Here is a 47,042-nt window from a genome sequence, read left to right as displayed (position 1 = left end):
TATTAAAGTGACGGAAAATAGCAAGTAACTTGGACCAGTGTTGATCATTTAGCATTGTTCGAGGCATAGCGAGTGTAAAATTGGGTTTGGCGATTTAATTTTACTATCTCGCTATTTTTTTAATCAACAAATGTCAACAGACCCTAATATAGAACTAAAACTTTGTTTTAGCTCGATATGGATTAACAGCATTCAAATAAATCAGCCACCCCGATCTCAGAAAAATGGCTGAACTTATATTTCTGATCATTGGATACAGATTGGGCTATTTTTCGGAGGTTAAAGCAAAATGTAAAATCAACAAAAATGCTGTACCCCCTGCCAACTACACAAACATATGCACAAAAGTAAAGCCGAAAAACCACCATGCCATTGATCGTGAACATACTCTAGTGCTTAATCCACTTAGCGACATTTTTGGATATCAAGATGGACAAAAGCCTTTAAAACAAGTCGATTTAGAAGATGGTTTAGCTTTATCCCGCTGTAAAGGTTTTATTTCGGCAGATGCGATAAAAGCAGATTATTTAAACACTGCGCAGCCATCTTCATAATATTCCTACAAATAATCACAGCATGGGTTTGTCAGTGTGGATGTGATAATGTACATTCATAAACATTATTCAACATGCTGGAACTGGACATGCAAGCCATCATTCTCGACACAGAAACCCATACACTAAATGGACAACCCATCGAGATTGCCTATGCTCCAATTCAGGTGGCAGATGCCAAAATTACCCTAGATAAATCTAAAATTTTTGATCAACTTTATCGTTGTGATGAAGCAATTTCTTTTGCAGCAATGGCTGTACATCATATTTTAGAATCAGATCTTGAAGGTCAGCCCCACTACAGCAGTTTTGAACTCCCATCAGAGACGACATATATCATTGGGCATAATATCGACTACGATATTCGAGCGCTCGAAAAATGCGGTGTAGATAGTTCAAAAATCAAAGCCATTTGTACCCTTGCGCTAGCTCGTCGTGTTTGGCCTGATGCAGAAGCGCATAATATTTCTGCCTTGATATATATGATCACCAAAGGCAGTGGAAAAGCCCGTGAAATGATCCGTAAAGCTCACCGCGCAGATATGGATATTATTTTAACTGCCAATATTTTGATGCATATTGTGCATCACTTAAAAATCAACAGCATCGAAGAATTATACGAAGCTTCGGAAGATGCTCGCATTCCACGCAGTATTAATTTTGGTAAACACCGTGGTACCGCAATTGCAGAATTACCTGCGGACTATGTGCAATGGCTATTACGTCAAGATGACTTAGACCCTTATTTGCGTAAAGCTTTAGAAAACTCTGCTGTCATTACTCTATAAATCATTGATTGTTTAATATTTTCTTAATATTACTGTCATTATCACTGCATAGGATTGCCTTAATTCTTTTGAGCTATGGAATTAAGGCATGTTCAACTATCAAAAAACTGAGCTGGGTTTTCAAACTTTAAAAGACCGACAGCTCGCATTAAATGCAAGACAACGTCGTCTGCTACTCTTAATTGGTAGTGATGACTTTAACCAAATGCCAGTGCATTATCAGCAGCGGATTGCTGAAGTGCCCTTGCTCGAGCAACTGATGGAACTTGGGCTGATTCAGCCAATTACAGCACATGATCATCAACGCCTTCAAAAATCCGATTTTTCTGCTTTTAATACACCTAAAATAGCGTCAACAAAGACATCCGATCGCATAGCGCAAGAAAATGTCACACTTGATAAAATTTCAATGCCAACGATGGAAGTTCCTCATACTCATTCACAGCACGAAATAACTGACTCCCTGCCAATGGATGCAATTGGCTTTATACCCCATCAATTTAATCAAGCCATACCTGAAAACATAACATCAAACACCCCTGTATTAGCAGAACAAATCATTGATTTCATCGAACATGATTTTGATGAGTTACAGAATTTTATGTGCAGTTACTTACAGCGTTATTGTGGGCTGATGGCAAAAAAATTAATGCTTAATATTCAACAGGCCACGGACATTGCAGAATTAAAAGCCTGTCAGATGCAATGGATCACCTGTCTAAATGAATCCAATATTCAACCTAAACTCTTACAACATGCATTACAGCAAATTAATTACAGTCTAAAAAATCTACAACAACTGGTTTAACTTAGAGACTTTTCCTCACTTCTCATTCAAAAAACAACTTAATGAGGTGAGTAATTCTTCACACATATCAATATAAGAAATTGAATTTTATTAACTTTATCGATTCACTTATTTCTTTTATGGTTTTAACTGCTGTTTTATACGACCTTCCCCTAATGTCAATCAACAGTAAAAAATCGCAAGAATAAAACCGACCTCCTAGCGTTTGAGCATGTCAATGTCACAACAGTTTTGTTTAGAATTTGATTCTTTCGATAATCCTATGCAACTCAGCAAAATTGGCAATTGGGTATTTACCTTTTTAACTTCACAAGACGAATTGCCTAATGTTCAATTGGCCATTACCTATGTCATGCCACGAAAAATTAGTGACGAATTACAACCTCGACGTGTGGTCATTCAAAATACAGCCATTGAAACAATTTGGCGTATAGAACAAGTTGAATGCTTCAACAGCCAAACGAACCAAGAACTCACCTTTACAGCAGCGGAACCTCAAGCTCAATTGGTTTTAAACAGTATCATTGAAGAATTTGCCCGTTATGATGTCCCATTGGTATTCAAGCCGCTTTAATTTAAAGCGAATTCCAACTTATTTTTCATAAAGATTTAAGCTGTCTCAATGATTTAACCAAAGTTAGCTAGATAGACATTAAATGAAAAATAATCCATACAGATTAATATTGCTTAATTCGTATACACTATTCCTGCTCAATAATTTTTGACCATGGATAATAAAAATGAATTTAGCCAATTATTCTAATGATCAGGCACTCATCCTTTTCAACCTATATAGCAGCCTTGAACAATGTCTAGATGCGATTGGACATCTGCACCTTGGACCCAAACTAGTGCTGACCGACCATGATGTATCAAAAGATCATATGATCGTGCAACGTTTTCAAGCTGGAGTTTTAACTCAAGAAATTCAAGTGCGTAAACAAGATGTTGAACTGTCTTCTAGCAACCCGATGACACGCTATCAGTTACTGTCTTATATCTTGAATCAATTTAAAGCAGATCAAACAGCTTAAAGTTCTATTTCTAAAAATAAAAAACTCACCATTAAGGTGAGTTTTTTTATTCATTCAATTTAAGCTTCTAAAAGCTTGTAAATACTGTCCGATTTTTGACTTTCAAAAAGTAGTTCTATACTGGGTAGGATGATTTCACCTGCAATAATGATATGTTCAATGCGATGAAACAGCGCTCTTGAATCTTCTTCTGAAGGATTACGCACCAAAGCTTGTGCTTCATAAACCTGACTAAATTGGTCCTTCACTTTAATATCGATCATCTGTGTCATAGTGACGTCTCTACTTGTTTTAATAATTGAATTTTTTATATCACACCTTTACGCAACAACCTGCTTTGTAAATGTTAGATTTCATGGCAATGTAAACTTATTTTACTTTAGTAAATATATATCAATAACATAAGTTAACTATTTAATTATTGTTTGACAAAAACACTATATTTTCACATTTTGAAAGACATTAAAAAGCCCGCATTGCTGCGGGCTCTATGTTGGAAGGCTAGTGCTGATTTCTTGTCTGCAATATCTTAAGACTAAAATATTACGAAACTCAACGAGCTGTCATTGATCCGTCCAACTTATTGGTAGCGTCGTTTTATGACCTACCGTGATTTAAATATAGCACTTTCAATTCTCTTGCCAAGCCTTGCTAACACTTCAAAACAATTGATCAAATAAAATACAATTGATATTTTTTCAAAATAAGCGATCATAGCTCTGCCCAATGCTTGTGAAAGATTTAAATAAATAGGCCATTAAAAATAAATTCTACACTATCAATCTATAAACATTCTTTTCTCTTACTTTTAATTCTACCTTTGACAACCCTTGTATTAATTTCTGACTTGAATTTTAAGTCTGATATCCATTTTTAGCATTGCTTAAAAATACTAATGAATAAGATTGCCGTCTCAAATTAAAATCTAAGACAAAAAAAAGCCCCTGTATCACTACAGGGGCTTTTTTGAATTTGGCGGAAGCGGTGAGATTCGAACTCACGGAGGACTCGCGCCCTCGTCGGTTTTCAAGACCGGTGCATTAAACCGCTCTGCCACGCTTCCATGTGCGCCATAATACGGAGGTTTTATTCATCTGACAAGTAAAAATTACAACTAAACCTTTCAAATGAATATTGTTTCGCCAAATCCTTAAAGTTTAGCCGCAAGCTCCGCACCTTCACGTATTGCGCGTTTCGCATCTAACTCTGCTGCTAGTTTTGCACCACCAATAATATGGTAATTGGCAAGGGTTTTCTCACCCTGTTCTGGCATCAAATGCTTTACCGATTCCTGACCTGCACAAACGACAATCGTATCTACACGTAATAATTGATCATGCCCTTCATATTCAACCCAAAGACCTTCATCAGTAATGGCTTTGTATTGAACACCACGCAGCATACGAACCGCATTTTTCTTTAATTGTGCACGATGTACCCAGCCTGATGTTTTACCTAACCCAGCACCAAGTGCAGTTGTTTTACGTTGTAATAAGTAGATTTCACGAACAGGAGGTTCGAGCTCAGCAGCCAGCATACCACCTTCAGTTACGTAGTTTGGATTTGGATCAACACCCCACTCCCGCTGCCAATCCGCTAAAGGCATTGGTTGTGGCTGATGTGGTGGTTTGAGTAAAAATTCAGATACATCAAAGCCAATGCCGCCTGCACCAATCACAGCAACTTTACCCCCCACAGCTGCGCCTTTCAGCACTTCTGCATAAGACAAGACATTCGGTGCATCACTACCTTCAATTTTTAAGCTGCGAGGAACCACACCTGTTGCAATAACAACTTCTTCAAACCCTTCACGTTCAAGCTGTTCACGGTTTACACGCGTATTTAAACGCAAATCCACACCCGTTTTTTCGATTTGAACTTTAAAGTAGCGAATCGTTTCATGAAATTCTTCTTTGCCGGGAACGACTTTCGCCAAATTAAATTGACCACCTACCTCTGCACCAGCTTCAAATAAAGTCACCTCATGGCCTCGGTTTGCTGCAACCGTTGCAGCAGACATCCCTGCCACGCCACCACCGACGACTGCAATGCGCTTCGGTTTTTTGGTCTTTAAATAAACCAATTCAGTTTCATATGCCGCTCGTGGGTTGACCAAACACGTCGCACGCTGATTTTTAAAAGTATGATCTAAACAGGCTTGGTTACAGGCAATACAGGTATTAATTTCATCGACACGATTGGTCGCCGTTTTATTTACCCAAAATGGATCTGCCAAGAATGGACGCGCCATTTGCACCATATCTGCCTTGCCTGAAGCCAAAATTTCTTCAGCTGTATCTGGCATATTGATACGGTTGGACGCAATGACAGGAATCGCAACATGTTTTTTGACTTCAGCGGTATAGTCCACAAACGCTGCGCGAGGCACTGAGGTCACAATTGTCGGAATACGTGCTTCATGCCAACCAATACCCGTGTTCAATAACGTCACACCAGCTGCTTCCAATGCTTTAGCAACAGTAATGACTTCTGCCATGGTGTTCCCATCATGAACCAAATCAAGCAATGACAAACGGAAGCAGATAATAAATTTCTCACCCACTTCAGCACGTATTGATTTCACAATATCAACCGCAAGGCGCATACGATTTTCAATTTCACCGCCCCAACGGTCTGTCCGTTGGTTGACATGACGGCTTAAAAACTGATTCAACAAGTAGCCTTCTGAACCCATAATTTCAACACCATCATAGCCGGCCTTATGTGCAAGACTTGCCGTTTTGACATAATCATCAATGGTTGAAAGAATTTGTTTGTCCGTTAATTGACGTGGTTTAAAAGGTGAAATCGGAGATTTAATCGGACTTGCTGACACTGCAAAAGGCTGATAGCCATAACGCCCAGCATGCAAGATTTGCATTAAAATTTTGGCACCATGCTTATGTACTGCATGGGTCACCAAGCGATGTGGAGCAATATCACCTAACGTATTCATGGTACCGCCAGCAGGTAACAGCCAACCTTGGCGGTTTGGAGAAATACCGCCTGTAATAATCAGGCCGACACCACCTTTAGCACGCTCACCAAAATAAGCTGCCAATTTAGGATAGTTATAAAAACGATCTTCCAGCCCACTATGCATGGACCCCATCACGACACGGTTTTTAATCGTGGTAAAACCCAAATGTAAAGGCTTTAAAATATTTGCATAGCTAGTCGTTGTCATGCTGAATCCTTATTTTGGCTTTGCAACTTGTTGCATAACACTTTAGCGGTTTTTTTATATTTTGGGATGACAATTTAGAAAATATTCTTCGCCTTTATGGTCAATACCTCCGGATATATTAATCCTTTAACCATAAAAAAAGCCGTATACTTTCACATCACGGCATGTTGTTTTTTAAAGCATTATTTCCAGTTTTTCAGCTTGCTGGTTTGTCCAATCCCCACATTAAAGCTATTAGTCGGATCCAGCTTTTGATAATAATTTTTTAATGCAGGCTTGGCCACATACAAATGCCCAACATTGTGTTCCGCAGGATATTCAGCGCCACGATCATCGAGTAAATGCCACATTGCATGTTCCATTGCCAAAGGGTCTACACCTTTTTTCACAATATAATCTTGATGAAAAACATGACAGAGAAAATGTCCATAATAGAGTTTATGGATAATTTGCTCATCCATGGCTTTCGGCAAAGTTTCCACCCATTCTCGATCATTGCGACGTAATGCAATATCCAGTGCAACAATGTCTTCCACTTCTGAACGATGCGTATCCCGATAACGAATGGCAGCACCTGCCACCGCAAAGCGATGTAAAAAAGCCTTACGTCCTTCTTCATCCGTACATTTAAAATAATTGCCTGAGATTTTGTCTAAAAAATACGTTTTCAAATACGCATCAACTTGATCAACATCCTGATTTTCAATACGAATCATCAAATGATGTTCATATAAATCACGAAATTCATTCATGCGTTTTGGCAGATGATTCGGCATAAATTTAGTGACGAGTTGTAAAACCTTATCCGAAAAACCTTGCAAACCCAGTTTTTCTAAATAGCCATCGACTTTATCTTTCATGGCAAAAGCAGCAGGAACTTTTGCGGTGCCAAATTTTTCGATAAATACAAAAGAATCTTTGCCATACTCAGCCCCAATATCGTATGCCACGCGATGAATGTACTCACCTGCAATCGGGAGGCGTGCAAGATCTTTTAATAGAAAACGACGAATTTCTGTTAAATCATCTTGTGAATTGGTCCCTACATAAAACACCTGACTTGGAATCTTTTCAAAGGTATCTAAACGTACGGCAAAGACACACACTTTACCCGCTGAACCCGATGCTTCAAATAAGCGGCTTGGATCAGCATTGAAACGTGCAGGCGTATTTTCATCAACTTGTTTAACGTCATGTGAATAGCGCTGATCAGAGGCACAGCAACTTGAATTATTCACAATGTCATTGATTTGATAATTTTTATTTTCCAACGCTGTGAGGATTTCTTCAGGCGTATTGCCAAGATTGATACCTAAATGATTGACCAACTCTAAGTCACCTGACTCATTCACTCGTGCATACAGTGCAAGCTCTGTATAGGCAGGACCGCGGCGCACCAAAGCACCACCTGAGTTATTACAGACGCCACCCAAAACCGATGCCCCAATACAAGAAGAACCAATCACCGAATGAGGTTCACGATTGAATTGCGCCAAATCTTTTTCAAGCTTGTCTAATGTCGCCCCCGGTAGGCAAATGACTTGTTGACCGTCATTAATCACCTGAATGCCAACCAAACGACGAGTACTCATCAGTACCACAGGACGGTCATAGTCATCACCAAAAGGCGTTGAACCACCTGTCAAACCGGTATTGGCGGCTTGCATAATCACAATACAATTTGCATCAACAGCAGCTTGCAACACATGCCATTGCTCAAGTAATGAGCCCGGTGTAACCACAGCCAGTACTTTCCCTGCACCGTAACGACGACCTTGGCGGTATAAACGTGTATCTTTATCTTCAGTTAAAACGTGTTGCTTACCGACGATGTTGATGAGGTTTTGAATGGTTTGTAATGATTGAGTTTGCATGCTCGTAGAATTTTCCATTTTCAATATTTTCTCTCCTTGATAAAGAGGAATAGCATTGTTATGCAATGAAAAAATATTGATTTAAATAATTTTAAACAACGTAGGTTTATTTGCACATATCAAAAGTTTTTAGTCATTGTTATTAAAATCTATAATGAATATCCCTTCTCCCTTTGGGATGAGTAGCAACGCTACGCAAGAGGGTTAGGAGAATTATTCAATAAACACCTCTCCCTAACCCTCTCCTGCAAAGAGAGGGAACTTTCATTGCTAATTTTTTTGATGACGAATAACTTTCCCAAGAGATCGATTCAAAAAATCACCCAGCCAACTCTTTCTCTAACTTCACCAAACAATCAGATGTAATATCCGCAATGGTTTTTGCACCTGTTAAGGTCATCGCAACACGCATTTCTTTATCAATCAGTTCTAAAAGATTGGAAACACCTTCACCACCTGCTGCACCGAGCGCATAAACAAAGGCGCGACCGAGCATACAGGTATCCGCACCCAAAGCCAGCATACGCACCACATCTAAACCATTTCGAATACCTGAGTCCGCAAGAATTTTAATATCGCCTTTTACGGCATCGGCAATTGGTGGCAATGCACGCGCTGAAGATAAAACCCCATCGAGCTGACGGCCACCATGGTTTGACACCACGATGCCATCTGCACCAAAACGCACAGCATCTTTGGCATCTTCAGGGTCAAGTATGCCTTTAATAACCATCGGTCCATCCCAAAATTCACGAATCCACTCAAGATCTTTCCATGAAATTGATGGGTCAAAGTTATTACCCAACCAGCCGATATAATCTTCTAAACCTGTTGGTTTGCCCAAGTATTTAGAAATATTCCCTAAGTCATGCGGACGACCTAATAAACCCACATTCCATGCCCAGTGTGGATGGAAACACGACTGCATATAACGGCGCATGGCTGCATTTGGCCCGCTCATCCCTGAGTGCGCATCACGGTAACGCGCGCCCGGAACAGGCATATCCACGGTAAACACTAAAGTTGAACAGCCTGCAGCTTTGGCACGTTCTAAGGCATTTTTCATAAAGCCACGGTCACGTAGCACATATAACTGAAACCACATGGGACGCTGAATCGCTGGCGACACCTCTTCAATAGGACATACTGAAACGGTAGACAGCGTAAATGGAATGCCCTTTTTATCTGCGGCTACTGCTGCTTGAACTTCGCCGCGGCGTGCATACATTCCCGTTAAACCCACAGGTGATAAAGCCACAGGCATTGATAAGGTTTCATTAAACAGTTGGGTTTCTAAACTCAGCTGTGACATGTCATTCAGCACACGTTGACGCAACGCTATTTTTGATAAATCTTCTACATTACGCTTTAAGGTATATTCGGCATACGCCCCGCCATCGATGTAATGAAATAAAAATGGCGGTAAACGACGACGTGCCGCTTCACGATAGTCATTGGCAGAAGAAATAATCATGCTTATATCCTGTTTAATCGACTGGCACGCTGACGACGAGCTTCTTCTTCATCAATCATGCGCACCTGTTGTACTACAAACTCAATGTGTCCACAGACTGCTTTACGTGCAGCTTCAGGATCACGACGTTCAATTGCATTCATGACTTGGAAGTGCTGATCATGCAATTGATCAAATCGGTGTGCTTCGCTATAAACTTTTCGACGACCTAAAACGACATTAAATTGCAACAGATCAAATAGACCACGCATCATCTGAATCAACACTAAATTATGTGATGCTTCAGCAATTGCTAAATGAAATTTGGCATCTGCACGCGCTGCTTCATCGTCATTCCCTAAAGCCTGAAAATGATTGATCTGATCATAATAATGTCGGATATGTGCCAAGTCCTCTGCTGTAGCACGTTGTGCCGCATACCATGCAGTACCACCTTCTAAAATAATGCGCGCCTCTTGCACATCAAAACGGTAGGCAGGGTCTTCACTAATCAAACTGCTGATGGGCTGCACAATTTGATAACTCGACCAAGTCGCTGGTAATTGCTTTAAAAAAGTCCCCGCACCCACTTTACTGACCAACACGCCCATGCTAGTCAATTGAGAAATCGCCTCGCGTAAAGAGGTGCGTGAGACGCCAAGTTGTTCACACAATTTCCGTTCAGCAGGCAGACGATCTCCAACTTGCATATTGCTTTGTTCAATCAATACACGAAGACTTTGAACAGTTTTATCAGAGACTTTCATCTGCTTTCCTTAACGTTGTTACACAATTCGTGTTATGGAATCATCCAAGGGAACACATAAGCTTGTAGGGTGATTAAAATCCCCATCATGATTGTGAACGTTATACTGTGTTTTACGGTAAAACGGAATAAATCCGACTCTTTACCTACCAACCCGACTGCCGCACATGCAATTGCAATTGACTGTGGTGAAATCATTTTCCCTGTCACACCGCCACTGGTATTAGCAGCAACGAGTAATACTTCTGGCACACCGATTTGTTGTGCAGTAGTCGCCTGCAATGCTGCAAATAGCGCATTGGCTGACGTATCTGAACCCGTGAGGAATACACCAAGCCATCCTAAAAATGGCGAGAAGAAGGTAAAGGCTTGACCTGTATGTGCAAGGGCCAAAGCCAAGGTCGAAGACATACCTGAATAGTTGGCGATAAAAGCAAAAGACAACACCATCCCAATCGAATAAATTGGAATTTTTAATTCATTAATGGTTTCACCAAAGGTCACAATCGCGTCTTTCGGCTTCATTTTTAAGAAAATAATGGTAATGATCGCAGCAATGACAATTGCCGTACCTGTTGCCGAAAACCAATCAAATTTATAGATGGCATCGTAGTCCTTCATTTCAGGTACGACTGGCGGCATCTTTTGAACCAATTGGTGTAAGAATGGCACTTTGATCGAAATAACCAAATCATGTAAAGCACCGTCTTTGGTAAATAAATCCTTAAACGGTTTAATACTCCAGATCGTGACCATCACCGTTAAGATCGCAAATGGCGACCACGCTTTTGCAATTTGACCCAAGCTATATTTTTGCTGTTTTTGTGCAGCCACATCTTCACTCATCGTCGCATCTTGATCTGCAAAGCGGAAAATATGTTTAGGCTGCCAATATTTAAATAAAATCGTTAATGACACTAAAGAGGCAATCGCCGCAGTAATATCGGGTAATTCAGGACCGACAAAGTTCGAGGTTAGGTACTGTGCAATCGCAAAGCTACTCGCCCCAACCACAACCGCAGGCCAAGTTTCCTTCACACCGCGCCAGCCATCCATAATCGCCATAATCCAAAACAGTACAATCGGCACCATAAATGGCAACTGTCGACCAACCATCTGACTGATTTCCATCGTATCTACACCAGACACTTGTCCAGCAACGATAATTGGAATACCCATCGCACCAAAAGCCACTGGCGCTGTATTTACGATCAGACAAAGACCTGCCGCATATAAAGGTTTAAAGCCTAAACCTACCAATAGTGCTGCGGTAATCGCCACAGGAGCACCAAAGCCCGCAGCACCTTCTAGGAAAGTACCGAAAGCAAAGCCGACTAATAGCATCTGTAAACGTTGATCTTCAGTAATGGAAAGTATCGAAGAACGGATGATGTCAAACTGCCCTGTTTTGACTGAGATTTTATACAGGAACACCGCACCAATAATGATCCATGCGATCGGCCATAAACCATAGAAAAAACCGTAGACCATCGAAGCCAATGCCATAAGCGCAGGCATGTCATAGGCAAATAAAGACACCAACAGTGCCAGTACAACGGTGATCGTACCTGCCACACTGCCTTTTAAACGAAATACAGCAAGCGCCAAGAAAAAAAAGATAATCGGAATGAGCGCAATTAAACTTGATATCCATATATTCCCCATTGGGTCATATATTTGCTGCCATTGAAGCATTGTCATCTCCTTGAAATGCTTACTAAGATTTAATTATTGAGCAATATCAGCATGTGGTCTTTTTATCATTGGTATGACCAATATAAATATTAAACACATAAAAACTCATACTATTGCTGAAATACTCCGCAATTTTTAATTATTTCAACTCAATCATTCAAGCTTTTCTTGTTTTTGGTATGACCAATATAAAATACAAAAACATTATTTTTCCGTTTAAAAACCTCCATATCAACTTTTAAATATCTGTTTTGTATTTATTATTTACAACTAAACTTTATAAAATATACTTTAGTCTAATAACCACGCTTTGTTTGACCTCAGTCTCATTTCAATGAAAAGCATAAAAACCAAATTAACCCAATAATGGTATGACCATTAATTTAAATCAAATAGATTTCTTTATATTTACATCCTATTCCATTCAGAAAACGCATTTTCCGCCCGCAAAAACTGGATGAAGTATTCACCAATAGATTTCAACGATCATTTTTTTCCACCTCATCGCTTGTATCTCATGATTTTTTAGAAAAACCCCGCAGAAAAGTGCTACAATCATGCACATATATGTATTCTTTCAGGCCACCCATTCTCGGTGCCTATATTTATATCGTTAGGATTAACAATGACTGATAATGCAACTATCTTGCAGAATGTCCCAGTTGGCAAAAAAGTTGGTATTGCCTTCTCTGGTGGTCTAGATACTTCAGCTGCGCTTTTGTGGATGAAACAAAAAGGTGCAGAACCTTATGCTTACACAGCAAACTTAGGTCAACCTGATGAAGACGACTACGATGCGATTCCAAAAAAAGCGGAAGCGTATGGCGCAGTTAAAGCTCGCTTAGTTGATTGTCGTTTACAACTTGCTTTAGAAGGTATTGCGGCTATTCAATGTGGCGCTTTCCACATTTCAACTGGTGGTATGCCTTATTTCAACACGACTCCTCTTGGTCGTGCAGTTACAGGTACGATGCTTGTAACCGCAATGAAAGAAGATGACGTAAACATCTGGGGTGACGGTTCGACTTATAAAGGTAACGACATTGAACGTTTCTATCGTTATGGTCTGTTGACTAACCCATCGCTAAAAATTTACAAACCTTGGTTAGACCAAACTTTCATTGACGAGCTAGGCGGCCGTGCAGAAATGTCACAGTTCCTAATCGACAACGGTTTTGACTATAAAATGTCAAAAGAGAAAGCGTACTCAACTGACTCAAACATGTTAGGTGCGACTCACGAAGCAAAAGATCTTGAATACCTTAATGCGGGTATCAAAATCGTAGACCCAATCATGGGCGTTGCGTTCTGGAAAGATGACGTAGAAGTTAAAGCTGAAGAAGTTTCTGTAACTTTCGAAGAAGGCTTCCCTGTTGCATTAAACGGCAAACGCATCGAAAACCCTGTTGAATTCATTCTTGAAGCCAACCGTATCGGTGGTCGTCACGGTCTAGGTATGTCAGACCAAATCGAAAACCGTATCATTGAAGCAAAATCTCGTGGTATTTACGAAGCTCCGGGTATGGCGCTTCTTCACATCGCTTATGAGCGTCTTGTGACTGGTATTCATAACGAAGACACCATCGAACAATACCGTATTAACGGTCTGCGTTTAGGTCGTCTTCTTTACCAAGGTCGTTGGTTCGATTCTCAATCATTAATGCTTCGTGAAACTGCGCAGCGTTGGGTTGCTAAAGCAATCACTGGTACTGTGACTTTAGAACTTCGTCGTGGTAATGACTACACTATTCTAAACACTGAATCTCCTAACCTCACTTATGAAGCTGAGCGTTTAACTATGGAGAAAGGTGACTCTATGTTTAGCCCTGCTGACCGTATCGGTCAATTGACTATGCGTAACTTGGATATCACAGATACTCGCGCTAAATTAGGTATCTACACAAACTCTGGCTTACTTGCAGTAGGTACAGGTTCTGCAGTGCCTCAATTAAAAGACAAAAACAAATAAGATTTGTTGAGTCATAAAAAACCGCGCATTTTGCGCGGTTTTTTATTGCCGATTTCAGAGAAGTTCTCAATTTTATTAAACATTAAGCCACATGTGCTGAACGAATCGACTGATAGTAAATTTGATTCCGGCCTAATTGTTTCGCACGATACAACGCCTGATCGGCAATATTTAACAGTTCATCCTTCGTCATATTTTCAGCACGATATACCGTAATACCCAAACTAATAGTGACGTGATTTGAAACCTGTGATTTGGCATGTGGAATTTCTAAACGATCGATTGCTTTATAAATATTTGACGCTACCGCATAAGCACCATGCGCATCGGTTTCAGGCAATAAAACCACAAATTCTTCACCACCATATCGCGCTACAAAATCCATATGTCGAATGGCATTTTTAATGGTTTTGGCAATGGTTGAAATTACATCATCGCCTTTTTGATGACCGTAGAAATCGTTATAGTTTTTAAAATGATCAACATCGATAAATAGCACAGCAAGCGAGGTGTTATTACGTCGAGATTGCTCATAAAAGGTATCAAGCATTTCATCAAAAGTACGTCGGTTTGAAATCTTGGTTAATTCATCATGCTGACTTAAATGTAAAAGCTCTGTGGTATGAATACGATGGATTTTTTCACTAATATCCGCGCGCAGCATATTCAAAAATATCATCCGTTCACGCGCACAGAGCATCTTACTGATTGCAAAACCCAATACACAGCTTCCAATCAGTACACGCCCCAATACCATCACATCAAATTTCACTTCTAATGAAAAAAGCATCAACATGGTGACCACAGCAGCCAACAATCCAGACATCAACATTTGGACTGGTTTAACCCCCGTCAAAATATAGCTCAAGATGTAAATCATACAAAGGATCATCATGGCCTGATGTTTAAGTGCTTCGGTATACACGGTCATGGTGAGCCAAGACATTGAAATAACTGCCCAAAACACTACAAACATACTGGCATGTGAAAAATAAGGCTTCAGACGGTCATAACGGGCAAAGGCATATAAAGCCAAAAGACACAGCGCACCATTGAGCTGTCCAAGCAAACAACGAATAAAATCATGCACAAAATGCTGTTGATTAATTATCCAGTAATCTCCGGGAATGATCAGCATGGTAAGCACAAAGTAGATCAACACTCCCATCCAAAAAAAATGACGTATGTTGGTTTGCGCACGATCGAGGCTTAAAGTCCAAAATTGAGTTTCCAGTTTTTTAGGAAACATTTCCCCTACACGACGAGTTTGCCGTGTAATCAGTTCCTCTATTTTTTCTTTATCGTATTGCAACTTTGCAAGGTTATACTTGTATTCCATTTCCAAGCATTTATCTAATTCTTTTAGTCATTTAAAAATACCACAGTTTTATTCTTTATTTATATCTGTTCAGTCATTTGTACAGAAATCTCGTTACCATTTTCACATTATTTGCATTATCATTTGTTTTATTTCCAAGCTTGGAATCGCTGTGAATACGATTACTCTTCTTCAGCCAGATGATTGGCATGCACATTTACGTGACGGTCTAGCCCTAAAGCGTACAGTTCCTGATTTAGCACAACAATTCTCTCGCGCGATTTGTATGCCAAACACCGTACCACCGGTAAAAACCGTTGAAGAAGCAAATGCATACCGTGAACGTATCATGGCACATGTTCCTGAAGGCGTTCACTTTGACCCGCGCATGGTGCTCTATTTCACAGACAACACACCTGCAAGTGAAGTTAAAAAAATTAAAGAATCTGAGCATGTTAATGCCATTAAGCTCTATCCAGCAGGTGCAACCACGAACTCAGACAGTGGTGTCAGCGACATTAGTAAAGTCTATGGTGTGATTGAGCAACTCGAAGAGCACCAAGTGCCATTACTGTTACATGGTGAAGTGACACATAACCATGTCGATATTTTTGACCGTGAAAAACGTTTCCTTGATGAAGTACTTTCTCCACTGTTAAAACAGTTCCCTAAATTAAAATTGGTGCTAGAACACATCACCACCAGTGAAGCAGCGCATTTTGTATTAGAACAAGACCGTAATGTCGCTGCGACAATCACACCGCAACATTTATTGTTTAACCGTAATGATATGTTGGTGGGTGGTATTAAACCGCATTTCTATTGCCTACCGATATTAAAACGTCAAACCCATCAGCAAACTTTGCTTGAAGTCGCGACCAGTGCGAACCCTAAATTTTTCTTAGGTACAGACAGTGCGCCGCACTCAAAAAATGCTAAAGAAAATGCATGTGGCTGTGCAGGATGTTATAGTGCACCAACAGCAATTGAGCTATACGCTCAAGCATTTGATCAAGTCGGTAAAATCGACCGTTTAGAAGGTTTTGCAAGCCACTTTGGTGCAGACTTCTACGGACTCCCTCGAAATACCAATACCATTACTTTGGTAAAAGAAGATCAAGTGATCCCTGAAAGTTTAGACTACTTGGATGGCGAAAAAATTATTCCGTTGTATGCGGGTAAGACCATCCAATGGAGAAAAGTGTGACAGATGAAACTCGACCAGTCATTGGTCAACGTTTCCGTGGATTCCTACCTGTTGTTGTCGATGTCGAAACAGCAGGTTTTAATTCACAGACCGATGCCTTACTGGAAATTGCAGCTATTCCTATTGTGTATGATGCAGAAGGTAATTTTGTACCGGGTGAAGCCCACCATGCACATATCAATCCGTTTGAAGGTGCCAACCTTGACCGTCGCTCACTGGATTTTATTGGTGTAGATCCATTTAATCCGATGCGTATGGCCATGGCTGAAGATGAGAAATCAGCATTAAAACGTATTTTTAAGTCAGTGAATGAAGTACGTCGCCAACAGAACTGCTCACACGCGGTTTTAGTTGGTCATAATGCCCATTTTGACTTAGGTTTTGTACAGGCAGCGATTGCACGTACAGGGACAAAAAATCAAAATCCTTTCCATAGTTTTTCCGTATTCGATACAGTGACTTTGAGCGCTGTAATGTTTGGACAAACTGTGCTGGCAAAATCATGTATTCAGGCAGGTATTGAGTTTGATGGCAAAGAAGCACACTCTGCACTTTACGATACTCAGAAGACCGCTGAACTGTTCTGTTATATTTTGAACAAACTCGGCCCTCACCTACTTGACACTATGATGGCGGATCAATAAGATACCGCCATCTTCTAAACGTCCCTATCGTCTAGAGGCCTAGGACATCGCCCTTTCACGGCGGTAACCGGGGTTCGAATCCCCGTAGGGACGCCAATACTTCTTATCAAGCTTTTTCTTTTTTCTAATATTCATAACGAATGAATATTCTTAAATCATCACTATTTCTATCTTAATTCTCATTGACTGAATTTCTGTGTATTAAAAAAACATTTATTGCAAATAATTCTCATTTCCATTGATTATTCTTGTAAAGTTAATGATAATCGCTATCGTTTTTATCTGCATAATTGTTGACAGCCATGCGCTTTGCCTATTCTCCCCTTAATATCGCAATTTTGACTGCTTTAGCATCTCAAACGTATGCAAATGAAAGCCAGATCTCCGAAGAAATCAAAACCAATACGGTGTCGATGACACCTATTGAGGTTGAAGTCAAAGCCAAGCAAGAAGTAGGTAAAACCGTCTACACCAAAGAAGATTTAGAAAAAACGCCGAATAGCTCAAAAAATATCACAGACTTTTTAAAAGTTAATCCAAATGTGCAGTTTAGCCGTGAACAACGTTCTGCAGATTCACAGGCTGAGCTACGACCATCCGAGATTTCTATTAATGGCGCGCAATCTTACCGAAATAAATTTGTAATTAACGGCGTCAATACCACCAATAACCTTGACCCTATGGCAAGCGGCAACTCCTATTCAGGCAAGCTTGATGGTGGCTCACAAGGGATTGCCCTAAATACCGATTTAATTTGTAAATTAGAATTGATCGATAGTAATGTTTCTGCAGCATACGGCGAATTTACAGGTGGTGTAGTTAATGCTGAAACTTGTGCACCAAATACTGAAATTGGCAAAATCCACGGCTCCGTTACTTACGACTACACGGAAAGTGATTGGTCACGTTATCATTTTACCGATGAAGAAGAAGCTGCAGAGTTTGAAGATCCAACATCATCAAATAATAAAGAATATAAAAAACACGGCCTAAGCCTGAATCTATACAGCAAACTCTCTGAACAATGGGGCATCAATAGTTATGCCTCTAAACGTGAATCCATCGTTCCAGTAATGAGTGGTTTAGAAGATCGCAGTAAAGTCAAAAGCGAGCGTAATAATATCAACTTAGGAACTACCCTTTTTTACACACCTTCGGACACAATCAAAGCGAAGTTTGGCTTTGATTTAGGGGATTTGGACAGTCTAAATTTCGTTGATAAGCGAATAAATTCAAAAAGTATTAGCAATACAGAAACGCTGACATTTTTTGGTGAATTAGAAAGTAAACTCAATAATTCAACATTAAAACAAAATATTAGCTATCAAACGCTAAGCCAAGCACGTGAAAATGATTCAACTACCGGCATTCTTTGGAAGCAAACACCAACTAAAAACTGGAGTTCCAATCCTGGTGAAGGTGCCACAAGTAGTGATATTGAATTACACCAAGATACATTTTCGTATAGTCTAAAAAATGCGTTTGATACCATTCAGATTGGCAACAGCATGCAACAATTAAGCTTTGGTATGGGCTATGACTATTCTAAAGTTGCATGGGAACGGCCTAACGATGCCTATATGTATAATCAGCCTAAGACTTTTACATCTAGTTCAGGCATTAGCTGTACGGCAGGTGATATTCTTTGTGATGAAGCAACGGATGAAAATAACTATCAAGGCCAATATCAAACAAATGGCAAGTATTATCAAAAAGGTAAAGTTAATATTGACCAACAACGTGTGCATACCTTCATTGAAAACACATCGACTTGGGATAATTTTTCAGCGCGTATAGGTTTACGTGCAGATTATGACAGCTTGTCGAAAAATTTAAATATTGCACCTCGTACTGCCTTTAACTATAAACCGCTAAAAAATGATCTTTTGTCCTTCACTACGGGATGGAATCGATATTATGCAAACTATACCTTAGCCACTGAACTGCAAGATCAACTTGCATTTTTGGAATACAATTTAAAACGCACAAAAAATCAAACTGAAGACTATTGGACTCAAACTGGGTTATCAGATTTAATATTAGCTAATTCCAATATTCAACGTGCCAATTTAAAGCCCCCTTATGCTGACGAAATTGTGTTTGCCATTAATAGCCAAGTTAAAAACTGGAACCTTGGTCTGAAATGGGTGAATCGCGATAGCAAAGATGAAATCACAAAAAATCGTTTTATTGATCCAACAACCAGCAATACCATCGATCATTTTGAATATAGTAATAGTGGTAAAGCAAAAGCTGACATTTACACACTCACACTCAGAAATACGCTGCCAGTCGTATATAAAAACTCTCTGCACGGGTTTAACTTTGGCTTTGATTACACTGAATCGGAAAAAAATTATTTAGACTATTCTGAGTCATATAACGTTAACAGTAATACCGCTGCTGAAGATCGCGATATTATTTTTAACGGCAGCCTCATCCAATTTAATGAACGTCCTGTTGAAAATTTCAATCAGCCTTGGACGGCTCGTTTTGGTTGGGACATTGAGTTTTCAAATTTACCATTAAAGATTAATAACTTCTTAAGCTACAAATCTGAATATAAAGATACGTATAAACTAAAAAACAAAGTTGAGCATGATGGTGTCCTGTTGGAAGCCTATGCCACAGATACAATTAGACCTCGATTTAGTTGGGATATGCGTACCACTTATGATTTGAATTTCTCTAAAGACTACAAAGCAATATTCGGTTTAACCATTAACAATATTACCAATCGACATAATATCTATACCACCCCAGGTATTAGTGAGTCGACCAACAGACTTAGATCTGAAATTGGGCGACAGTTCATTGCTGATGTCACATTTAAATTTTAATCTTCCCTATCAAGAGCGCCTTAAAAACGCTCTTGATTCATTTTAAAATAGACTAAAACATGAAAAAAATAATCTTACTCTTTGGCCTGTGCATAGTATGTCTCGGTATCTTCATCTACATTTTTAGACCCGAAGCCAGCCTACCGACAAATCTTTCAAATACTGTTGAGCACGATGCCAATCAGACAAATCAAACAGCATTGAATGATGACCAAGAATCTTCTATTCCCGAAACCAACGATCATGACACTCAAATACAAGCGAAAAAAACCAAAAAATTGAGCGAAGAAGCAATACATTATTACCGAACAGCAAGTAAATACGGTTGGGAGTCAATCGTTCGTGATTTTGAAAATGGAACCATCCTAAAAAGTAAAATGCCTAAAGGAGAAATAGAAAAACTTTGCGAAATTGCACTGAGTCAAAGCACTGCCGATAAAACCAAACGCTTATTTAAAGCAAATTGCAAACCACTCAATGGCCGTTCATCCTCTATGATTATTAATGGCGCATTAACCAATGCAGAAGGCAAAATAGATCAAAACGAAATCATTGAAAAATTAAAACTCTACAAGTCGGAAAATGTTTTACAAACACACGTTACGTATAAATTTGGCCCGTATGAAGAAAAAAGCTCTTTGCAATCTAAAACAATTGGTTGGGGGCTTGAAGACGTTTTTGATTATTTGCTGAGTATTGGAGTCGATTACACGGGCGTGGATGGTAATTTAATTTTAGACAATATCAAAGGCCGTAACCCTTCTGTGAGTTTCGTTCAAAAACTACTGAATGCAGGAATCGAGCCCAATAGTAACGTTTATAAACAAATGGAACAGAATGACTTTTCAACCAAATATCCTGACGTTTACAATTTATTAAAAGCACACAAACCATGAAAAACATCGTTATTACCAGCTGCCTGCTAATGAGTATGCATTGCTTTGCAAATGCTCCAGTGCCACAAAATCACGCTACCAATGCACCATCAGTGAAAAACATTCACGACTTTAAAAAGATCAAAGGGATGACAAATGATGCATCTCGTTATTATAAATTTATAAACATATATGGTTGGTCAGCCATAGTGCAGGAATTTGAAAATAAAAATATTCAAAACAGTAAAATGAAAAATAAAGAAGTTAAAAAAATGTGTGACACAGCGCATCTTATACTTCCACTTCAAGATATCAAGCGACTGATTGCTGCTAATTGCAAACCCAGCTCAAACGATGTCACTTTTAATACCATCAATAGGACTTTAAAAAATGGCGATGGTTCTATTAATGAACAAGAAATTATTGCTAAATTAGAATTTTATAATGCATTAGGATTATTAAAAACACATCAAACATACGGCCGTGGCTATCGTGCAGAAACATATAATTTACTCTACAAAGCTGCCGGTTTTGGTTTGCCTGATGTTTTTGATTATCTCCTGAATATCGGACTCACAGTAAAATATACCGATGGTAACTTACTAAATACACATTTTGATGGTCGCTCCCCTCAACTCGCTTTAACCCAAAAAATTTTAAAACTGGGTATCGAGCCAAATGCTTCAACCATCACAATCATGCAACAACGGAACTTTAAACAACACTACCCCGACATTTACCAAGTCATCCTATCCAATCTAGAACAGAAAAACCGTAAACTTTAATTAATTACAGCCTGACTGGTTTTGTTTATACTTCAGCTTGATCTATTTTGATGTAAGAATACCCTATGTTTAAAAAGTTGCTCTTGGTTTTAGCCATCTTATTTCCATCTGCACTCTATCTGTATATTGTGAGCCGCGATGACAACAAAGCCCCTGTAGCTGAACAAACTCAAGTACCTGCAACTTCTGAAGCTGAGTATCAAACTCCTGACCATTAATCCAATGGTCAGCGCTAAAGATTTAAATTTTAGATCAGTATTATCACATTATAAGAAAAATTCGATTTATCAATCATTTCACTGCATTCAATCATAAAATATACCTTTCGTTCAATTTTCTTTTCACTATGCAATCTCCCTCTGAACCTTCGCAACACTCGTCTGCTGAAGGTAAAAGTCCATCGCTTAAACGTGCGATGACGACTCGACACCTTGTGATGCTCTCACTTGGTGGTGCAATTGGTACTGGTTTGTTTATGGGTTCAGGTGAAGTTATTTCACAAGCTGGGCCTTTGGGCGCTGTACTTGCCTACATTATTGGTGGTCTGATCGCTTACATGGTCATGCTCTGTTTGGGTGAGCTTGCCGTACATTTACCTGTTTCTGGCTCTTTTGGTGCTTTTGCGACAAATTATATTGGCCCGGGTACGGGTTATATGGTGTCTTGGATGTACTGGTTGGGCTGGTCTGCCACCTTAGGTACAGAATTTACTGCGGCTGCTATATTGATGCAGGAATGGTTTCCACAAACCTCTATTTGGCTATGGACACTGATCTTTGCAGCTGGCGTACTGATCTCTAATTTAAGCTCTACACGTGCATTCGCAGAGTCAGAATTTTGGTTATCCATGGTGAAAGTTGCAACAGTGTTGATTTTCATCATCCTTGGTTTTGCCTGCATCTTTGGTTTCGTGCCTTTCCAAGGCTATGAATCAGCTCCAATGTTCCACAATTTGACTGAACATGGTTGGCTGCCAAATGGTTTGTTCCCACTGTTTGCCACGCTATTGATCGTGAACTTTGCCTTTAATGGTACGGAGATGATTGGTATCGCTGCAGGTGAAACTGAAAGCCCTGAAAAGAATGTACCTAAAGCCATCCATGCTGCGGTATGGCGCTTAATCATTTTCTTTGTCGGCACTATTATCGTCATCAGTTCCCTGTTGACCTATACCGATGCAGGTTTAAATGTCGGTGGACATGGCGGATTAAGTAGTAGTCCATTCGTTTCCGTATTTAACCTGATGGGCATTCCCTATGCAGAAGACTTAATTCGTTTCGTCATTATTACGGCTTTACTGTCTACAGCTAACTCTGGTTTATATGCTGCATCGCGTATGATGTGGGCACTGTCTGCACAAAAACAATTACCAAGTGCTTTCGGCAAATTAAGCAAAACAGGTGTGCCTTATATTGCTGTATTGGTCACTATGATCGGTGGTTTACCAGGTCTATTGTCAGAACAATTTGGCGCAGATGTGATCTTCAAGAACTTGATGGGGGTTGCCGCTTTCACCATGGTGATCGTGTGGATGAGTATTTGTTGGAGTCAATTTAACTTCCGTCGTCAATGGTTGAAACAAGGTCATAGCGTGTCAGAACTTAAATTCCGTACACCATGGTTCCCACTAGTTCCAATTCTTGGCTTTGTCTGCTGTACCGCAACAGGTTTAAGTATGGCCGCAGATCCTGAAATGCTTTCAGGCTTTATTGGCTGCCTGATCTTTATGGCGGCATGTTATGCAGGTTATTATTGGTTATATCATAATCAAGATTAAGCTTATTTAATGATTAATCTTTAAAGCGAATCCAAAGCCATTGGGTTCGCTTTTTTATTTTCACAGCCTTTCTTTTTTACAATTTATTAATCGTTGATTTATATGTATAAATAACAGACAAATGAGCTGAAATTTAAATTTTTTCTTTGACTCACATCATGTTTATTCATACTATGACAGCACCTCAAAACGTCCCTATCGTCTAGAGGCCTAGGACATCGCCCTTTCACGGCGGTAACCGGGGTTCGAATCCCCGTAGGGACGCCAATTCTTCTGTCAGTGCTGACAAACTTAAAGTTTATTTATCTATAATTTATATTAATTGATTGCATCATCATTGCATTCTTCTCTACAATTACTCGCTTCATTATTTGATTCTCCTTTTTCTCTATGCAGTCATCTCATTCTCCGAATGATGCTTCGCATCAGGGCAATTCTGCGCCGTTAAAACGCGCTATGAGTACTCGACATCTGGTGATGATTTCGCTTGGCGGCGCAATCGGTACTGGTTTATTTCTTGGTTCGGGTGAAGTCATTGCACAAACGGGGCCTGTAGGTGCCATTATTTCGTATTTTTTAGGCGGTATTATCGCCTATATGGTGATGCTTTGCTTAGGCGAGCTCGCTGTACATATGCCTGAATCTGGTTCATTTGGCGCTTATGCTAAACGCTATATCGGACCGGGTACGGGTTATACCATCACTTGGCTGTATTGGCTGACATGGTCAGTAACGCTAGGAACTGAATTTACTGCTGCTGCACTTTTAATGCAGGAATGGTTCCCAGACAGCTCTATGTGGATGTGGACCCTAATCTTTGGTGCTTTTGTATTCTGCTTGAATATGATTTCAACCAAATGGTTTGCTGAATCTGAATTTTGGCTAGCCTTAGTCAAAGTGATTACCGTTGTTGCCTTTATTATTTTGGGTCTATTGGCCATTTTTGGTGTTTTAGGCTATCGAGGCTATGAAGCTGCACCGCTGTTTAGCAATCTCACTGCACAAGGTTGGTTCCCTGAAGGCTTGTTCCCAATCTTCGCTACAATGTTGATTGTGAACTTCGCATTCTCTGGTACTGAGCTGATTGGTGTTGCTGCGGGTGAAACCAAAGATCCAGCGAAAAATGTACCTAAAGCCATTAACACGGCGATTTTCCGCTTGTTGATTTTCTTTGTGGGTACCATTGTTGTTATTACTGCATTATTGCCCCATCAAGAAGCTGGCTTATCTGCCGAAGGTGTAAGTAGTTCACCTTTCGTAACAGTATTCCAGCACATTGGTATTCCTTATGCAGAAGACATCATCCGCTTTGTCATTATCACAGCCCTACTTTCTGCTGCAAACTCAGGTTTATTTGCTGCATCTCGAATGATGTGGTCATTGTCCTATAGTAAGCAATTACCTGCGGTGTTCTCTAAAGTGAACTCACGTGGTATTCCTTATGTTGCCGTGATTGTGACCATGATCGGTGGTATGCCGGGCTTACTTTCTGAGCAATTTGCACCAGAAACCATCTTCAAAAACTTGTTAGGTGTCGCGGCATTTACCATGGTGGTGGTATGGATGAGTATTTGTTTAAGCCAATTCAACTTCCGCCGTCAGTGGTATAAAGAAGGCAAAACTGCAAAAGATTTAGCTTTTGCTGCACCACTCTTCCCAATCGTGCCGATACTCGGTTTTGTATTTTGTCTTATTACCTGTATTAGTATGGTATTTGACCCAGAAATGTTAACTGGCTTTATCTGCTGTATGATCTTCATTGTGGCGTGTTATATCAGCTACTACACCTTGTATCACAACAAAGATTGATCTGCGTTGTCATACCAAACACGATAAAAGAGTAACTTCGGTTGCTCTTTTTTTATGGCTATATTTTAATAAAAGTAGAATAAAAACTGATCCGTCGATGAGGTGCAATATGCAGATCATCTTTATCCATGGCATGAATCAACAGCAACAAACTGCACGTTCGCTCGAACAGCATTGGCTTGCACTGTTGTCTCAAGGCTTAAAGCAAAGCCATCAAGAGACTTTTTTATCATATATACAGCACCATATGCGCATGCCTTTTTATGGAGATTTACTCACGCGTTATCATTTGCAGAATATGCTTCAAGCCAGCACCTTGACGCCTCAAACGTGGCCACATTTTCCGTTTATCCATCGTACTGAACTCCTAGAAAAATCACCAAAAGTACTTGAGCATCACGCCGTACAAAACAATCTACCTGACATCACCCTTAATGATGCTATTGGATTAAGCCAATCATTCAAATCGATCACTGCACTTGGCAAAGATCTTGCGCTACGCGATTTTGCAGTTTTAATGAATTATTTCCCAAAATTACATGCCACACTTTTGCATAAATTTTTGGTCGAAACTTATCTCTATTTATCTAATCCACACTTTATTCAGGCAGTTCACACTCGTCTGCATGAGCAATTACATCAAACGAAACCCACCCTGTTGATTGCACATTCATTAGGTAGCGTGATTGCGTATCATTTTTTACTGTTACATCCTGAACTCAACATACAGCACTTTATCACCTTGGGCTCACCTTTGGCTTTTCGTGTCATCCAAGCTCACTTACCTCAACCTTTACAGCGGCCTGATGCAATTTCAGGCGATTGGTTAAACTTTTATTCACATGATGATTTTCTCAGCGCTTTTCCACTGAGTCAGGCACCATTTGATTTTCAACCCGCCATTATTAACCAGCAAATTCAGACATCGATTGAACACCCACACGTTATTGCAGGATATTTAACGCATCCAGAAGTTATTGCTACAATCTTACAAGTGTTGAAAAAATCGACATAAATAATGTATTTTTCAAACATTTTTAGCAAATTGTTTTAATTTTATGCACTCAACAACAAAAACTGAATTTATTTATAGAAAAGCGTTTGACACCCCCCGATTTTCACCCTAATATACGCCCACCTCTGAAACGTCCCTATCGTCTAGAGGCCTAGGACATCGCCCTTTCACGGCGGTAACCGGGGTTCGAATCCCCGTAGGGACGCCAATTTTCAGAAGTACATTTTATTAAGTCCCTATCGTCTAGAGGCCTAGGACATCGCCCTTTCACGGCGGTAACCGGGGTTCGAATCCCCGTAGGGACGCCATTATTTAGTCTAAAAACTTAGACTGAAATAAACGGTTTTAAAATTTGCTTTCTGTACTGTCCCTATCGTCTAGAGGCCTAGGACATCGCCCTTTCACGGCGGTAACCGGGGTTCGAATCCCCGTAGGGACGCCATATTCGAGTTGGTTTTAACCACTCATTAAAAAGCTCAAGCATTGCGACTTGGGCTTTTTTATTGCCTTAATTTCTAAATATTTCTTTTAAAAGTTTTGAATCATAAATGGCCTTAGGGGCAATCACCTGCTCATTTAGCGGAATATTTTGACCATAGCGCTGCCGCATTAGACGCTGCACTTCATATTGTTTTAAATCAAATTGTTTAAGTTGTTGTAACGGCGAAAGTTCGATTCCTAAAGCATGCTGATAAGCTTTCCAAACAATTTCAGAACAGTAAATTGCACGGTCATCCCATTCAAAATAAATATCATAGGGTTTGCCCAAGTACTTTTCTGCATTTTGTACTAGCTTCGTTTTCTGCGGCACATTTAAGGGTTGTTTGAGCCTTTTCACCACATAGTGAGCATTCTCCCCACGCGCGATCCATTGATTTAAAGCGGTATATTGCACAGGTTGAATAGCTTCAAGCACCCAAGTTTGGTTATTTTTATTTACGATCATGCCCATGTGACTATAAGGCGAATGTGTCGCCTTTTGAATGCTTAAACTTTGTTGTGACTTTGAGATATGAAAAATGATATCCCCCGTCTGAAATGTAGACTGGGCATAGAGAGCAGAACTGAGCCCCGAAAGAATGACTATTAATATTAAAATTTTAGACATTTTTATTGTAAGTAATATTGATATGAATGAAGGCAACCATAACATGGATGTATGCCGATTGCCCTTATTCTAATAATTCAATGATTGACTAAGCCGACTTACGTGAATTGACTTGCCCTTTAATGACCGCGGTTAAATTGCCTTTGAGATATTTAAAAAACACTTTTAACGGTGAAAGTTTAGGATTTGGCTGTTTTCCTTCACCAATCGATTTAAACTGAGCGGCATACCAAATAATTTCCATAATCGCCATTTTATCAATCATCGGTATGCCAGTTTTAATTTTGTCCACACCATAACGAACATCCTGACCCGCCAATAAACGATCAGCCAAATCGACTTCAACAGCGAAAGGACGTGCAATACCAATAAAATCACAAGCTCCACTGTCTAGTGCAGCATTCATGCCTTGGACGGTTCTAAACCCGCCGGTAACCATTAACGCGCATTTCACTTCTTTACGGATATTGTCCGCAAAATCGAGGAAATAAGCTTCACGAGCAATGGTACTGGCTTTACGTTTTTCTTCTTTAGCACCCGCCATCGCTGGCGCTTCATAGGAACCGCCCGAGATTTCAATCATATCAATCCCTGCGGAATCGATTGCCTTAAAGACCTCAATCACATCTGTTTCGCTAATTCCGCCACGTTGGAAATCAGCAGAGTTGAGTTTGACCGAAATAATAAAATCATCTGTCGTCGCTGCACGAACTGCCTTATAGATTTCAAGCAAAAAGCGCATGCGGTTTTCATTTGAACCGCCCCACTGATCTTGACGTTTATTGGTCAGTGGCGACAAGAACTGACTAATTAAATAACCATGCGCACCATGCAATTGCACGCCTTCGAAGCCTGCCTTTTCACAAATGTGTGCGGCACGTGCAAAACGCTGAATGATATCTAAAATTTCATCTTCACGAAGTTCGCGCGGTGTTCCAAACGTTGTAGCTAACATTGGACTAAATGGCACAGCAGATGGTGCAACCGTTTCTTTATTTAAACCTTTAGGACATTGGCGGCCAGGATGTGAAAGTTGAACCAATTGCACCATGCCGTGCTTCTTGCCTAGCTCAGCCCACTGTGTTAACTGTGCTAAATCACGCTCTGTTTCAGCGACAACAACCCCAGGCTCATTTTTAGCACAAAAATCCACCATGACATTACCCGTAATGGCACAGCCTAAACCACCCTTCGCCCAAGCTTCATATAACCCAAAATGTAAGTGATTGGGTTGGCCTGCGGTATTGGCCAATGCTTCGCTCATTGCACCTTTAATGATGCGATTTTTAAATGTGGTATTACGAATTTTAAAGCTTTCAGCTAAATGGCTCATGGCAATGTCCAAAATGAAATAATAAGTCCTGAGTATTTACTCTAATTATTATTTTCTAAAGGTCAAGGATATTTTGACAATGACACATGTCAAAATATCCATAGCTTTGATTTTAGTATTGGCTGGCTGCAATTAATTTACGGGTATAGTCCGTTTGTGGTCGTGCAAATAGATCTGCAGTGTCTTGAAACTCCATGACTTTGGCATGTCGCAGTACCAACACTTTTTGACACAGGGCTTTGACCACGTGTAAATCATGACTGATAAATAAATAACTCATATTAAATTCTTGCTGCAAACGCCGTAGTAGCTTCACGATGGCTTTTTGTGTCGTCCGATCTAGTGCCGATGTGGGTTCATCGAGTATCAATAATTTAGGACGTAATACCAACGCACGTGCTAAGGCGACTCTCTGCCGTTGCCCACCGGATAACTCATGTGGATAACGCTGCTTAAATGAGCTGGCTAATTCGACTTTCTGCAAAGCTTCATCTATACGCTGTACAATTTCATTTGCAGATAAATGCTGTAAGGCCAAACCTTCGCCAATGGTTTGCTCTACATTTAGCCGTGGATTTAAACTACTGAATGGATCTTGAAAGACAATTTGAAATTCACGACGTAAAGGTCTGAGCTGTTTTTCTGAAAGTTGATGGATGGCGTGTTGATTTAACATAATTTCGCCATCACTTTCTATGAGCCGAGCAATAGCCAATGCTAGGGAGCTTTTCCCAGAACCACTCTCTCCAACAATACCGATCGACTCACCTTCAGCCACTGTTAAATCCAAAGCCTCTACCGCAACGACATAATCTTTGATGCGGTTCAATAAGCCTTGTTTGACTGGGAACTTCACTCCTAATTTGTGTAATTTTAAAAGTGTCTGCGTTTGTGAAACCTGTATTGCTACACCAAAATCATGGTCTAACAGATTTTGGGTATACGCCTGCTTCGGTTGCTCAAAAATTTCCTGAACATCTCCTTGTTCCACCACTTGTCCACGATTCATCACAATCACATGTTCGGCATAGCGCTTGACCAAATTCAGGTCATGGCTAATTAAAATCATGGCCATATTACGCTGCTGTTGTAGCGACTTTAATAAATTTAAGATTTGCGCTTGCAAAGTGACATCTAAAGCCGTGGTTGGCTCATCAGCGATTAAAATATCAGGATCTAAGGCCAATGCCATGGCAATCATGACACGTTGTCGCTGCCCCCCAGATAACTCATGTGGGTATCGTCTTAACTTATCTTCAGCATCAGGAATACCAACATCATTTAATAATTCTATAACCCGCTGCCGAGTTTTTGCCTTCGACCATCCCTGTAACAACAGTGACTCACCAACAATCTTTTCAACCCGATGTAAGGGATTTAAGGCCGTCATCGGCTCTTGAAAAATCATGGCAATTTTCTGTCCACGAATGTTTCGGTGCTGCTCAGGACTCAGTCCAAGAATATTTTGTCCATTCAGGCTGACGCTGCCTGTGACCTGCAGATCACTTGGCAACAAACCGAGTATAGCTAGGCTGCTAATCGATTTACCTGAACCGCTTTCTCCAACAATGGCTAACGTTTCACCTGCATGCAATTTAAAATTCAGGTCTTCAACCAAGACCTGTGCTGCATGTGAAATATGTAAATGTTCCACCTCTAACACGATGGGATGTACATTAACTTGATGATTATTGACGTCTAGGATCGAATGCATCACGTGTCGCCTCCCCAATGTAGATCAATAAAGACAGCACGATCGCTAAGGTAAAGAATCCCGATAAGGCAAGCCATGGTGCATTCAGATTGTTTTTCCCTTGAAGCAATAACTCACCTAATGACGCTGCATCAGGCGGTAAGCCATAACCTAAGAAATCTAGGGCTGTCAGTGCCGTAATATTTGCCGTGAGCATGAAAGGTAGCTGTGAAAGACTGGAACTCATCGCATTTGGTAAGATATGCCGAAACATAATGGTGCTATCTGTAACGCCAAGACTCCGTGCTGCACGGACATAATCAAAATTACGAGCACGCAAAAACTCTGCACGAACCAAGCCGACCAAAGTGGGCCAGCCAAACAGCAGCATAATGACAAAGAGCCAATACACACTCGGCGTAAACATGCTGACCAAAATCATCACCATGAATAGCATCGGTAGTCCGCCCCAGACTTCTAAAATCCGTTGACCAATGAGGTCTACCCAGCCACCATAATAGCCCTGTATCGCCCCAACCATGATGCCCAATATGGCTGAAGCAAAAGTTAATGCAAAACCAAACAAGAGCGACACACGTAGTCCATATAAAATACGTGCGAGCACATCACGCCCTTGGTCATCGGTACCAAGCCAATTTTGTGCAGTTGGTGCAGATGGTACGGGCACAGCCAGTTCTAAATTCGGTGTTTGATAGGAAAATTTAATTAGTGGCCATACAGCCCAGCCTTTCTCTTCAATCAGTTGCTGAACGACAGGATCTTTATAATCAGCCTCAGTTTCAAATACCCCACCGAATGCGGTCTCTGGATAGCTTTTTAGTACGGGCACATATAAAGAATCATCGTATTTGACCAAGAGCGGTTTATCATTGGCAATAAACTCGACAGCTAGAGACAACATAAAAATCAAGGCAAAGCTGATAAAGCATGTAAAACCTAATTTATTGTCTTTAAAACGTTGAAATCGCGCTTGCATGATCGGAGACATTATTTTGCCCCCTGCGAATCAAAATTAATTCGTGGATCAATCATTTGATACATGACATCACTGATTAATCTTAAGATCAGCCCCATCAAGGTAAAAATAAACAAGGTGCCAAAAATCACTGGATAATCGCGTTGTACGATGGCTTCAAACCCCAACAATCCCAGGCCATCTAGATTGAAAATAATTTCAATAAATAGATTTCCCACAAAGAAGATGCCAATCAAGGCTTCTGGTAGACCAGCAATAACAATGAGCATTGCATTACGAAATACATGCCCATACAGCACACGTGATTCGGTCAAACCTTTAGAACGAGCAGCAAGAACATATTGCTTATTTAGTTCTTCCATAAAAGAGTATTTGGTCAGATAAGTTAAGCCAGCAAAACCACCAATCACCATGGCAAACAAAGGCAACGCCATATGCCAAAAATAATCTGCAATTTTGCCAAATACACTTAACTCAGTAAAATTCTCTGAAACTAAACCTTGTAGAGGAAACCACTGAAAATATGAACCACCTGCAAAAAATACAATGAGTAAAATGGCAAAGGCAAAAGCAGGAATGGCGTAGCCGATAGCCAATAAAATAGACGTACTTTTATCAAATAACAGACCATGTTGACGGGCTTTTTTAATGCCTAATGGAATAGACACCATATAGATCAGCAAGGTACTCCATAAGCCAAGGGATAAAGATACTGGCAGTTTTTCCCAAAGCAGCTGAGTCACAGGCTTATCTTTAAAGAAACTGGTACCAAAATCTAGCGTCACATACCCCTTTAACATGAGCCAAAAACGTTCGAACAATGGCTTATCGAAACCATATTGCGCTTCGATTTTTGCCACCATTTCTTCACTGAGGCCTTTAGCACCTTGGTATTTACTGCCTGTCGTCGCAGTTTCACCACCACCTGTGTTTCCCATACCTTGAAAGGACTCAGCTTGCTGTATGGCTTGTTCAACAGGTCCTCCCGGTGCAATCTGAATCACGACAAAGTTAATCAGTAAAATGAAAAACAATGTTGGAATAATCAGGAGCAATCTTTTTAAAATATATGTGCCCATGTTGCTTTCACATTCCTTGTCATTCAGGTGTATTTATTGCTGCCGTAGATATTGTGTTATTTGCTTGGCTTGAGCTGCATCACTCCACCAATAGTCAATCCCTGCAGAAAGTTTAGGTTTGACATAAGGTTGCTTATACATATGCCAATAGGCAAACCAGTTTTCACTTTGCCCAAACATTGGAATTTGATAATAACCCGCTCTGAGCAGGCGGTCTAAAACACGCGTACGAATAATCAATTCCTCCCGATTTGGAGCATTGATCACCTGTTGAATGAGCTTATCGATCACAGGATTTTTAATCCCTGCATAATTATAATTACCCACTTGATCGGCTGCTTGACTGCCCCAAAGTTGAGCTTGCTCACCTGCTGGAGTGAGCGATTGAGGCATTTCATCCACGATCATATCAAAGTCAATATTTCGCATACGCTCGGTGTATTGCGGCCCATCGACTTGTCGTAATAACACCTGAATACCTAAACGTTTCAAATTTCGTATAAATGGCATTAAGGTTCGCTGCAAATCTTGTTGCTGAATCAAAAGTTCAAATTTCACAGGCCGAGATTTTGCATCCACCAATCTGCCGTCTTGATAACGATAACCCGCATTCAATAACAGTTGGCGTGCATGCAGCAGATTTTTTCGATTAAATCCACTGCCATCAGAAATGGGATATTGCCAATTGGATAAGACCCCCTGTCTTTGAATAGGATCAAGTTGCGATAACATCGGTTTTAAAATATCCAACTCTTGGATAGAGGGTTTCCCCTTCGCTTCTAGCACACTATTACTAAAATAACTCTGCAAACGCTGATACTGCCCATAAAATAATGCTTTATTTTGCCATTCAAAATCATAAGCATAGGTTAAAGCTTGTCGAAAGCGAATATCACTAAATGGCGCACGACGAGTATTAAATACGAGACTTTTTGTGGGAATCGGTCGTTCATGTTTAAAGCGATATTTGACAATTTTACCGTCTTTAAAAGCAGGAAAATTGTACGCTCCCACCCAATTACGTGCAGTCTTTTCCTCATATAACGTAAATTGACCTGCTTTAAAGCCTTCAAAGGCAATGTCAGGACTGCGGTAATATACATATTTCAGATGGTTAAAATTATATCGACCACGATTAACAGCTAAGTTCTGCCCCCAATACTCAGGATTGCGCTTGTAGCGAATACTCCTACCTGCATCGATCGTCTCAATTGTGTAAGGGCCTGAGCCTAATATGGGCTGCAATGTAATTTGAGTAAAATCTTTTTTTGCCCAATCTTTTTTGGAATAAATCGGCATTTGCGCCAAAATCATGGGCATATCAGTGTTGTGTCCAGATTTAAAACTCATCCTCACCTGATATTTAGATAAAACATCTGTTTTGTCCAAATCCGCTAAGTACATTTGTAGACCGGGATTTGATTTAGTTTGAAAGGTATCAAAACTAAATTTAACGTCTTCAGCAGTGAGTTCAGAACCATCACTAAACCGTGCTTTTGGGTTTAAATGAAAAATAACAAAATTAGTTTTTTTCGGGTCAAATGTCACCTTTTCGGCAAGCAATGGATACATCACACCCGGTTCATCTAAAGATGAACTCATCAAGCTATCAAAAAGATAATTGATACCTTCAACAGAACGCCCTTTTCCATTCATGCTGTTTAAATTATCAAAACTCCCAATACTCGAGGTCGTGATATATCCCCCTTTATTGGCAAGAGGATTGGCATAGGGCATTGCCTGTAATTGATGATATTGAGGGCTACTATGTATGGCAAGAAAAGGCGTGGTCTGCAACGCAGCCCACGCCCCTGTTGAAAGTATGCTCAAAGTCACACCAAACACGTAACGCGAAGTTGAAGCAGAATACATTCAACTTAACTCCTTAATGTTTGGACTCAGTTTGGTACTTTAATGACTTCACCAATACGTAACTGAGCAGACGGTTGTATATCATTCATTTCAGCAAGTTTTGATGTATCAAGTCCATAACGGCTTGCTAAACCAATCAATGTATCGCCGCGTTTAATACGGTATTCACTGATAGTTTTAGGGACTTGTAAATTTTGACCGACACGAAGCCCAGCACGCGGATTCAAGTTATTTAATTCAGCCAATGCTGCCACAGTTAAACCTGTCCGACTAGCAATCGAATTTAAAGACTCGCCTGATTTCACAGTATAGCTTTCAGTATTTGTTGGTTTCACATTGCTCGTAGAGGATTTAGCTTCCGTTTTTTTGGTTTCAGTTGCTTTACTAGCTACATCAGCAGGTAGTTCACCATCTACTTTTAAACGCTGCCCTACACGAATCGCACTATTGGTATTTAGGCCATTTAATTCAGCTAAATAACGTAATTGAAGATGATATTTCTTCGCAATCACACCCAATGTTTCACCTGATTTCACCACATGAATATCGGTCGCATCAACGGAATTCGTTCGTGTATTGGTTTTGCTTTCAATTTTGGTCGCCTCAGCTTTGGTTTCTACTTTAACCGGTGCGACATCACCTGTTAATTTTAATTTCTGCCCAACGCGTAGACCAGAACTACGCTCTATACCATTTAAATTTGCGACATAGTCCATGCCTAAATCATAGCGACTAGCAATGCCTGTCAGTGTATCGCCAGACTGCACCACATATGTATCCGGAACAGTTGAACTTGCAGGAACTTTAATGCTTTGCCCAGCCATCAGCCCACTATTTACCGACATATCATTTAGACTCGCCAATTCTGACAAACTGATTTTTGACCGCGTCGCAATACTGTAAAGGGTATCACCACGCTGCACTTTATAGCTTTCAACTTTATACGCAGGATCAACTTTGACATTTTCAATGCGATTCACGACTTTGCTTTCGAGCTTCTCAACTTCTGCTACAGCTTGTAATGGCACATTAATTTTTTGTCCCACCATCAAGCTACTGCCAGCCGTTAAACCAGTTGTTAAATCTGCCAACTCTTGATTTGACAGCGCATAACGATCTGCAATGAGTTTTAGATATTCACCACGTTTTACCGTGTAGGATTTGGTTTGAACTTTTGCAGATTTTTCGACAACTTGAGCTGCTTTCTTGTCAGCTTCCAATTTTGCTTTAGATGCTGGCGTTTCTTTTAAGGATAATTTCTGCCCAACATATAAACCACTCGTGGTGGTTAAACCATTGTAATCGGCGAGTTGCTTCGTACTTAAACCAAATTGACTCGCAACAGCTGTAAGACTGTCATTTGCTTTCACCACATAGCTATCTGCGATAGGCTTAGCTTTCGATTCTTCATTATTTTGCACAATCGGTTTCGCATCATATAAATAGATGGTCGTACCGACATACAAGGTCGAATCTGGCGAAATTTGGTTCCAAGCTGCAATATCACGCCAATTCACGCCATTTTTCATCGCGATCAACGCTAATGTGTCGCCCGCCAAAACTGTATAAGTACTGCGTTTACCTTTAGGTGGTACAACTACAATTTCAGAATCTGTACGAATGACATTTTTACCTTGGTTGCGTTTGGCTTCTTCGGAATCTGCACCTGTATTTTCAGCCACGCTTTTCGGGTAAGAGAACCCTTTCGTCAGTTCTTTACCTTGTTGGTCTGCAATTGACTGACTGGTCTGAATCGCAGTCAACTTAATCTTGCCATCATAAGGATCGACAATTTCAGTGCCTTTCGGCGCAATAGCTTTAATTTCCTGAACGACTTCTTCTTGTTCTGCTTTAGTCGCTACTGGTTTTAATACCTCATCGACTGTTTTGGTCTCACCTTCAGCTTTAATAGCCGCCATGATTTGCTCACGCTCATTTGCGCTGAGTGGTGGCTCGACAGATACGGCTTTCACAGGCGTCGAAGGTGTTACAGCGACTGGAATACGCGGCGCACTTGGAATATCACTATTCGATGCAAATGCAGCCAAAGCAGATGATCCTATTGGCGTTTTGCCTTTCGTTCCTGATGGAACACTCGGCGTTACCGTTGTAGCGACTACAGGTGGTTTGGCAGAAGCTGTCACTGTCGGCTGTGTTTTAAGCGTAGGTGGCGTCACTTTAGCGGGCTGAATAGTTTTACTATTTAATTCCGGCGGAGTAACACGTGACGGTGTTATTTCAACATTATTTTTTGGTAAGTTATAAGTTGAATTACTTGCCCAATAACCTGATGAACCACCTGATTGTAATTTTTTCAAACGTGCATCAACTGATGGACTCACATCCGCAGGAATTAAAATCCGCATTGGGCTGCTGCTATCAATCACATCGCCACGATGACCAGGGTTTAGTGCATAGAGTTCTGCACGGCTTAAACCGGTAATAGATGCAATTTCATTTAAATTTGCAGGCCCTACAGCCACTTCACGAAAGTGTGGACGGTTGGCAATTGGTGGCAAACTTACGCCATAGGCACTTGGATTTTTAATAATTTGAGCAACAGCCAAGAAACGTGGGACATAGTTCATGGTTTCTTGGGGCAGTTTTAGCGACCAATAATCCGTTGGCAAACCTGCCGCACGGTTACGGTTAATCGCCTGTTGAATGCGGCCCGGCCCTGCATTATATGCAGCCAAAGCCAATTCCCACGAACCGAACTGGTTATGTAGCGCACCTAAAAACTCATAAGCTGCACGCGTTGATTCCACTACGTCACGACGACCATCATACATTGAGGTTTGTTTTAAGCCGTAAATACGTCCAGTACTTGGAATAAATTGCCATAAGCCCGCTGCGGCTGCACTTGAGGTTGCTGCTGGGTCATAAGAACTTTCAATCACTGGTAATAACGCCAACTCAGTCGGCAAACCACGACGTTCTGCTTCTTTAACCGTGTGATATAAATAACGGGACGCACGCGCACTTAAACGATCAATATATGGTTGACGTGAAATAAACCAACCACGCTGCGCTTCAATTCGCGTATCCCAGTGGTTCAAATCCATTTTGAAACCCACAGTCATACGCTTCCAGACATCACCATGCTTCAGTACTAAAAGGCGATCGCCTTCTACGGCACGCATGTCTGTTGCAGAAAGTAAATCTTCGAGTGAATCTAAACTATTGGCATCGAGAAAGTTTGAGCCAACTTGTTTACTTGCTGAGTTCTGCTTAGTCGTTTGCGATGAAGAACAGCCCGTCAGACCAAGAGCTGCGAGCGCAGAACCCAAGACTGTAAATTTAAAAATTTGTGGTAACGTAGGCTGCCAGACAGTCGCAGTTGATTTATACATAAAAAAATCCAGACAACTCATATAAAATTTATTTTTTAGATATGCCATTGTAGTGAAGCAGAACACAGACACAAGGCGTTAATTTAACGCTATTTCAGTATAAATGTTACAAGAAATTAAAAAAATCGCCAGAAATGGATTTCTCTCTGTCATTTGCGTTATACAATATACGGTTCTGAATGCTTGTTTTTCTCCGGATTTGATTTATGTCTCAAACAATCACGCTTTATGTTGATGGTGCATGTAAAGGCAACCCTGGCTTAGGAGGTTGGGGGGCCTATATCATCCGTGAAACTGGAGAAGAAAAACTCTGCGGCGGCGAAGCTGAAACCACCAATAACCGTATGGAATTGACTGCTGCAATTGAAGGCATTCAACACTGTCCGTCCGATGCAAAACTGATTATTTGGACAGACTCTAACTATGTCAAACAAGGCATTACCGAGTGGATACATGGTTGGAAAAAGAAAAACTGGAAAGATGTTAAAAATCCTGATCTGTGGAAATTACTGGATACAACTTGTCAGGGTCGGGAAATTGAATGGAACTGGATTAAAGGGCATGCAGGCCATCCGGGAAATGAAATGGCTGATCAATTGGCCAATCTAGGCGCAGAAAAAACCCTCGAACGCATCAAACAAGCAGCATCTACAGCTGAAGCACCTAAAAAAAAAGCTGAACCTGACTGGCTATTAAATGATCCGTTTGGACTTGAATTTGCTGATAGCGAGGATGAAGCAGAAGAAATCTCTGCTGAGAAAACTATTGACGCAGAGCAGATTGATGACATTGCGATAGAACAACAAACAACTGACACTGCTTCAACGTTGAATGAAGCTGCTCCTACACAGTATAAACAAGCTGCTGAAATCCATCCAATGATTTTCATTACACCAGCAACAGTTGATGTATCTGGCCCACGACAATTAATTTTGGATACGGAAACCACAGGTTTCTATTTCCAAGATGGCGACCGTATTATTGAAGTCGGTGCAGTGGAAATGATTAACCGCAAACTGACCGGTAGCTCAATTCATATTTATATCAACCCGCAAAAACCTGTCGGTGAATCTGAAAATATTCACGGAATCAGTGATGACTTTCTAAAAGACAAACCACTGTATGCTGAAATTGCTGATGTCTTATTTGACTATCTAAAAGGCGCAGAAATCATTGCGCATAACGCAACCTTCGATATGAACTTCCTTGATATGGAGTTCAAACGTGCCGGTTTTGTGGCCTTATCTGAAGTTTGCGAAGTCACCGATACCTTGGCTATGGCCAAAGCCAAGCATCCAGGCCAGAAAAACTCACTCGATGCATTAGTGCGTCGTTACGAAATTCCACAACGTGACCGTACCTTCCATGGTGCCTTACTCGATGCGGAAATTCTGTCTGACGTATACCTAGCAATGACGGGTGGTCAGGTATCCTTTGATATCGATGCACTGACCCACTCGCAAAATGAAGATGGTTCGCAAACCCGCGCCGCTGTTGAAATAGAATTACCAGTGATTTTACCTTCAGCCGATGAACTTGAAGCCCATGAGACATGGGTCAAACAATTTGAAGAAAAACATGGTACACCTTGCCTTTTTGCGAAATAAAATCTAAATTTCGTGTTACTTTTTGTATATAAACAATTCTTACATACGCTATAGTAAAACCATAAACATGGACCGCCTTAAGGGGCGGTTAATAAACAAGATAAAACATCTAGGAAAGGTGCAGATACATGTCTTACCAAACCTCTATCCATTTTGATCCAACGGCTTTGCTGATAATAAAAAATGAGGTTGATAACTCAATCAAGTTAGTCGAATCAGCAGTCAGCACCTTAGTTGAAGATCAAACTTTACCTTTCGGGATTGATGATGCACTGATTCAATTTGAACAATGTGCTCAAGTACTAGCTTTAGTTGATATGCCAAGTTTGGCAAAAATCGCTCAATATTCAGCAGAGTTAATGCGCAAGATCATGGGGAATCCTGCGCAAATTAACACTCAAGAGGTCATCGCACTGAGCGAAGGCACGACCATGCTGAAACGCTATATCGAATTTATCTGCCTACGTGAAGTTAAAATTCCACAGTTCCTGCTGGACAGTCTTAATCGTCTAGAACTGTCTTTGGGTAAACCTCTAACGTCGGAAGGCCAACACATTGAGTCCCTACTCGATTGTATTACTCCTGACTTTGACTTACCTCAAGCTCCTGCACTTGAAAAATCAAAATACGTTCACCGTCTGTATAAGTTGGCGTTGAATAAATTGATTAAACAAGAAGAAACTGAGCTGGATTTGCAAGCGATTAAATTGGTCGGTACGTATTTAGCAGGTCTTTCAGACAAACATCCAAGCAAACAATACTGGAAATTGGTTTTTGTTGCGTTTAATCAAATTGATCAAATCTTAATTACCGATGCTCGTTTACGTACCTTGGTAAGCATTGAACGCAATATGGCTCAATATTTTGCAGGAACTGAGCGCTTTAAAGCATCCATTTCTGATTTAGCCAATGTCTTAAGTCTAAGCATTAGCCAAGAAGATGACATTTCTCATCATATTCGTGGCAAGTTAAATATCGGTGAAGACCTTCTTACCGACACCCAATTGCAAGTTTTCAGTCGTCATTTATATGGTCCTGACTTCGAAACCATGCATACCATTGGTGAATTGGTTACGACTGAAATGACGCAAATTCGTAATGATATTGAATTTAATTATCAAAATATGACGCCTGAAAAAACCCAAGAACTTCAAGCGAAATTGAACGAATTGGCAAATATTTTCAAAGTCTTGAACTTAAATGAAGCGTATAACGACCTGTCGCGTCAAGCTGCGTCATTAGGTAATGCTGAGATTTTACAAGATGAAAGCTTTGCCCAGCAGTTGATGAACAATATCTTGTCTGCCATGAACTCGATTGGTGTGCTTGAGCGTCATCACACTTCTAGCCGCTTACAACTTCGTGTGAATAATATGAATATTTCACTCGACCGTTTAGATGAAGCACACGCTGCTCTGTTAAATGAGACCAAGGTTTTAATTGATGCTGCTAGCCAATCTTTGGTTCAGTATTTACAAAACCAAGATTTGACACAACTTGAAGCGACTGCAACTCAATTCCGCGAAATTGGTGGTGCAATGTTGTTCCTCAATGCAGATGCGGCTCAAAATGCACTGAACTCAACAGCTCAATTCATTTTGAAACGAGTTGAATCGTCAACAGCCATTGAAGCAAATGAAGTGAATCAAGCATTAGATTCATTGGCAAGCGCAGATATGTTGATTGACAATTTAAAGAACAAACAACCTGTTTTACAGGGCATGTTTAAGGTAGCATTGGACAGTAGCGAAAAACTGAAATCAGCAGCGGCCTAATGTCTAAATTATCACTTGCGTATATCTTCAAACAACAGCAATTGCTAGTCGATGAAAACTTTCAACTTCCCGAAGTTGAACAACTCGCAAGTGATTTAAATATTGGCACGGGTGATCGAGTGATTGCCCGTGACCTACTTGAAAATGAGCCTATTCCTGATGGCTTACAACTCATCCCTATTCGCCAGCTTCTACAATTGTGGAATGTTCAACAATTTGAACAAGCCAGCCGTGCTATTCAACTCTTAGAATGGCGTCGTAATCATAAATTTTGTAGCCACTGCGGCACAGCAACTCAAGTCCATGCCACAGAATACGCCATGGTTTGTCCCACTTGCGGTTATCACCAATACCCTCGTGTCAATCCTTGTGTCATTACCGTCATTACCCGTGGTGAAGATGAAATCTTATTGGCAAAAAATGCAAAAAATGTCCGTGCCATGTATGGACTGATCGCGGGTTTTGTTGAAGTCGGTGAAACTTTAGAAGAAGCGGTTCGTCGTGAAACTGAAGAAGAAGTGGGTTTAAAGGTCAAAAATATTCAATACTTAGCCAGCCAACCTTGGCCCTTCCCAAGTAATTTAATGATCGCCTTTAAAGCAGAATATGCTGCTGGTGAACTTCAATTACAAGAAGAAGAAGAAATCAGTGATGCAGCTTTCTTTAAATTTGATGCATTACCTGAAATTCCTTTCAAAGGCAGTATCGCCCATTCGATGATTATGCATGTCATTCATGGTTCTGCTGTTGCAGATGATACCCAGGCATGGTTATAAGCTACTGCTTTTGAGGAACTTAGAAATAAAAAAAGCCGCCTCAGTGTGGTTTTTTTATTTCTCACTAATCATGTGTATTCACTGCATATTTAAATAATTGAATATTTTTTATCCACAAGCTGGTCGATTTATTCTACTTTTAAATTCAAATTAAAATAACTTACCCACAATATTAAATTCAAAATAATGCCAAAAAATAAATCTATCTGCAAAAGATAAAATATAAAAATCTAATATAAATAAATAAGATAGGAAATTTATGAAACTAAATTTAGCAATTTAGTTGCTTATTTTTAAATAAAATAAATAGTTTAGTAAGTTTATGGTAGATAGTACTTTATTTAATCAAATAATTATGTTAAAAATGCGTTTAAGAAATAGTAATTAACGATAAATAGATCGGAAAGAATATCTATGAAAGTCGTGCAAGAAGAAAACTTATCGCAAGTTGACCATCACATGGAATCTCGATATCAAATCGAGCCAATGTCCTGCTTATTTTTTATGTTAGGTATGCTGATTTGTGCATACGTGTTACATACTTTTATTTTTTAATCTATTCAATAAAAAAAACCGGCATTTGCCGGTTTTTTTATGCCTTTAGGATTATGCGTTGCGTTTTGCAAAGTCATCCATAAAGTTAACCAGTGCTTGAACGCCTTCTAGCGGAACAGCATTATAAATACTTGCACGCATACCACCCACTGAACGGTGACCAGCTAAATTCAGCAAGTGGTTTTCTTCAGCTTCTTTCAAGAATTGTTTTTCCAATTCTGGATTCGCCAAAGTAAATGGTACGTTCATGATTGAACGGAATTCTTTTGCAATTGGATTTGCATAGAAATCGCTTGAATCAATATAACCATAAAGTAATTCAGCTTTTGCCATATTCGCTTTATAAATTGCGTCTACACCGCCCTGCTCAAGTAACCATTCAAAAACGAGGCCAGATAAGTACCATGCATAAGTTGAAGGTGTATTCACCATTGAACCATTTTTCGCTTGAGCTGAATATTTCAAGATACTTGGAATATCTGCTTTCGCTTGATCCAATAAATCATCACGAATAATCACCAAAGTTAAACCAGCAGGACCAATATTTTTCTGAGCACCTGCATAGATTAAACCGAACTTAGATACGTCTAATGGTGCAGATAAAATGCTCGATGAAAAATCGGCAACCAATGGTTTGTCCGTTTCAGGAATGTTGGCAAACTGAAGACCACCAATAGTTTCATTATCTGCATAATGCACATAAGCCGCATCATCAGATAAGTTCCAGGTGCTTTGATCAGTAATCGCAAGTTTACCGTCAATGGTGGTACCCGCTTCAACAACATTAATGTCGCCATAACGCTGTGCTTCTTTCAACGCTTTTTCAGACCAAATACCAGTGTGGATATAGTCTGCTTTGCTGTTTTTACCCAATAGGTTTAATGGGATCGCAGAGAATTGAAGTGATGCGCCACCTTGAAGGAATAACACTTTATAGTTGTCTGGAATATTCATCAGCTTACGAAGATCAGCTTCTGCTTTCTCTGCCACAGCGACATAGTCTTTACTACGGTGGCTCATTTCCATGATCGAAAGGCCTTTGCCTTGCCAGTCAAGCATTTCAGCTTGAGCTTTTTCTAAAACGGCAGTGGGTAATGCAGCAGGACCAGCACAGAAGTTGTACGCGCGCATGAGTTTTCCTTTCAAAGTGAAACACAATAAAATGATGGCATTTAACCATATCTGACGCGTGCTTGCAGTAGTTAAAGCTGAAAATATTCCAATGCTGTCTGACATTTGAAGTCAAATTTTCAATAAAGATCAAAATTAATTCTTCTTAATTCAAATTATTAGATTTACTGATATTTTTTATCCCTTGAATTGATGCTAATTTAAGGTCTTGATGTGCGAAAAATGATGTGCGCTGCAAAGATAAAATTTATTTACATATGTATATGAAACAATACAACAACTTAGTGAATTTACCCAACTTCATCACAATGACTATAATGAACCCATCCTAGCTGTGAGTGTATTTTTATGCCTTTACCTCGAACAGATTATTCTATAAAAATTAAACATACATTTCGTTCAGGTTTACTGCTTGGCCTTGGTTGTTTCAGTGGCTTTTTTAGCCCCACCGTACTTGCGCAAAGTATCAGTTATAGCCAAGCAGAACAAAGTCTACTCACCAGCTCGTATAGTACTCAGGCCAACCAAGCGCTACAACAATCTGCCGAACTTCAAGCTCAGGCCATTAAAGGCCTTGGTTTACCTCGTGTGGATTTAAACGTCCGTGCCTATGCCTTTCATAATGAACTCGATATTCCTCTCGGCGCCTTAAAAAACAACTTAGAACAAACGCTGAGTAATGGCATTAATAATAAAATTGATGAAAGCTTACCGAGTGATTTGGCAGACCCATTAAAAGACAGTCTGCAACAGCCAATCCGTGATGGTGTCAGATTAATTCCAGATTCTTCCCAAGTGGTCTTAGATGATCAAGTGATCCGCCCTACCGTTTCCGTAATGATGCCGCTGTATACCGGTGGGTTAACGTCTAGCGCCAAGGAAATTGCCAATATCCAAGCCAAACGCAGCGCGATAAGCAGTGAACAACAACAAGATGTGCAACGTTTTGAATTAATCCAAGCCTACTTCAATGCTCAATTACAAAAAAAATTAGTCGAAAGCAGCCGCTTCAATTTAAATGCGATGCAACAACACTATGCCAATGCGCTCAAAATGGAACAACAGGGTTTTATTAGCAAAGGCCAGCGTATGCAATTTGAAGTGGCGAAGAATAATGCACTCAGAACTTTTCAAAATACTGAAGCGAATCTTCGCTCTAGCTTATTTAAGTTAAACAACTTAATGCAAAGCAGCCAAATTACTGATCTTTCAACGCCATTATTTATTAATCAGCAACACAATCAAAATATAACCGCCTTGCTGAAAAGTTATCAGGATCAGTCTAGTTTGGTGCGTAAAATGCAATTGGACAGTCAATTGGCTGGTGCTAATGTGAAAGCCCAAAGCGCAGCAAAAAAACCCAACGTCTTTGCATTTGGCGAATATAGTCTCGACGATAAACAAAACTGGATTGTTGGTGTTGCCGCTCGCTACAACTTATTTTCAGGTATTGATAAAAACAAATCCGTACAAGCTGCCGAACTTCAACGCTATGCATCTGAGTTAATGACTGAGCGTACCAAACAAGAAATTGAAAGCCTGATTTATAGCTCATTTAATGAAGTCACCAGCGCTCAACAAAGTCACCTGTTGTTGCAGCAAAACCTAAAAGCTGCTCAAGAAAATTTAAGAATCCAACAGCTTTCATTTAAGGAAGATATGGGAACAGCCACACAAGTCATTGATGCACAAAATGCACTGAGTGGGCTACAAAGTGAAATGGCGCTGAATGCTTATAAATACGTGATGTCACTCGCAACACTGCTACAAAGTCACGGGAGCATTGACCAGTTCCAAAGCTATATCAATCAATCACACACCGACTATATTCGCTAAGCTTAGCCGAGGGGAAAACATATGAATCAGGAACCAACTGATCACCAAGAAGATGCCTCTGCGAAAGGTGAAACATCCCAATCCAATGTCTCGAGTTCAGACGTTTCATCTACAGCAAATACTGCTGACGATACTCAAGAAAAAGTGGCGACTAATACCGATGGAGAGACGAAAAATAGCTCTGTGCAAAGTCGCAATAAAGCTGCATTGATCAAGTTCGGGATTGGCATTGTCTTGATTCTGCTTTTGGCATTGATTGCATTTGGCTTATGGAAAAGTTATCAGCCCAAACAGGTTGAATTACAAGGTCGAGTTGAGGCTGAAACCATCCACATTAGTACCAAAGTACCTAGCCGTATCGAAGAATTATTTGTGCATGACGGTGAAAAAGTACAAGCAGGTCAAGCACTGGTTCGTTTAACCAGCCCTGAAGTCGATGCAAAAAAACAACAGGCTTTAGCTGCACTCCAATCTGCGCAAGCACTGCAATCCACAGCTGAACGCGGCTCTCAACAAGAAAATATTGATAGTTTGTATGCCAATTGGCAAAGTCTAAAAGCACAGCAACAATTGGCGCAAACCACCTACCAACGTGGTCAAAACCTCTATAAAGAAGGTGTCATTTCACGACAACGCCGTGATGAAATGCAAGCTGCCGCAGTGTCTGCTGCACAAATGACAGAAGCGTCTTATCAACAATATGCGCGTGCAAAACGTGGCAGTACACCGCAACAACAAAGCTCGGCAGATGCCCAAGTCAAGATTGCGCAAGCCGCGTTGGCCGAAGCAAATGCACTTGAGGCTGAAACCAAATTGTTTGCACCGTCCAATGGCACCATTTCAAAAACCTATGGCAAAGTTTCAGAATTAGTTGCGATGGGTGTGCCCGTTGTAAGCCTGATTCAAGATGATAGCTTATGGATTAGCTTAAATGTCCGTGAAGACCAGTATGCTCAAGTGTATCAACTCAAGACCATGCAAGGATTTATACCGGCGCTAAACAAATCTGCCGAGTTTAAAATTGATCACATCGAAGCCGAAGGTGAATTTGCAACAATCAAAACCACGCGACAAACGGGCGGCTATGACATTCGTAGTTTTAAAGTCCAACTGAAACCCGCTCAGCCGATTGCTGACTTAAAAGTGGGTATGAGCGTTTTGTTTAAAATTGAAGAGCGTAAATAATGTTTAGGGGCATTCTGCGTGAGTTTCGCTATTTGATGCAGCATAAATGGGACTTGTGTATGGTCACACTTGCCCCTGCCCTTGTGATTTTGCTCTTTACCAATATGTTTGCTCAAGGCAAACCAGATCATTTACCCATCGCGATCATAGACCAAGATCAAAGCAGTTTAAGCCGTAACATTACTCATTTTGCGCAGCTGAACCATACCTTAAAAGTAGCCACCATTACACCCAGTATGGATGATGCTGAAAAGCTTTTAAATCAGACTCAAATTTGGGGCTATATTCATATTCCTGCTGGTGCAGAGCAACGACTGGTTCAAGCAAAAGATGCAGAAGTCAGC

36 protein-coding genes and 6 tRNA genes (1 of these 42 only partly in view) are annotated in these 47,042 nt (G+C 40.3%); 26 read left to right on the top strand and 16 right to left on the bottom strand.

All coding sequences use genetic code 11. From position 1 onward, the window contains the following. Positions 1-260 precede the first annotated feature (260 nt). The 5 genes from FTT76_RS11690 (at position 261) to FTT76_RS11670 (ending at position 3,184) form a co-directional block, all read left to right on the top strand. Positions 261-554 (top strand): hypothetical protein, encoded by a 294-nt coding sequence (locus tag FTT76_RS11690; RefSeq protein WP_180041538.1) that lies wholly within the window; start codon positions 261-263, stop codon positions 552-554. An 89-nt stretch (positions 555-643) separates the two neighbouring features. Continuing rightward, positions 644-1,342 (top strand): 3'-5' exonuclease, encoded by a 699-nt coding sequence (locus FTT76_RS11685; protein WP_180008265.1) that lies wholly within the window; start codon positions 644-646, stop codon positions 1,340-1,342. An 88-nt stretch (positions 1,343-1,430) separates the two neighbouring features. Then, positions 1,431-2,150, top strand: coding sequence for a hypothetical protein (locus tag FTT76_RS11680; protein WP_180008267.1), 720 nt, complete (start codon positions 1,431-1,433; stop codon positions 2,148-2,150). Between the two features lie 217 nt (positions 2,151-2,367). Continuing rightward, positions 2,368-2,724 carry a hypothetical protein gene (locus FTT76_RS11675; protein WP_180008268.1) on the top strand — a complete coding sequence of 119 codons (357 nt, stop codon included), beginning with the start codon at positions 2,368-2,370 and terminating at the stop codon, positions 2,722-2,724. Positions 2,725-2,890: 166 nt separating this feature from the next. After that, the gene (locus tag FTT76_RS11670) at positions 2,891-3,184 is read left to right on the top strand and encodes a hypothetical protein (protein ID WP_111885765.1); all 294 of its coding nucleotides are present in this window, start codon (positions 2,891-2,893) and stop codon (positions 3,182-3,184) included. Between the two features lie 59 nt (positions 3,185-3,243). Here the strand turns inward: FTT76_RS11670 and FTT76_RS11665 are convergent, their stop codons facing one another. The 7 genes from FTT76_RS11665 to lldP form a co-directional block, all read right to left on the bottom strand. Further along, a complete protein-coding gene (locus FTT76_RS11665; protein WP_078189132.1) occupies positions 3,244-3,456 on the bottom strand; it encodes a hypothetical protein in 213 nt (70 codons plus the stop codon). 701 nt (positions 3,457-4,157) lie between these two features. After that, positions 4,158-4,247, bottom strand: a tRNA-Ser gene (locus FTT76_RS11660). 87 nt (positions 4,248-4,334) lie between these two features. Further along, positions 4,335-6,371 (bottom strand): NADPH-dependent 2,4-dienoyl-CoA reductase, encoded by a 2,037-nt coding sequence (locus FTT76_RS11655; protein WP_180008269.1) that lies wholly within the window; start codon positions 6,369-6,371, stop codon positions 4,335-4,337. Positions 6,372-6,553: 182 nt separating this feature from the next. Then, positions 6,554-8,245, bottom strand: a complete 1,692-nt coding sequence (gene dld, locus FTT76_RS11650; protein ID WP_180008386.1) for a D-lactate dehydrogenase — start codon at positions 8,243-8,245, stop codon at positions 6,554-6,556. A gap of 319 nt (positions 8,246-8,564) precedes the next feature. Further along, on the bottom strand, positions 8,565-9,719 hold the full coding sequence (gene lldD, locus FTT76_RS11645; RefSeq protein ID WP_180004197.1) for an FMN-dependent L-lactate dehydrogenase LldD: 1,155 nt from the start codon (positions 9,717-9,719) through the stop codon (positions 8,565-8,567). A 2-nt stretch (positions 9,720-9,721) separates the two neighbouring features. Continuing rightward, the gene (lldR, locus tag FTT76_RS11640) at positions 9,722-10,465 is read right to left on the bottom strand and encodes a transcriptional regulator LldR (protein ID WP_180004196.1); all 744 of its coding nucleotides are present in this window, start codon (positions 10,463-10,465) and stop codon (positions 9,722-9,724) included. 32 nt (positions 10,466-10,497) lie between these two features. Further along, positions 10,498-12,165, bottom strand: coding sequence for an L-lactate permease (gene lldP, locus FTT76_RS11635; protein WP_180004194.1), 1,668 nt, complete (start codon positions 12,163-12,165; stop codon positions 10,498-10,500). Positions 12,166-12,784: 619 nt separating this feature from the next. On the opposite strand from lldP, the gene argG reads away from it, so the two are divergent. Continuing rightward, positions 12,785-14,128, top strand: coding sequence for an argininosuccinate synthase (argG, locus tag FTT76_RS11630; protein WP_078189146.1), 1,344 nt, complete (start codon positions 12,785-12,787; stop codon positions 14,126-14,128). Positions 14,129-14,210: 82 nt separating this feature from the next. On the opposite strand, the gene FTT76_RS11625 is transcribed toward argG, so the two are convergent. Then, positions 14,211-15,467, bottom strand: a complete 1,257-nt coding sequence (locus tag FTT76_RS11625) for a diguanylate cyclase (protein WP_180008271.1) — start codon at positions 15,465-15,467, stop codon at positions 14,211-14,213. A gap of 151 nt (positions 15,468-15,618) precedes the next feature. Between FTT76_RS11625 and pyrC the strand changes: the two genes are divergently transcribed. The 14 genes from pyrC to FTT76_RS11555 all read left to right on the top strand — a co-directional run bounded on the left by pyrC (position 15,619) and on the right by FTT76_RS11555 (position 26,840). Beyond that, entirely contained in the window at positions 15,619-16,653 is a 1,035-nt protein-coding gene (pyrC, locus tag FTT76_RS11620; RefSeq protein WP_111885770.1) for a dihydroorotase, read from the top strand. Further along, positions 16,638-17,297, top strand: a complete 660-nt coding sequence (gene rnt, locus FTT76_RS11615; RefSeq protein ID WP_180008273.1) for a ribonuclease T — start codon at positions 16,638-16,640, stop codon at positions 17,295-17,297. Before pyrC ends, rnt begins: the two co-directional genes overlap by 16 nt. A 20-nt stretch (positions 17,298-17,317) precedes the next feature. Beyond that, a tRNA-Glu gene (locus FTT76_RS11610) sits at positions 17,318-17,393 on the top strand. A 206-nt stretch (positions 17,394-17,599) separates the two neighbouring features. Beyond that, on the top strand, positions 17,600-20,137 hold the full coding sequence (locus FTT76_RS11605) for a TonB-dependent receptor plug domain-containing protein (RefSeq protein ID WP_180008275.1): 2,538 nt from the start codon (positions 17,600-17,602) through the stop codon (positions 20,135-20,137). Between the two features lie 59 nt (positions 20,138-20,196). After that, the gene (locus FTT76_RS11600) at positions 20,197-21,033 is read left to right on the top strand and encodes a hypothetical protein (protein WP_180008277.1); all 837 of its coding nucleotides are present in this window, start codon (positions 20,197-20,199) and stop codon (positions 21,031-21,033) included. After that, positions 21,030-21,797, top strand: a complete 768-nt coding sequence (locus FTT76_RS11595) for a hypothetical protein (protein ID WP_180008279.1) — start codon at positions 21,030-21,032, stop codon at positions 21,795-21,797. Before FTT76_RS11600 ends, FTT76_RS11595 begins: the two co-directional genes overlap by 4 nt. A gap of 65 nt (positions 21,798-21,862) precedes the next feature. Next, on the top strand, positions 21,863-22,015 hold the full coding sequence (locus tag FTT76_RS11590) for a hypothetical protein (RefSeq protein ID WP_168379378.1): 153 nt from the start codon (positions 21,863-21,865) through the stop codon (positions 22,013-22,015). Positions 22,016-22,143: 128 nt separating this feature from the next. After that, positions 22,144-23,574, top strand: a complete 1,431-nt coding sequence (locus tag FTT76_RS11585; protein ID WP_180008281.1) for an amino acid permease — start codon at positions 22,144-22,146, stop codon at positions 23,572-23,574. 191 nt (positions 23,575-23,765) lie between these two features. Continuing rightward, positions 23,766-23,841 (top strand) — tRNA-Glu (locus tag FTT76_RS11580). Between the two features lie 123 nt (positions 23,842-23,964). Then, positions 23,965-25,383: an amino acid permease gene (locus tag FTT76_RS11575; RefSeq protein WP_078189154.1), complete on the top strand. Its 1,419-nt coding sequence runs from the start codon at positions 23,965-23,967 to the stop codon at positions 25,381-25,383. Positions 25,384-25,492: 109 nt separating this feature from the next. Further along, a complete protein-coding gene (locus FTT76_RS11570; protein ID WP_180008283.1) occupies positions 25,493-26,398 on the top strand; it encodes an alpha/beta fold hydrolase in 906 nt (301 codons plus the stop codon). A 132-nt stretch (positions 26,399-26,530) separates the two neighbouring features. After that, positions 26,531-26,606 (top strand) — tRNA-Glu (locus tag FTT76_RS11565). Between the two features lie 24 nt (positions 26,607-26,630). Continuing rightward, positions 26,631-26,706 (top strand) — tRNA-Glu (locus FTT76_RS11560). A 58-nt stretch (positions 26,707-26,764) separates the two neighbouring features. After that, positions 26,765-26,840, top strand: a tRNA-Glu gene (locus tag FTT76_RS11555). 66 nt (positions 26,841-26,906) lie between these two features. On the opposite strand, the gene FTT76_RS11550 is transcribed toward FTT76_RS11555, so the two are convergent. The 7 genes from FTT76_RS11550 to FTT76_RS11520 form a co-directional block, all read right to left on the bottom strand. Further along, the gene (locus FTT76_RS11550) at positions 26,907-27,506 is read right to left on the bottom strand and encodes a YiiX family permuted papain-like enzyme (RefSeq protein WP_180008285.1); all 600 of its coding nucleotides are present in this window, start codon (positions 27,504-27,506) and stop codon (positions 26,907-26,909) included. Positions 27,507-27,594: 88 nt separating this feature from the next. Then, a complete protein-coding gene (locus tag FTT76_RS11545) occupies positions 27,595-28,839 on the bottom strand; it encodes an NADH:flavin oxidoreductase/NADH oxidase family protein (RefSeq protein WP_180008287.1) in 1,245 nt (414 codons plus the stop codon). 112 nt (positions 28,840-28,951) lie between these two features. Further along, positions 28,952-30,553, bottom strand: a complete 1,602-nt coding sequence (locus FTT76_RS11540) for an ABC transporter ATP-binding protein (RefSeq protein WP_180008388.1) — start codon at positions 30,551-30,553, stop codon at positions 28,952-28,954. Then, the gene (locus tag FTT76_RS11535) at positions 30,528-31,541 is read right to left on the bottom strand and encodes an ABC transporter permease (RefSeq protein WP_180008289.1); all 1,014 of its coding nucleotides are present in this window, start codon (positions 31,539-31,541) and stop codon (positions 30,528-30,530) included. The genes FTT76_RS11540 and FTT76_RS11535 overlap by 26 nt, the downstream gene beginning before the upstream one ends. Continuing rightward, a complete protein-coding gene (locus FTT76_RS11530) occupies positions 31,541-32,608 on the bottom strand; it encodes a microcin C ABC transporter permease YejB (protein ID WP_180008291.1) in 1,068 nt (355 codons plus the stop codon). Before FTT76_RS11530 ends, FTT76_RS11535 begins: the two co-directional genes overlap by 1 nt. A gap of 33 nt (positions 32,609-32,641) precedes the next feature. Further along, entirely contained in the window at positions 32,642-34,480 is a 1,839-nt protein-coding gene (locus FTT76_RS11525) for an extracellular solute-binding protein (protein ID WP_180008293.1), read from the bottom strand. 26 nt (positions 34,481-34,506) lie between these two features. Next, positions 34,507-37,833, bottom strand: a complete 3,327-nt coding sequence (locus tag FTT76_RS11520) for a LysM peptidoglycan-binding domain-containing protein (protein ID WP_180008296.1) — start codon at positions 37,831-37,833, stop codon at positions 34,507-34,509. Positions 37,834-38,039: 206 nt separating this feature from the next. Here FTT76_RS11520 and dnaQ point away from each other — a divergent pair, with 206 nt between their 5' ends. From dnaQ to nudC, 3 genes are all read left to right on the top strand, one after another. Beyond that, the gene (dnaQ, locus tag FTT76_RS11515; protein WP_180008298.1) at positions 38,040-39,440 is read left to right on the top strand and encodes a DNA polymerase III subunit epsilon; all 1,401 of its coding nucleotides are present in this window, start codon (positions 38,040-38,042) and stop codon (positions 39,438-39,440) included. Between the two features lie 128 nt (positions 39,441-39,568). Beyond that, positions 39,569-41,215 (top strand): chemotaxis protein, encoded by a 1,647-nt coding sequence (locus FTT76_RS11510; protein WP_180008300.1) that lies wholly within the window; start codon positions 39,569-39,571, stop codon positions 41,213-41,215. Beyond that, entirely contained in the window at positions 41,215-41,991 is a 777-nt protein-coding gene (gene nudC / locus FTT76_RS11505) for an NAD(+) diphosphatase (RefSeq protein WP_180008315.1), read from the top strand. Before FTT76_RS11510 ends, nudC begins: the two co-directional genes overlap by 1 nt. A 606-nt stretch (positions 41,992-42,597) precedes the next feature. Here nudC and serC read toward each other — a convergent pair. After that, on the bottom strand, positions 42,598-43,677 hold the full coding sequence (serC, locus tag FTT76_RS11500) for a 3-phosphoserine/phosphohydroxythreonine transaminase (protein ID WP_078192058.1): 1,080 nt from the start codon (positions 43,675-43,677) through the stop codon (positions 42,598-42,600). A gap of 348 nt (positions 43,678-44,025) precedes the next feature. On the opposite strand from serC, the gene FTT76_RS11495 reads away from it, so the two are divergent. The 3 genes in view from FTT76_RS11495 to FTT76_RS11485 are tightly spaced (at most 21 nt apart) and all read left to right on the top strand, a layout consistent with a single transcriptional unit that may run on beyond the window. Continuing rightward, positions 44,026-45,513 (top strand): TolC family protein, encoded by a 1,488-nt coding sequence (locus FTT76_RS11495; protein WP_180190534.1) that lies wholly within the window; start codon positions 44,026-44,028, stop codon positions 45,511-45,513. Between the two features lie 21 nt (positions 45,514-45,534). Then, positions 45,535-46,698, top strand: coding sequence for an HlyD family secretion protein (locus FTT76_RS11490; protein WP_180008319.1), 1,164 nt, complete (start codon positions 45,535-45,537; stop codon positions 46,696-46,698). Further along, positions 46,698-47,042 carry the start of an ABC transporter permease gene (locus FTT76_RS11485; protein ID WP_180003320.1) on the top strand. 786 nt of this gene lie beyond the right edge of the window, so 345 of the gene's 1,131 nt are visible here — the first part of the coding sequence; the start codon lies at positions 46,698-46,700; the stop codon falls past the right edge of the window. The genes FTT76_RS11490 and FTT76_RS11485 overlap by 1 nt, the downstream gene beginning before the upstream one ends.

The organism is Acinetobacter sp. YH01009 (assembly GCF_013420765.1).
Taxonomy (GTDB): Bacteria; Pseudomonadota; Gammaproteobacteria; order Pseudomonadales; family Moraxellaceae; genus Acinetobacter; species Acinetobacter amyesii.
The sequence above is the reverse complement of the archived record's forward strand: the minus strand, read 5'-3'. Positions and strand labels throughout refer to the sequence as shown.

Bases quoted from the DNA above. Each gene is read 5' to 3' on its own strand.
- FTT76_RS11595 (WP_180008279.1), top strand. From the start codon at position 21,030: ATGAAAAACATCGTTATTACCAGCTGCCTGCTAATGAGTATGCATTGC.
- serC (WP_078192058.1), bottom strand. From the start codon at position 43,677: ATGCGCGCGTACAACTTCTGTGCTGGTCCTGCTGCATTACCCACTGCC.
- argG (WP_078189146.1), top strand. From the start codon at position 12,785: ATGACTGATAATGCAACTATCTTGCAGAATGTCCCAGTTGGCAAAAAA.
- FTT76_RS11600 (WP_180008277.1), top strand. From the start codon at position 20,197: ATGAAAAAAATAATCTTACTCTTTGGCCTGTGCATAGTATGTCTCGGT.
- FTT76_RS11495 (WP_180190534.1), top strand. From the start codon at position 44,026: ATGCCTTTACCTCGAACAGATTATTCTATAAAAATTAAACATACATTT.
- FTT76_RS11670 (WP_111885765.1), top strand. From the start codon at position 2,891: ATGAATTTAGCCAATTATTCTAATGATCAGGCACTCATCCTTTTCAAC.
- FTT76_RS11570 (WP_180008283.1), top strand. From the start codon at position 25,493: ATGCAGATCATCTTTATCCATGGCATGAATCAACAGCAACAAACTGCA.
- FTT76_RS11525 (WP_180008293.1), bottom strand. From the start codon at position 34,480: ATGTATTCTGCTTCAACTTCGCGTTACGTGTTTGGTGTGACTTTGAGC.
- lldR (WP_180004196.1), bottom strand. From the start codon at position 10,465: ATGAAAGTCTCTGATAAAACTGTTCAAAGTCTTCGTGTATTGATTGAA.
- FTT76_RS11675 (WP_180008268.1), top strand. From the start codon at position 2,368: ATGTCACAACAGTTTTGTTTAGAATTTGATTCTTTCGATAATCCTATG.
- FTT76_RS11520 (WP_180008296.1), bottom strand. From the start codon at position 37,833: ATGTATAAATCAACTGCGACTGTCTGGCAGCCTACGTTACCACAAATT.
- FTT76_RS11510 (WP_180008300.1), top strand. From the start codon at position 39,569: ATGTCTTACCAAACCTCTATCCATTTTGATCCAACGGCTTTGCTGATA.
- FTT76_RS11545 (WP_180008287.1), bottom strand. From the start codon at position 28,839: ATGAGCCATTTAGCTGAAAGCTTTAAAATTCGTAATACCACATTTAAA.
- FTT76_RS11490 (WP_180008319.1), top strand. From the start codon at position 45,535: ATGAATCAGGAACCAACTGATCACCAAGAAGATGCCTCTGCGAAAGGT.
- lldD (WP_180004197.1), bottom strand. From the start codon at position 9,719: ATGATTATTTCTTCTGCCAATGACTATCGTGAAGCGGCACGTCGTCGT.
- FTT76_RS11605 (WP_180008275.1), top strand. From the start codon at position 17,600: ATGCGCTTTGCCTATTCTCCCCTTAATATCGCAATTTTGACTGCTTTA.
- lldP (WP_180004194.1), bottom strand. From the start codon at position 12,165: ATGACAATGCTTCAATGGCAGCAAATATATGACCCAATGGGGAATATA.
- FTT76_RS11685 (WP_180008265.1), top strand. From the start codon at position 644: ATGCAAGCCATCATTCTCGACACAGAAACCCATACACTAAATGGACAA.
- dld (WP_180008386.1), bottom strand. From the start codon at position 8,245: ATGCAAACTCAATCATTACAAACCATTCAAAACCTCATCAACATCGTC.
- rnt (WP_180008273.1), top strand. From the start codon at position 16,638: ATGGAGAAAAGTGTGACAGATGAAACTCGACCAGTCATTGGTCAACGT.
- FTT76_RS11550 (WP_180008285.1), bottom strand. From the start codon at position 27,506: ATGTCTAAAATTTTAATATTAATAGTCATTCTTTCGGGGCTCAGTTCT.
- FTT76_RS11590 (WP_168379378.1), top strand. From the start codon at position 21,863: ATGTTTAAAAAGTTGCTCTTGGTTTTAGCCATCTTATTTCCATCTGCA.
- FTT76_RS11665 (WP_078189132.1), bottom strand. From the start codon at position 3,456: ATGACACAGATGATCGATATTAAAGTGAAGGACCAATTTAGTCAGGTT.
- nudC (WP_180008315.1), top strand. From the start codon at position 41,215: ATGTCTAAATTATCACTTGCGTATATCTTCAAACAACAGCAATTGCTA.
- FTT76_RS11530 (WP_180008291.1), bottom strand. From the start codon at position 32,608: ATGGGCACATATATTTTAAAAAGATTGCTCCTGATTATTCCAACATTG.
- dnaQ (WP_180008298.1), top strand. From the start codon at position 38,040: ATGTCTCAAACAATCACGCTTTATGTTGATGGTGCATGTAAAGGCAAC.
- FTT76_RS11680 (WP_180008267.1), top strand. From the start codon at position 1,431: ATGTTCAACTATCAAAAAACTGAGCTGGGTTTTCAAACTTTAAAAGAC.
- FTT76_RS11535 (WP_180008289.1), bottom strand. From the start codon at position 31,541: ATGTCTCCGATCATGCAAGCGCGATTTCAACGTTTTAAAGACAATAAA.
- FTT76_RS11585 (WP_180008281.1), top strand. From the start codon at position 22,144: ATGCAATCTCCCTCTGAACCTTCGCAACACTCGTCTGCTGAAGGTAAA.
- FTT76_RS11655 (WP_180008269.1), bottom strand. From the start codon at position 6,371: ATGACAACGACTAGCTATGCAAATATTTTAAAGCCTTTACATTTGGGT.
- FTT76_RS11625 (WP_180008271.1), bottom strand. From the start codon at position 15,467: ATGGAATACAAGTATAACCTTGCAAAGTTGCAATACGATAAAGAAAAA.
- FTT76_RS11540 (WP_180008388.1), bottom strand. From the start codon at position 30,553: ATGCATTCGATCCTAGACGTCAATAATCATCAAGTTAATGTACATCCC.
- FTT76_RS11575 (WP_078189154.1), top strand. From the start codon at position 23,965: ATGCAGTCATCTCATTCTCCGAATGATGCTTCGCATCAGGGCAATTCT.